Annotated in this window: 50 protein-coding genes and 1 pseudogene (1 of these 51 only partly in view); 26 read left to right on the top strand and 25 right to left on the bottom strand. The window is 73.0% G+C overall.

What is annotated here, in order from left to right:
- Positions 1-396, bottom strand: partial view of a metallophosphoesterase gene (locus tag ABZU53_RS19060; protein ID WP_355066895.1) — the beginning only. Its footprint begins 1,293 nt before the window's first position; the window shows 396 of its 1,689 coding nt (coding positions 1-396); it begins with the start codon at positions 394-396; its stop codon lies off the left edge, out of view.
- A 356-nt stretch (positions 397-752) separates the two neighbouring features.
- On the opposite strand from ABZU53_RS19060, the gene ABZU53_RS19055 reads away from it, so the two are divergent.
- Positions 753-1,103 (top strand): DUF2203 domain-containing protein, encoded by a 351-nt coding sequence (locus ABZU53_RS19055; protein ID WP_234586913.1) that lies wholly within the window; start codon positions 753-755, stop codon positions 1,101-1,103.
- 113 nt (positions 1,104-1,216) lie between these two features.
- On the opposite strand, the gene ABZU53_RS19050 is transcribed toward ABZU53_RS19055, so the two are convergent.
- The 4 genes from ABZU53_RS19050 to ABZU53_RS19035 all read right to left on the bottom strand — a co-directional run bounded on the left by ABZU53_RS19050 (position 1,217) and on the right by ABZU53_RS19035 (position 4,187).
- Positions 1,217-1,888, bottom strand: coding sequence for a class F sortase (locus tag ABZU53_RS19050; protein ID WP_355066894.1), 672 nt, complete (start codon positions 1,886-1,888; stop codon positions 1,217-1,219).
- Complete coding sequence (locus tag ABZU53_RS19045) at positions 1,858-2,712, bottom strand: DUF4397 domain-containing protein (protein WP_354858231.1); 855 nt, start codon at positions 2,710-2,712, stop codon at positions 1,858-1,860. Before ABZU53_RS19045 ends, ABZU53_RS19050 begins: the two co-directional genes overlap by 31 nt.
- Before the next feature lie 505 nt (positions 2,713-3,217).
- On the bottom strand, positions 3,218-3,883 hold the full coding sequence (locus ABZU53_RS19040) for a methyltransferase domain-containing protein (RefSeq protein ID WP_355066893.1): 666 nt from the start codon (positions 3,881-3,883) through the stop codon (positions 3,218-3,220).
- Between the two features lie 79 nt (positions 3,884-3,962).
- Positions 3,963-4,187, bottom strand: coding sequence for a GntR family transcriptional regulator (locus ABZU53_RS19035; RefSeq protein ID WP_354858235.1), 225 nt, complete (start codon positions 4,185-4,187; stop codon positions 3,963-3,965).
- A gap of 250 nt (positions 4,188-4,437) precedes the next feature.
- Here ABZU53_RS19035 and ABZU53_RS19030 point away from each other — a divergent pair, with 250 nt between their 5' ends.
- Both ABZU53_RS19030 and ABZU53_RS19025 read left to right on the top strand, forming a co-directional pair.
- Positions 4,438-4,638, top strand: coding sequence for a hypothetical protein (locus tag ABZU53_RS19030; RefSeq protein WP_354858238.1), 201 nt, complete (start codon positions 4,438-4,440; stop codon positions 4,636-4,638).
- A 102-nt stretch (positions 4,639-4,740) separates the two neighbouring features.
- Positions 4,741-6,342: a glycosyltransferase 87 family protein gene (locus tag ABZU53_RS19025; protein WP_355066892.1), complete on the top strand. Its 1,602-nt coding sequence runs from the start codon at positions 4,741-4,743 to the stop codon at positions 6,340-6,342.
- Positions 6,343-6,369: 27 nt separating this feature from the next.
- Here ABZU53_RS19025 and ABZU53_RS19020 read toward each other — a convergent pair whose 3' ends face one another.
- Together ABZU53_RS19020 and ABZU53_RS19015 are read right to left on the bottom strand one after the other, a co-directional pair.
- Positions 6,370-7,044 (bottom strand): NAD(P)-binding domain-containing protein, encoded by a 675-nt coding sequence (locus ABZU53_RS19020; protein WP_355066891.1) that lies wholly within the window; start codon positions 7,042-7,044, stop codon positions 6,370-6,372.
- 329 nt (positions 7,045-7,373) lie between these two features.
- Positions 7,374-7,868, bottom strand: coding sequence for a glutathione peroxidase (locus ABZU53_RS19015; protein WP_355066890.1), 495 nt, complete (start codon positions 7,866-7,868; stop codon positions 7,374-7,376).
- A gap of 176 nt (positions 7,869-8,044) precedes the next feature.
- On the opposite strand from ABZU53_RS19015, the gene ABZU53_RS19010 reads away from it, so the two are divergent.
- The 4 genes from ABZU53_RS19010 (at position 8,045) to ABZU53_RS18995 (ending at position 12,991) form a co-directional block, all read left to right on the top strand.
- Entirely contained in the window at positions 8,045-9,679 is a 1,635-nt protein-coding gene (locus ABZU53_RS19010) for a glycosyl hydrolase family 18 protein (protein ID WP_355066889.1), read from the top strand.
- A gap of 234 nt (positions 9,680-9,913) precedes the next feature.
- Complete coding sequence (locus ABZU53_RS19005; RefSeq protein WP_355066888.1) at positions 9,914-10,426, top strand: nuclear transport factor 2 family protein; 513 nt, start codon at positions 9,914-9,916, stop codon at positions 10,424-10,426.
- Positions 10,427-10,517: 91 nt separating this feature from the next.
- Positions 10,518-11,924, top strand: a complete 1,407-nt coding sequence (locus ABZU53_RS19000) for a class II 3-deoxy-7-phosphoheptulonate synthase (RefSeq protein ID WP_354858250.1) — start codon at positions 10,518-10,520, stop codon at positions 11,922-11,924.
- Between the two features lie 35 nt (positions 11,925-11,959).
- Positions 11,960-12,991: a GntG family PLP-dependent aldolase gene (locus ABZU53_RS18995; protein ID WP_355066887.1), complete on the top strand. Its 1,032-nt coding sequence runs from the start codon at positions 11,960-11,962 to the stop codon at positions 12,989-12,991.
- 121 nt (positions 12,992-13,112) lie between these two features.
- On the opposite strand, the gene ABZU53_RS18990 is transcribed toward ABZU53_RS18995, so the two are convergent.
- Positions 13,113-13,979: a deoxyribonuclease IV gene (locus tag ABZU53_RS18990; RefSeq protein ID WP_355066886.1), complete on the bottom strand. Its 867-nt coding sequence runs from the start codon at positions 13,977-13,979 to the stop codon at positions 13,113-13,115.
- Complete coding sequence (gene pknB / locus ABZU53_RS18985) at positions 13,979-15,967, bottom strand: Stk1 family PASTA domain-containing Ser/Thr kinase (protein WP_354858255.1); 1,989 nt, start codon at positions 15,965-15,967, stop codon at positions 13,979-13,981. The genes ABZU53_RS18990 and pknB overlap by 1 nt, the downstream gene beginning before the upstream one ends.
- A 201-nt stretch (positions 15,968-16,168) precedes the next feature.
- Between pknB and ABZU53_RS18980 the strand changes: the two genes are divergently transcribed.
- Complete coding sequence (locus ABZU53_RS18980; protein ID WP_355066885.1) at positions 16,169-16,558, top strand: Rv2175c family DNA-binding protein; 390 nt, start codon at positions 16,169-16,171, stop codon at positions 16,556-16,558.
- 122 nt (positions 16,559-16,680) lie between these two features.
- On the opposite strand, the gene ABZU53_RS18975 is transcribed toward ABZU53_RS18980, so the two are convergent.
- The 3 genes from ABZU53_RS18975 to ABZU53_RS18965 all read right to left on the bottom strand — a co-directional run bounded on the left by ABZU53_RS18975 (position 16,681) and on the right by ABZU53_RS18965 (position 19,168).
- Positions 16,681-17,763: a polyprenyl synthetase family protein gene (locus ABZU53_RS18975; RefSeq protein WP_354862758.1), complete on the bottom strand. Its 1,083-nt coding sequence runs from the start codon at positions 17,761-17,763 to the stop codon at positions 16,681-16,683.
- Positions 17,764-17,772: 9 nt separating this feature from the next.
- Positions 17,773-18,162 carry a helix-turn-helix transcriptional regulator gene (locus tag ABZU53_RS18970; protein ID WP_354862760.1) on the bottom strand — a complete coding sequence of 130 codons (390 nt, stop codon included), beginning with the start codon at positions 18,160-18,162 and terminating at the stop codon, positions 17,773-17,775.
- 229 nt (positions 18,163-18,391) lie between these two features.
- Positions 18,392-19,168: a GntR family transcriptional regulator gene (locus ABZU53_RS18965; RefSeq protein ID WP_355066884.1), complete on the bottom strand. Its 777-nt coding sequence runs from the start codon at positions 19,166-19,168 to the stop codon at positions 18,392-18,394.
- Between the two features lie 802 nt (positions 19,169-19,970).
- Here ABZU53_RS18965 and metF point away from each other — a divergent pair.
- Positions 19,971-20,888, top strand: coding sequence for a methylenetetrahydrofolate reductase [NAD(P)H] (gene metF, locus ABZU53_RS18960; protein WP_355066883.1), 918 nt, complete (start codon positions 19,971-19,973; stop codon positions 20,886-20,888).
- 21 nt (positions 20,889-20,909) lie between these two features.
- Positions 20,910-21,623: a CDP-alcohol phosphatidyltransferase family protein gene (locus ABZU53_RS18955; RefSeq protein ID WP_355066882.1), complete on the top strand. Its 714-nt coding sequence runs from the start codon at positions 20,910-20,912 to the stop codon at positions 21,621-21,623.
- 15 nt (positions 21,624-21,638) lie between these two features.
- Here the strand turns inward: ABZU53_RS18955 and crtI are convergent, their stop codons facing one another.
- Genes crtI through ABZU53_RS18925 form a run of 6 tightly spaced genes read right to left on the bottom strand, consistent with a single transcriptional unit; the run spans position 21,639 to position 26,895 of the window.
- Positions 21,639-23,126, bottom strand: a complete 1,488-nt coding sequence (gene crtI, locus ABZU53_RS18950; RefSeq protein ID WP_354862768.1) for a phytoene desaturase family protein — start codon at positions 23,124-23,126, stop codon at positions 21,639-21,641.
- Between the two features lie 11 nt (positions 23,127-23,137).
- Positions 23,138-24,262: a glycosyltransferase family 2 protein gene (locus tag ABZU53_RS18945; RefSeq protein ID WP_354862770.1), complete on the bottom strand. Its 1,125-nt coding sequence runs from the start codon at positions 24,260-24,262 to the stop codon at positions 23,138-23,140.
- Complete coding sequence (locus ABZU53_RS18940; RefSeq protein WP_354862772.1) at positions 24,259-25,095, bottom strand: carotenoid biosynthesis protein; 837 nt, start codon at positions 25,093-25,095, stop codon at positions 24,259-24,261. Before ABZU53_RS18940 ends, ABZU53_RS18945 begins: the two co-directional genes overlap by 4 nt.
- Positions 25,092-25,643 carry a GNAT family N-acetyltransferase gene (locus tag ABZU53_RS18935; RefSeq protein ID WP_354862773.1) on the bottom strand — a complete coding sequence of 184 codons (552 nt, stop codon included), beginning with the start codon at positions 25,641-25,643 and terminating at the stop codon, positions 25,092-25,094. The genes ABZU53_RS18940 and ABZU53_RS18935 overlap by 4 nt, the downstream gene beginning before the upstream one ends.
- Complete coding sequence (locus tag ABZU53_RS18930) at positions 25,640-26,410, bottom strand: monooxygenase (RefSeq protein WP_355066881.1); 771 nt, start codon at positions 26,408-26,410, stop codon at positions 25,640-25,642. The genes ABZU53_RS18935 and ABZU53_RS18930 overlap by 4 nt, the downstream gene beginning before the upstream one ends.
- Entirely contained in the window at positions 26,407-26,895 is a 489-nt protein-coding gene (locus ABZU53_RS18925) for a YbaK/EbsC family protein (protein ID WP_354862371.1), read from the bottom strand. The genes ABZU53_RS18930 and ABZU53_RS18925 overlap by 4 nt, the downstream gene beginning before the upstream one ends.
- 453 nt (positions 26,896-27,348) lie before the next feature.
- Here ABZU53_RS18925 and ABZU53_RS18920 point away from each other — a divergent pair, with 453 nt between their 5' ends.
- The 9 genes from ABZU53_RS18920 to ABZU53_RS18880 all read left to right on the top strand — a co-directional run bounded on the left by ABZU53_RS18920 (position 27,349) and on the right by ABZU53_RS18880 (position 37,933).
- Positions 27,349-27,798, top strand: a complete 450-nt coding sequence (locus ABZU53_RS18920) for an SAV_6107 family HEPN domain-containing protein (RefSeq protein WP_354862373.1) — start codon at positions 27,349-27,351, stop codon at positions 27,796-27,798.
- A gap of 101 nt (positions 27,799-27,899) precedes the next feature.
- Positions 27,900-28,625, top strand: coding sequence for a hypothetical protein (locus ABZU53_RS18915; protein ID WP_355066880.1), 726 nt, complete (start codon positions 27,900-27,902; stop codon positions 28,623-28,625).
- On the top strand, positions 28,622-30,283 hold the full coding sequence (locus ABZU53_RS18910) for a DNA polymerase Y family protein (protein WP_355066879.1): 1,662 nt from the start codon (positions 28,622-28,624) through the stop codon (positions 30,281-30,283). The genes ABZU53_RS18915 and ABZU53_RS18910 overlap by 4 nt, the downstream gene beginning before the upstream one ends.
- 228 nt (positions 30,284-30,511) lie before the next feature.
- A complete protein-coding gene (locus ABZU53_RS18905) occupies positions 30,512-33,889 on the top strand; it encodes an error-prone DNA polymerase (RefSeq protein WP_355066878.1) in 3,378 nt (1,125 codons plus the stop codon).
- A gap of 97 nt (positions 33,890-33,986) precedes the next feature.
- Positions 33,987-34,163, top strand: coding sequence for a hypothetical protein (locus tag ABZU53_RS18900; RefSeq protein ID WP_354862384.1), 177 nt, complete (start codon positions 33,987-33,989; stop codon positions 34,161-34,163).
- Positions 34,160-34,930 (top strand): methyltransferase domain-containing protein, encoded by a 771-nt coding sequence (locus ABZU53_RS18895; RefSeq protein ID WP_354862385.1) that lies wholly within the window; start codon positions 34,160-34,162, stop codon positions 34,928-34,930. Before ABZU53_RS18900 ends, ABZU53_RS18895 begins: the two co-directional genes overlap by 4 nt.
- Positions 34,927-36,099 (top strand): nucleotide pyrophosphatase/phosphodiesterase family protein, encoded by a 1,173-nt coding sequence (locus tag ABZU53_RS18890; protein ID WP_354862380.1) that lies wholly within the window; start codon positions 34,927-34,929, stop codon positions 36,097-36,099. The genes ABZU53_RS18895 and ABZU53_RS18890 overlap by 4 nt, the downstream gene beginning before the upstream one ends.
- Before the next feature lie 62 nt (positions 36,100-36,161).
- Positions 36,162-37,421 carry a DNA polymerase IV gene (locus ABZU53_RS18885; protein ID WP_354862382.1) on the top strand — a complete coding sequence of 420 codons (1,260 nt, stop codon included), beginning with the start codon at positions 36,162-36,164 and terminating at the stop codon, positions 37,419-37,421.
- Between the two features lie 116 nt (positions 37,422-37,537).
- The gene (locus ABZU53_RS18880; protein WP_234590673.1) at positions 37,538-37,933 is read left to right on the top strand and encodes a DUF3040 domain-containing protein; all 396 of its coding nucleotides are present in this window, start codon (positions 37,538-37,540) and stop codon (positions 37,931-37,933) included.
- Between the two features lie 373 nt (positions 37,934-38,306).
- On the opposite strand, the gene ABZU53_RS18875 is transcribed toward ABZU53_RS18880, so the two are convergent.
- Genes ABZU53_RS18875 through ABZU53_RS18865 form a run of 3 tightly spaced genes read right to left on the bottom strand, consistent with a single transcriptional unit; the run spans position 38,307 to position 43,144 of the window.
- Positions 38,307-40,775, bottom strand: a complete 2,469-nt coding sequence (locus ABZU53_RS18875; RefSeq protein ID WP_355066877.1) for a DUF3488 and transglutaminase-like domain-containing protein — start codon at positions 40,773-40,775, stop codon at positions 38,307-38,309.
- A gap of 16 nt (positions 40,776-40,791) precedes the next feature.
- Positions 40,792-42,090, bottom strand: coding sequence for a DUF58 domain-containing protein (locus ABZU53_RS18870; RefSeq protein WP_354856121.1), 1,299 nt, complete (start codon positions 42,088-42,090; stop codon positions 40,792-40,794).
- 1 nt (position 42,091) lies between these two features.
- On the bottom strand, positions 42,092-43,144 hold the full coding sequence (locus tag ABZU53_RS18865; RefSeq protein WP_234590654.1) for a MoxR family ATPase: 1,053 nt from the start codon (positions 43,142-43,144) through the stop codon (positions 42,092-42,094).
- Between the two features lie 402 nt (positions 43,145-43,546).
- On the opposite strand from ABZU53_RS18865, the gene leuS reads away from it, so the two are divergent.
- Positions 43,547-46,387, top strand: coding sequence for a leucine--tRNA ligase (gene leuS, locus ABZU53_RS18860; RefSeq protein WP_355066876.1), 2,841 nt, complete (start codon positions 43,547-43,549; stop codon positions 46,385-46,387).
- Positions 46,388-46,455: 68 nt separating this feature from the next.
- On the opposite strand, the gene ABZU53_RS18855 is transcribed toward leuS, so the two are convergent.
- Positions 46,456-49,317 (bottom strand): BTAD domain-containing putative transcriptional regulator, encoded by a 2,862-nt coding sequence (locus tag ABZU53_RS18855; protein ID WP_354856123.1) that lies wholly within the window; start codon positions 49,315-49,317, stop codon positions 46,456-46,458.
- Positions 49,318-49,500: 183 nt separating this feature from the next.
- Between ABZU53_RS18855 and ABZU53_RS18850 the strand changes: the two genes are divergently transcribed.
- Both ABZU53_RS18850 and ABZU53_RS18845 read left to right on the top strand, forming a co-directional pair.
- Complete coding sequence (locus tag ABZU53_RS18850) at positions 49,501-49,899, top strand: hypothetical protein (protein WP_354856124.1); 399 nt, start codon at positions 49,501-49,503, stop codon at positions 49,897-49,899.
- Positions 49,900-49,919: 20 nt separating this feature from the next.
- Positions 49,920-50,591 (top strand): CHAP domain-containing protein, encoded by a 672-nt coding sequence (locus ABZU53_RS18845; RefSeq protein WP_354856125.1) that lies wholly within the window; start codon positions 49,920-49,922, stop codon positions 50,589-50,591.
- Positions 50,592-50,856: 265 nt separating this feature from the next.
- Here the strand turns inward: ABZU53_RS18845 and ABZU53_RS18840 are convergent, their stop codons facing one another.
- From ABZU53_RS18840 to ABZU53_RS18830, 3 genes are read right to left on the bottom strand one after another with little or no spacing between them, the layout of a single operon-like run.
- Positions 50,857-51,540 (bottom strand): VTT domain-containing protein, encoded by a 684-nt coding sequence (locus tag ABZU53_RS18840; protein WP_355066875.1) that lies wholly within the window; start codon positions 51,538-51,540, stop codon positions 50,857-50,859.
- Positions 51,537-52,256 (bottom strand): glutamine amidotransferase, encoded by a 720-nt coding sequence (locus tag ABZU53_RS18835; protein WP_354856127.1) that lies wholly within the window; start codon positions 52,254-52,256, stop codon positions 51,537-51,539. Before ABZU53_RS18835 ends, ABZU53_RS18840 begins: the two co-directional genes overlap by 4 nt.
- The gene (locus tag ABZU53_RS18830; protein WP_354856178.1) at positions 52,246-53,493 is read right to left on the bottom strand and encodes a MurT ligase domain-containing protein; all 1,248 of its coding nucleotides are present in this window, start codon (positions 53,491-53,493) and stop codon (positions 52,246-52,248) included. The genes ABZU53_RS18835 and ABZU53_RS18830 overlap by 11 nt, the downstream gene beginning before the upstream one ends.
- Positions 53,494-53,849: 356 nt before the next feature.
- Between ABZU53_RS18830 and mraZ the strand changes: the two genes are divergently transcribed.
- The 4 genes and pseudogenes from mraZ to ABZU53_RS18810 all read left to right on the top strand — a co-directional run.
- The gene (gene mraZ / locus ABZU53_RS18825; protein WP_355066874.1) at positions 53,850-54,281 is read left to right on the top strand and encodes a division/cell wall cluster transcriptional repressor MraZ; all 432 of its coding nucleotides are present in this window, start codon (positions 53,850-53,852) and stop codon (positions 54,279-54,281) included.
- Between the two features lie 206 nt (positions 54,282-54,487).
- On the top strand, positions 54,488-55,528 hold the full coding sequence (gene rsmH / locus ABZU53_RS18820; RefSeq protein ID WP_355066914.1) for a 16S rRNA (cytosine(1402)-N(4))-methyltransferase RsmH: 1,041 nt from the start codon (positions 54,488-54,490) through the stop codon (positions 55,526-55,528).
- A 59-nt stretch (positions 55,529-55,587) separates the two neighbouring features.
- A complete protein-coding gene (locus tag ABZU53_RS18815; protein WP_354856129.1) occupies positions 55,588-56,193 on the top strand; it encodes a hypothetical protein in 606 nt (201 codons plus the stop codon).
- 3 nt (positions 56,194-56,196) lie between these two features.
- Positions 56,197-56,568: pseudogene (locus ABZU53_RS18810) on the top strand (penicillin-binding protein 2); the annotation flags it as partial.

The raw sequence follows: 56,568 nt of genomic DNA, 5'->3' as shown, positions 1-56,568 counted from the left end.
GGCCACCAGCCGCAGCCAGCCCCGACTGTGCCGACTCGATCGGTAGTACGGAGGAACGCCATCCTGCTCGGCGGTGGGCGGACTGAGCGAAACATAGTTACCCAGATCGTCGGCCTGGGGGACGACTACCCGCTCCACGGATGCCGGATGGACGCTGCCCGTACCGGAGTGGAACAGTCCAATCAGCACCCGCTGCCCTGCGCGCGTCTCCTGTTCCAGAGCCCGCCATATCTCCAGCCGGCCAGGTTCGTTGGGCCGCTTCCACCATCCCCACCAGCACCACCCCCGCTCCTGCAGGACGGCACGATGCTCGGGCAGTGTGTCAGCGACCAGATCGCGGTAGCGGAACAAGAACCGAAGAGCTGGGGACGTGGTGGGGGACGAACCATCGCTCATGCCAGTGAGCCTCCGTTGCACCGACGGATTTCCCGAGAATGAAAGGCTGCTCCGCGAGGAGAACTCTGTATACCTGAGCGCAGCGGCAAGTGACACCCCTGTCCACGGCTCCCACACCCGCAGCCCTGCACTTTCCCGTTCAAGTCCCTTATGGAGCTTGTCGGATGTCCGAAGCTAGCCGGTACGGCTGCTGATAGGTGCCCGACGGGAGCTCTGGCAATGGTGGGACGGTGCGTACGCCTGCCAATGCTCGACGAGGGCTGCCGACAGGCATACAGTCTCAAGATCCACTTAAGGGAATTCTGATCTCATGCCTGGGGTGACCAGCGGCGCTATGTGACGGGCATACTGGCGACGTGTTCACACTCGCCCAGGCCCGGCACCTGGTGGCCACCCTGCAGCCGCGTGTCGACGAGCTGATCCGGCTCCGCGCCGACCTCGCCGAGCTGCGCGTCGACCTGGCCGACCACGGCGTCAGCGCGCTCGGCGGGCTGGCCGAGGTGAAGGGGCTGGAGGCCCGGCTGCACGCCGTCGTCGAGGAGCTGCACCAGCACGAGATCCAGGTCAAGGGCATCGCGCCGGTGCTGCTCGACTTTCCCGGCGAGCGGGCCGGCCGTGCGGTGCTCTGGTGCTGGCTGGAGGGCGACTCCGACGTGCGCTGGTACCACCGCGCCGAGTGCGGCTTCGCCGGCCGCCGCCCGGTCTGACGCCGGCCCGCCCGGTCTGACGCCGGCCCCGCCAGGCGATGATCGACTCGGGATCCGGGAATCCGGGGCATCGGGCCGAGCCGGACACCCCGACATCCCGCAAGCCGAGTTGATCAACCGTCGGCGATCGCGAACACCACCACGTTGTCCCGGTAGTGCCCGCGCCGCCGGTCGAAGTCGCCCCCGCAGGTGACGAGACGCAGCTCCGCCCCGGGCGTCGGGCCGTAGACCGCGGCCGTCGGGAACCGGTCCTTGCGGGTACGCAGCGACCCGGTCACCCGGAACGACAGCCACCGCCCGCCGCGCCACACCTGGACCCGGTCACCCGGGCGCAGCTCATCGAGCCGGGCGAAGACCGCCGGGCCGCTGCGCGAGTCCAGGTGCCCGGCGAGCACGGCCGGGCCGGTGTCGCCGGGTGCCGGGCCGCCGCCGTACCAGCCGGCCGTGTCGAACTCGGTCGGCGGAACGAGGACGCCGGCGCGGTCCAGGCCCAGCACCGTGAGCGCCGAGTCGACGCCGATGCGCGGCACGCGTACCCGCGTGGGTGGACCCTGTGGTCGCGGCGGCGCGGCCACGGACGGGCAGCCGTCGGCGCAGCCGGGGTGCCAGCTCGCGGCCGGCGGCGGCGGGCCGGTCGTTGCCAGCCCGACCCCGGTGCCGGCGGCCAGGCAGACCGCCGCGCCGGCCGCGACCAGCGCGGCCAGCGGCGCCCGGCGGTCGCGGTGGCGTCGGATCGCGGCGGCGGGCCCGATGCTCACCAGGTCGTGCGCCGCCGCCGGCGCCACAGGAGCAGGCTCGCCGCGCCGGCCGCCGCGGCCAACCCGCCGGCCACCAGGGGGTACGCGCCGAACCCTGCGTCGGACGTGCCGCCCGCGCCGGTGTCCACACCGCCGGCCGGTACGACAGTGCCGCCCTCGGCGTCGCGGCGCAGCTCGGCCGTGAGCCCGCCCTGCTTGTCGTCGAGCACCAGCAGCGAGTAGACCGCTCCGCCGGTGAGCCGCACCTCCGCGTCGGTGCTCGGGCCGCCCGCGCCGGTGAGTCGCAGCTTCCAGGTGCCCGGCTCGACCTGCTGGTAGTCCGTGGTGGTGGCGAACTGCACGCCGTCGGCGATCGTCGGCCCGTCGGCGGCGGCCACGTCGAGGACGGGCGTCCGCACCGACGCCTGCACGACGCGCACCTTGGCCCGGCCCTGCCTGGGAGCGCTCAGATCGTCGGTGAGCACCCGCAGCCCCAGGTCGGCGTGCCGACCGACACCGGCCACCGTGTACGCGCCACCACTGGTCACCGCTACCTCGGTGGTGAGCACCGGCGGCTCGCTGGCGGGCGTGCCGGCCTCGCGCATCGCCACCGCGTACCGGCCCGGAGGGAGCTGGAGGTAGTCGGAGACCACGCCGTAGCCGACGCCCGGGAACACTCGCGGCTTCGCGGCGTCGGGGGCGGCCAGGTAGACGTCGACGGCCGGGGTGTCGGGTGAGAGGTGGGCGAGCCGGACGTATCCGACGGTGTCCGCGCTGGCCGGGCCCGCAGCGGCGGCGGCGAGGGCGGTGCCGAGCAGGAGCGCGCCAGCGCCGGCCAGCAGTCGGCGGGACGTGGTACGGAGCGTGTGCATGTCGCCTCCGGAAGGCACGTTCGGTGAGCGGGCGGCAACCCACGGACAGAGTCCCGTGTATGGGACTCCGGCGCAAGTTTTGCGTGCAATGTTTCTTCTGCCGCGTTGCCCGTGCCGCGTTGCCCGTGCCGCGCTGTCCGTGCCGCGCTGTCCGCGAGATCGCTGCCCGCGAGATCGTGCTCGATCCAGGATGTAGTGGTCTCGCGTCGGGAGGATGCCACTACATCCAGGTCAACACCGTTGCGTTTGGCGGAACGGCTGTTCGTCGACCGGCACTGCCTCGCCGATCATGGAGTTGTGGTGGGCCACAAAACGCCCGTACCCTGCCAAGGCAGGCACCACAATTCCATGATCGCCGGGGCTTGATCTACCAAGAGTCTTGTTATCCAGCACGGGTTGACCCCGCCGGCCACAGCCCTAACGCAACAGTGTTGACATCCAGGTTCGAGGGCGATCTTGCCGCTTCGCGAGGGAGATCCCGACTCTGGACGCGGGGTTGGTGCCGCTACCGCACCGCGAGGAAGCCGAACAGGTCCGGCACGCCTAGAGAGGTGGACTCGACGAACCGGACCGGTCGGAGGCCGGCGGCCACTGTCGCGTTGAGCAGGTCGGCGAGCGGCACGTGCCAGGCACCGACCCGGACCCGGACGCCGTCGGTGTTCCAGCTGTCGAAGCTGCGTGACCGGTCCGCGTAGCGCTCGTCGACGACGACGCTCGGGCGCCGGCCCCAGTCGGCGAACGCGCCCACGAAGCACGGGTGCACGCCCACGTGCACGAACCGCCCGCCCGGGCGCAGCACCCGGCCGACCTCACGCAGCACGCCCGGGTAGTCGGGCACGTCGGTGCTGGACAGGACGCACATCGCGGCGGGGAGTGAGGCGTCGGCGATCGGCAGGGCGGTCGCGTCCCCGCGGGCCACCGGCAGCCGCCCGCGCGCGTGCCGCAACTGCCCGCCGGACAGGTCCACACCCACCGGTGTCCAGCCCAGGTCGCCGGGCACTAACGCGTGCGCGCCGGTGCCGCAGCAGATGTCGAGGCAGGGCCCCGCACCCGTGCCGAGCAGGTCGGCCACGGTCGCGTGCACCCTCCGGAGATAGTCGCCCCCGCCCGAGATGAAGCCCTCGTACCAGTCCGCGTGAGCGTCGTACGCCGGTGTGCTCGTCGCTTCCATCCACCGATGCTAGGGACGCACGCCTGGCGCGTGGTCCCCGTTCTTCCGAGGGCAGACGCGGTCGGACCCTCGCAGCCGACTACTCCGCTTCGGCGACGAAGACGCCCTGCCCCTGTTGGCCGTAGACCAGGTTTCGTTGGTGCAGTTCGCGTACGGCCCGGTAGGCGGTCGACCGTGCCACGTTGTAGATCTCGCCAATTTCCGAGACCGAGGGCAGTTGATGGCCGGGCGGGTACTCCCCGGAGTTGATTCTGCGCGCGATGTCGTCGGCGACGCGAAGGTAGTGCGGTGGCCTGGTAGGCATGATCGGCTCTCCTGGACTTCAGCGAAGATCATGCTTCCAGCCGGGACCTGGGCAGGACAAGTGACGACGCGACTCGACTGAGCACAGTGAGAACATGACTACAGTGAGACAGTGGATACAGTGAGACAGCGGTCGGACGCTTCTGGACTTCAGCACCCCGAGGTTTTCGATCCATCCACCCTGGAGGGCGCGACGCATGGCCTCCGCCCTCCAGGGCTGGCATCTCGTGACCTCGGGAAAGGTGCGGACGATGGCGATCGACGAGCCGGTGTCCAGGGCGACCGAACTCTTCATGGCGGAGCGGGTCCTCGACGCGCACTGGTCCCGAGCGCGTGATCGGCCCTGGCAGACAGGCGGCTGCCTGGAGTGTCAAGGTCATCACGATTGTCCGCAGTTGGACTGGGCTCTCGGAATCGTGGCGGACGTCGCGTCGGTGCTATTCCAGAAATAGCGCCTTTGCCAGACGGTCGAGGTCGTGCTCGTCGGCGTTGGACTGCGCGGCCAACGGTCGACGGGACCTTCGCTCGGCCTTGCGTTCGCCTATTCTCGGGCGATGCGGGATCGCCGGGTGGCGCTGGCGTGGGCGGCGTTCGGCGTCGTCGCGCTGGTGTCCTGTGTGCTCGTGCTCAGGCGCGGCGACCGGCTCAGCGACCTGCACATCTACTACGGCGCACTGTCCGATCTGCACGCCGCCCGGCCGCTGTACGAGTACCGCGCCCGAAACGGCGGGCCGTTCACCTATCCGCCGTTCGCAGCCCTGGTGCTGGGCCCGATCACCGCCGTCAGCGAGGGCGTACTCCAGGGCGTCTGGCTGGTGGCGACGTGCGCGGCGGTCGTCGCCATCGCCGGCCTGGTCGGCGTCGCGCTGAGCACCGATCGGTCGCACCGCCCGCTGCTCGTCGCGGTGGCCGCCACGGTGCTGATGCTCTCGGCGCCGGTGCAGAGCAACCTGCGTTTCGGGCAGGTCAGCATCTTCATCGTGTTGCTTGCATTGCTGGACGGGATGGGCGTCGTCCCACCCCGGCTGCGCGGGGTGCTCGTCGGGGTGGCCGCGGCGATCAAGCTGACCCCGCTGCTGTTCGTCGCGTACTTCCTCGCCACCGGGCGCTATCGCGACGCCGGCCGCGCGGTGGCGACGTTCGGAGCCTGTGCCGGGCTGGCGGCGGTCGTGCTGCCCGGCGAGAGCTGGACTTACTGGACCCAGGCGGTCCGGCAGACCTCGCGGATCGGCAACCTGGCCTCGCTGGGCAACCAGTCGGTGCACGGGATGCTGTTGCGCCTCGGGGTCGACGAGGGGGCGCTGCCCGTGCTCTGGGCCGGGCTGGTGGCGGTGATCTGCGGGGCGGCGCTGCTGCGCGCCCGGCAGTTGGCCGGGCAGGGCCGCCCCGGGCACGCGGCGGTCCTCGTCGGCTGCGCCACGGTGGCCGCGTCCCCGGTGTCCTGGACCCACCATCAGGTGTGGCCGGTGCTCGCCGCGATGCTGCTGGTCGGCGCGTCCGGCATCACCCAGCGGGTGGCCGGTGGGGCGTTGCTCGCCGCCATGGTCGTCTCGCTGGGCGCGGTCCTCGGCCCGGTGTCGACGCGGCCGGGCGTGCAGTTCCTGTTCGAGAACGCCCGTGCCGTCGGCGTGTGCCTGCTGTGCCTGGCCGGCTTCGGCGGTGTCGCGGTCGCGACCGCCCGGAGCAGCCGGCGATCCGCCGGCGGCCGGGCCTGGCTGCGGGTGGGTGTCTCGGCCGCGGTGGCTCTCGCCTTCTTCGCCGTGCAACCGCTGCCCGCCGGAGCGGACCCGACGTTCAAGGCGTACGCCCTCGGCGACGTCGTCAATCCGCGGTATTTCTTCGTCTGTCGAAGCCCGGCCGAGTGCGCCGCCTATGCCACCGACGCGCCGGTCACCTTCGGCACCCGGGCGGAGAAGACGAAGGTCCGGGTCAACGGTGTGGTCTCCGCGCAGGTGGCCCGGCTGGCGTACTACTCCGCCCCGGGGGGAGCGCCCCGGGACATTCCCCTGCTGGCGGCCTACCCCGGTACGCGGACGTTCTCGTTCCGGTCGGCGAGCATGGCGCAGGGCCGACTCGTCGCGTACGCCGTGGACGGCCAGCCCATCGCCAGCTACGACGACGAACTCGCCGCCGCCCTGGAAACGGCCACCCGGTAGGCGGTCGTCCCAGGACGGCGGCGGTGCTCAGCGGGTGGCGGCGGCCAGCGCGGCGCGCAGCTTCTCGGCGTCAGCCGGTGCGGGGCGCTGCCAGTCGGTCGGCGTGGCGGAGTAGGGCAAGCCGTACGCCGGGGTGTCCGGCTGGTAACGCCACCCCTCGGCGAGCGGGCCGACATCGACCGCGTCATAACCGATCCGGTCCAGGAAGGCGGTCACCTCGGCCTTCGCGGCGGCGTCGTCACCGGCGATCGCGAGCGCGCTGCGGTCGGCCGCCCCGGACGGCCGGGGGAGCTCGGCGAGGGCCTTGAAGTAGATGTTGTTGAAGACCTTGACGACCCGCGAGTCCGGTAGGTGCCGCTGGAGGAGTTCGCTGCTGGTGATCTCACCAGCGTCCAGCTCCGGGAAGGCGCCGTCACGCTCCGGGTAGTAGTTGTTGGTGTCGATGACGACCTTGCCGGCCAGCGGCTGCGCGGGCACCGCCCGGTACGCCTTGAGTGGCACGCTGACCACCACCAGGTCGCCGACCTGCGCCGCGTCCTGCGCCGTGGCGGCGCTGGCCCGCTCGCCCAGCTCGTCGACCAGGTCGGTGAGCGTCTCCGGCCCGCGCGAGTTGCTCAGTACCACGTCGTAGCCGGCGGCCACCGCCAGCCGGGCCACCGTGCCGCCGATGTGGCCGCTGCCGATCAGTCCCACAGTTGTCATGCTTCTTCCCAACTTCGTCCACCCACGACGCATTCCCGACCGACACGGTGGGTTATTCCGGTTGACCGACGCCGAGCGGCTGCGCGGCCGGCCGGCGTGTGCCGGCGCGGACGCCTGGCTGCGCCGCGAGCCGGTTCTGCACAACGTACTGCGCACGCCCGTCGCTGACCGGCCCCGCGGAAATGTGCCACCCGACGGTGGTCGGTCCGTGCGACGCCGCCGACCCCCCGCACCTGGTGATCAAGAGGTTTGCGTCAGGTGGAGGCTCCCCGCTGACGCAAACCTCTTGATCACCGCGGGCGGGTCAGGGGGGTGGGAGGTGGGTGGGGTCAGGCGGGGGTGGGGAGGGTTTTTTCGATCGCCGCGCGGAGGTCGTCGGAGTCGGGTTCGACCGTGGGGGCGAAGCGGGCGGCGACCGTGCCGTCCGGGGTCACCAGGAACTTCTCGAAGTTCCAGCGGACGTCCCCGGTGTGTCCGTCGGCGTCCGGAGTGTCCACCAGCGCGGCGTAGAGCGGGTGCCGGTCGGGCCCGTTCACGTCGACCTTCTCGGTCAGCGGAAAAGTCACCCCGTAGTTGACCTGGCAGAAGTCGCTGATCTCGGCGGCGGTGCCCGGCTCCTGCCCGGCGAACTGGTTGCACGGCACGCCCAGCACCACCAGGCCACGCTCGGCGTAGGTGTCGGCGAGGGTCTGGAGGCCGGCGTACTGCGGGGTGAGGCCGCACCGGGAGGCGACGTTGACCACCAGCAGCGCCCGGCCCCGGTACTGGGCGAGGTCGGCGGGCCCGCCGCTGAGGGCGTCGATCGGGATGTCGAAGACGGTCATGGGCCCGAGGCTACGCGCCGGCCCGCGACCCCCGACCGCTGACCGGCGGCTCGGTGCGGGCGCAGTCCACGCACCAGAAAAAATCGAAACATGGACATCTTGACGAACTGATGACGGCGTGAGTACCGTCTCACCATCTCTTTTGGAAAGTTTCCTAACAGTTCGGGAGACGCCTTATGAAAAGATCGCTCCGCCGGGCCCTCTGGGCCGGTGCCGTGGTCGCCGTGACGGTCGCGGCGGTGCCGATGACGACCGCGTTCGGTGCCGGCTCGGTCACCACCACGTTCGCCAAGGCGCAGGACTGGGGGACCGGTCACGAGACGAAGGTGACCGTGACCAACGGCTCCAGCGCCACGGTCGCCACCTGGCGCATCGAGTTCGACCTGCCGTCAGGCACCACCATCAGCAGCGCGTGGGACGCCGACGTCACGAGCAGCGGCAACCACTACGTCGCCGTCAAGAAGAGCTGGGCCGGCAGCCTCGCGCCCGGCGCCTCGTTCAGCTGGGGCTACAACGGCACCGGCGCCTACAAGGCGCCGCTGAACTGCACCGTCAACGGCGCACCGTGCGGCGGTGGCACCCCGACCACCCCGCCGACCACCACCGCGCCGCCCACCACGGCCCCACCCACCACGGCGCCGCCCACCACCGCTCCGCCCACCACGGCGCCCCCGACCACCACCCCGCCGAACACGGGCGGCAAGAAGGTCGTCGGCTACTTCGCCGAGTGGGGCGTCTACGGGCGCAATTACCACGTCAAGAACATCCAGACCAGTGGCTCGGCCGCCAAGCTGACCCACATCCTGTACGCCTTCGGCAACACCACGGGCGGTCGCTGCACCATCGGTGACAGCTACGCCGACTACGACAAGGCGTACACGGCGGCGGAGAGCGTGGACGGCGTCGCCGACACCTGGGACCAGCCGCTGCGCGGCAGCTTCAACCAGCTGCGCAAGCTCAAGCAGCTGAACCCGCACCTCAAGGTGATCTGGTCGTTCGGCGGCTGGACCTGGTCCGGCGGCTTCACCCAGGCCGCCCAGAACCCGGCCGCGTTCGCCGAGAGCTGCTACAACCTGGTCGAGGACCCGCGCTGGGCGGACGTCTTCGACGGCATCGACGTCGACTGGGAGTACCCGAACGCCTGCGGCCTGACCTGCGACAGCAGCGGCCCCAACGCGTTCAAGAACGTGATCGGCGCCCTGCGGTCGAAGTTCGGGTCCAGCGCCCTGGTCACCGCGGCGATCACCGCGGACGGCAGCAACGGCGGCAAGATCGACGCCACCGACTACGCCGGCGCCATCGGCAACCTCAACTGGCTCATGCCGATGACGTACGACTACTTCGGCGCCTTCAACGCCCAGGGCCCGACGGCGCCGCACTCGCCGCTCACCTCGTACACCGGCATTCCGCAGCAGGGCTTCAACTCCGACGCGGCGATCCAGAAGCTCAAGAGCAAGGGCATCCCGGCCAACAAGCTGCTGCTCGGCATCGGCTTCTACGGTCGGGGCTGGACGGGCGTCACGCAGGCCGCGCCGGGCGGCAGCGCCACCGGCGCGGCGCCGGGCACCTACGAGGCGGGCATCGAGGACTACAAGGTCCTCAAGAACACCTGCCCGGCCACCGGCACGATCGCCGGCACCGCGTACGCCAAGTGCGGCAGCAACTGGTGGAGCTACGACACCCCGTCGACCATCAACGGCAAGATGACGTACGCGAACAACCAGGGCCTCGGTGGCGCGTTCTTCTGGGAGCTCTCCGGCGACACCAGCAACGGCGAGCTCATCGGCGCCATCAAGGGCGGCCTCGGCTGAGCCGACGGTCGACGCACCACCCACACGGCGGGGAGGGGCCCGCACCGCCTCTCCCCGCCCGTGCCGTACCGGCCCGGTCGACGCCCAGCGTCGGCCGGGCCGCCGGCGTGGGGCGGGTCGGCCGGGCCGTCGGCCTTAGGCGGGTCGGCCGGGCCGCCGGCCTTGGGCAGGTCGGGCCCGATGTGGCAGACTCGCGGCTCGGCACGTCTCGATTCCCCGTCGACGGAGGTGGTCATGCGCCCGATCCACCGCAGGCTGGCGGCGGCCGCCACCGGCCTGGTGCTGCTCCCGGCCGCCCTGGTCGGCTGCGGGATCGGCGGCGGTGACGAGGACGAGTCGACCGCCAAGCCCGAGCGTGCCCCCGCCGAGGAGGCCGGCACCCGGTCCCGCGAGCGCGTGCAGGCGTACCTCGACGCGATGACCGCCAAGGACGTCGCCGCCGGCCGCAGCCAGCTCTGCGAGCTGCTGCACGAAGGGTTCGACCTGGCCGCCACCGGCCCCAACGGCGACTTCGCCGACCACTTCGAGGTGCCCGAGGCGGCCATCACTGACGTCCGGTCCGGCCCGCGCGGCCAGGAGGTCAGCGTCTCGGTCTCGGTCACCGCCGGAAAGAGCAAGGTCACCCGCCCGCTGGTGTTCACCGTCACCCGCGACGGCGGCGACTGGTGCATCGCCGGGGAGGCGCCGGGCGGTAACCCCGCCGCCAGCCCGTCGCCGAACGGGGTCGGCGCCTCACCGGTGTCCTGACTGACCGACATCGGTGGGATTGATCTCCCATCTGCCGGAACCGTCCCCCTCGCCGCTCGGGTACGACCACGGTCGCCGTACGCTTTCTCTCATGCGCCATGAGTGGCATCAGCTGAGCCATCCCGCGGTAGGCAGCCCGGGCCTGCAGACCAGCCGTCCGACAGTCGACTCCGCCGAGGACGCCGCCCTCGGTCTGGACCGCTGGCGGGAGCTGCCCCGCGAGCAGACCCCACCGTGGTCCGATCCGGCCGCCGTCGCCGAGGTCTGCAAGGTGCTCGACACCGTGCCGTCGGTCGTCGCGCCCTACGAGGTGGACCAGCTCCGGCAGAAGCTGGCCCTGGTCTGCGAGGGCAAGGCGTTCCTGCTCCAGGGCGGTGACTGCGCCGAGACCTTCGTCGACAACACCGAGAGCCACCTGCTGGCCAACGCCCGCACCCTGCTCCAGATGGCGATCGTGCTCACCTACGGCGCGTCGCTGCCGGTGGTCAAGGTCGCCCGGGTCGCCGGCCAGTACACCAAGCCGCGCTCGCTGCCCACCGACGCGCGTGGCCTGCCCGCCTACCGCGGCGACATGATCAACTCGCTGGAGGCCGACCCGGCCGCCCGCGTCGCCGACCCGCAGCGCATGATCCGGGCGTACGCCAACTCGGCCGCCGCGATGAACATGCTGCGGGCGTACCTCGCCGGTGGGCTCGCCGACCTGCACGCGGTGCACGACTGGAACAAGGGCTTCGTGAAGACCTCCCCGGCGGGGGAGCGCTACGAGGCGATCGCCCGGGAGATCGACCGGGCGCTGGCCTTCATCCGGGCCTGCGGGATGACCGACGACGAGGCGCTGCGGACCGTCACCCTCTACTGCTCCCACGAGGCCCTCGCCCTGGAGTACGACCGGGCGCTCACCCGGGTCTCTGACCGCCGGGCGTACGGGCTGTCCGGGCACTTCCTCTGGGTCGGCGAGCGCACCCGGCAGATCACCGGCGCGCACATCGACTTCATCTCCCGGATCGCCAACCCGATCGGCGTCAAGCTCGGCCCGACCACGTCCCCGGACGAGGCGATCGAGCTGTGCGAGAAGCTCAACCCGGACAACATCCCCGGCCGGCTCACCCTGATCAGCCGGATGGGCAACCACCGGGTCCGCGACGCCCTGCCGCCGATCGTGGCCAAGGTCACGGCCTCCGGCGCCAAGGTGGTCTGGCAGTGCGACCCGATGCACGGCAACACCCACGAGTCGTCCAACGGCTACAAGACCCGGCACTTCGACCGGATCGTCGACGAGGTGCTCGGCTACTTCGAGGTGCACCGTGGCCTGGACACCCACCCCGGCGGCCTGCACGTCGAGTTGACCGGTGAGGACGTCACCGAGTGTCTCGGCGGCGCCCAGGGAATCGAGGACCTCGACCTGCCCGACCGGTACGAGACCGCCTGCGATCCTCGGCTGAACACCCAGCAGTCGCTGGAGCTGGCCTTCCTCGTGGCGGAGATGCTGCGTGGCTGACGCGGGCCCCGCAGTCGACGGACGAAGGGATGATCATGGCTGACGCGTTCGTGGACCTGCGGTCCGACACGGTGACCCGGCCGACCGCCGGGATGCGGGAGGCGATGGCCGCCGCCGAGGTCGGTGACGACGTCTACGGCGAGGATCCCACCGTGAACGCGCTGGAGGCGGAGGTCGCCGCGCTGTTCGGGCACGAGGCGGCGCTCTTCGCCCCGAGTGGGTCGATGGCCAACCAGATCGCCCTGCAACTGCTGGTCTCGCCCGGCGACGAGCTGCTCTGCGACGCCGACGCGCACGTCGTCACGTACGAGATCGGCGCCGCGGCCGCGTACGGCGGGATCTCCTCGCGGACCTGGCCCGCTGTCGGCGCGGACATCGACCCGGAGCTGGTCGCCCGGATGATCCGTCTGGACGGCTACTTCGCCGTGCCCACCCGCGCGATCGCCGTCGAGCAGACCCACAACCGGGGCGGTGGCGGCGTGATCCCGCTGGCCACCCTGCGGGAGCTGCGCGGTGTCGCCGACGACGCGGGGGCGGCGCTGCACTGCGACGGCGCCCGGATCTGGCACGCGCACGTCGCCGACGGGGTGCCGCTGACCGAGTACGGCCGGCTCTTCGACACGCTGTCCGTCTGCCTCTCCAAGGGGCTCGGCGCGCCGGTCGGCTCGCTGGTGGTGGGCAGCGCGGAGAAGATCGAACGGGCCCGGCTGATCCGCAAGCGGATGGGCGGCGGCATGCGCCAGGCCGGCATCCTCGCCGCCGCCGGCCGGTACGCCCTCGCGCACCACGTCGACCGGCTGGCCGAGGACCACGCGAGGGCGGCCCGGCTCGCCGAGGCGGTCGCGCCGTTCGGGGTGCTCGCCACAGCGGTCCGCACCAACCTCGTCCCGCTGGACCTGACCAAGCACGCGCTGGACGCCCGCGCTCTGGCCGCCGCCGCACGCGCGGAGGGCGTACTGGTCTCGGTGCTCGGCCCCCGTACCGCCCGCCTGGTCACCCACCTGGGCGTCGACGACACCGCGATCGACCGAGCGGCCACCGCCCTGACCAAGATCCTGGCCGCCTGACCCACCCCTTGTTGATCAAGAGCTTTGCGTCATCCGGAGACCGGATTCTGACGCAAAGCTCTTGATCACCCCGGGGGGCGGGCCCGGAGGGCCCGGGGCCGGGTGGGGTGCGGGTGGGGGGTTAGGGGTTCAGGCGGTTGAGGGTTGCTATGTCGGCGGTGTGGCCGAGCTGCTTCTCGCTGGGGGTTTCCACCACCACGGGGACACCGGCGGTGGCCGGATGGGCCATCAGCTCCGCGAAGGCCGGCTCGCCGATGGTGCCCTTGCCGATGTTCTCGTGCCGGTCCCGGGTCGAGCCGCACAGATCCTTCGAGTCGTTGGCGTGCACCAGCCGCAACCGGTCGGGCCCCACGGTGGCCACCAGCGTGTCCAGGGTCGCGGTCATCCCGCCCTCGGCGGCCAGGTCGTGACCGGCGGCCCAGGCGTGGCAGGTGTCGAAGCAGACCCCGAGCATGGGATGCCGGTCCACCGTGTCGAGGTAGGGCCCGAGCTGCTCCACGCGGGAGGCGAGCGAGCGGCCGCCACCGGCGCTCGGCTCGACCAGCAGCATCGGCCCACCGGCCTCGGCGGCCCAGTCGAGCAGGGGCAGCAGCTCCCGACGGACCTGCCGCATCGCCGCCTCGGCGTACCCCTCGTCGACCGCGCTGCCGGCGTGGAACACCACCGCCCGCGCGCCGATCGCCACACCCCGGCGCAGCGCGTGCGCCAGCGTCTGCGCCGACTTCTCGACCGTGGCCGGCGTGGGTGAGCCCAGGTTGACCAGCAGCGAGGCGTGGATGAACGCGGGGATGCCCCGCTCGGCGCAGCCCTCGCGGAACAGCGCGTCCTGCGCCGGGTCACCCGGGGGCAGCGCCCAGCCTCGCGAGTTGGAGACGTACACCTGCACGGCCTCGGCGCCGGTCGCGTCGACGTACGGCAGGGCGGCCTTCGCCAACCCCCCGGAGGTCGGAGTGTGCGCGCCCACCGGCCGCGAACGAAGCCTCGGCATCAGAAACACGTGATGGTGACCGGGGTGCCCGGGGGCACCTGTGAATTCTCGCCCGGGGCCTGGATCCGGACCGTGGCGTTCGGGTTGAACGCGACGGTCACCGGGTAGCCCTGGCTCTCCAGCAACTGCTTAGCCTGCGGGCAGGGCAGGTCGATCACCCGGGGCACGACGACCAGCGGCGGACCCTTGCTGATCTCCAGCTTGACCTGGGTGCCCTTCTCCACGCCCGCGCCGTCGGCCGGACTCTGGCTGAGAATCTCGTCCTTGGGTTTGTCGGAGTCCTTGAAGGTCTCCACCGGCACCAGGCCAAGCCCGCTCAGGGTGGCCCGCGCATCGGTGAGGCTCTTGCCGACCAGGTTCGGCACCGACACCGGCGCCCGGCCTCGGCTCAGGATGAGGGTGATCTTCGTGCCCGGCTTGACCTCGGCCCCCACCTTCGGGGAGCTGTCCAGGACGACGCCGGCCGGCAGGGTGTCGTCGTAACGGGGGGTGCCCTTGGCCACCACCAGTTTGACGTTGACCAGATCGGCCTCGGCCAGCTCGTACTCCTTGCCGATCACGTCCGGTACCGGGAAGCGCTCCGGACCCAGCGAGAGGGTCAGGGTGATCGTGCCACCCTTGACGATCTTGCTGGCCGAGGCCGGGTCCTGCCCGAGCACGCTGTCCTTCGGAGCCTTCTCGTCGTAGCGCGGCTCCCCGTACGCCAGGGTCAGGCCGGCGCGTTCGGCCTGGGCCTGCGCGTCGGTCTTGCTCAGGCTGACCAGCTGCGGGGCGGACGTGTAGCGGCCGACACCGAACCACCAGCCGCCCAGCGCGGCCACCAGGCCCAGCGTCACCACCACGGCGGCGACGGCCAGCCGGCCCTGCGGATTGCCCAGCACCGTGGTGCGCAGCGCCGCGAGCCGGGCTCCCAGACCCTCCGACGGCTCCGGTGCGGCCCGCCGCCGGCCCGGCCCCTGACTGGCGCCCTCCGGCAGCCGGGCCCAGGTCGGCCGTTCGGCCGGGCGGACCGTGGCGACCATCATGGTCGGCTGGGAGACCGGCGGCTCGTCCGTCACCCGACGCAGCACGGCGGTGCTGGTGCTGTTGACGTCACCCAGGCGGTCCCGGGCGACCTGAACCTCGGCCAGCAGCGCGCCGGCGTCGGCGGGCCGGGCGGCGGGATCACGCCGGGTGGCCCGCTGGACCAGAGCGTCGAGGGCCGACGGCAGGCCGGGCACCAGCGTCGAGGGCGCGGGCACATCCCGGTCGACGTGCTGCCAGGCCACGTCCACCGGACGGTCCCCGTCGTACGGCACCCGGCCGGTGAGCATCTCGAACAGCACGATGCCGGCGGAGTAGACGTCGGTGCGCGGGTCGGCCCGACCCTCGGTGACCAACTCCGGGGCGACGTACGCCACGGTGGCCATCAGTTGGTTGCCCTGCTCCTCGTCGGCGCTGGCCTCGACCGCGCGGGCCAACCCGAAGTCGGCCACCTTGACGACGCTGTCCACCAGGTTGGCGACGCCGCCGGTGGGCGCCTCGGCGACCAGCACGTTCTCCGGTTTGACATCGCGGTGCACGAGGCCGGCCCGGTGCGCGGCGGCGATCGCGGCGAGCATCTGCTCGGCGATGGCCAGCACCTCGTCCGGGTTGAGCCGGCGTCGCTCAGCCAGCACGTCGCGCAGCGTACGGCCGCGGACGTACTCCATCACCAGATACGGCAGACCGGCGTGGGTGCCCTGGTCGTAGACCGCGACGACGTTCGGGTGGGTCAGCCGGGCGATGGTCTTCGCCTCGTCGGTGAACCGGGCCACGAAGTTGGCGATCCGGGCCCGTGCCTCGGGCGCCTGGGTCGGGTGAATGATCTTGACTGCGACGGTGCGCTCGAGGCGTTCGTCGGTGGCGGTGTACACGGTCGCCATGCCGCCACGGGCCACGCGACCGCGAATGCGGTAGCGCCCGTCGATCAGCGAGCCCAGCAACGTGTCGGCGACCTGTGTGTCCATCGGCAGGGAGTCTATGTGTCCAGGGGGTGGGAGTTGAACAGGATGCTACAGCCCGGAGTCGTCCCTGGTCCGTCCCGTCGTGATCGCCACCTCGGTGGTGGCCCTGATCCGCTGCTCACCGACGGTGCCCGTCGGCGGGCGCGGACTGGCCGTGCGGGGTGCCGGTGGCCCTCGCCGGCCGCGGCGTGGCAGGGTGATCGGGTGACCGAATCCGTACCCGACCAGGCCGTACCCGGCCCCGAGCTCGCCGGCCCCACTGACCCGGCGGGCTGGCTCGCCCTGCCCGACGTCGCCGAGCGGCTCGACGTGTCGATCAGCAAGGTGCACCAGATGATCCGCGACCGGGAGCTGTTGGCGGTCCGCCGCGACGGCATCCGCCGGATACCCGCGGAGCTGGTGGCCAACGAGACAGTTCTCAAGCACCTGCCCGGCGTGCTCAACCTGCTCGCCGACAACGGCTACGACGACGAGGCGGCGCTGCGCTGGCTCTACGAGCCGGACGACACGCTTCCCGGCGACACCCCGGCCGCGGCCCTCTCCGGCGACCAGGCCCGCGAGGTCAAGCGCCGAGCCCAGGCCCTGGGCTTCTAGACGACTCCCGGGCCTCCAGATTCACCGTCGATCATGAAGTTGTTGCCACGACACGCCGCGCGCGTGGGCAACAACTTCATGATCGACGCGCTCCGGGAGGGGGTGGGGGAGGGGGGACGGGGTTAGTCGGCTCGGCGGGTTGCCGCTATGGCCAGGTCTACCAGGGCCTGGCGGGCCTCGGTGTCCAGGTCGACGGCCGTCAGCGCGGCGAGCGCGGAGTCGGTGAGTGTGACGATCCGCTGCTCGGTGCGGGCCAGCGCCCCGCTCGCGTCGATCAGCTCGCGTAGCCGGGCCACGCCCCGCTCGTCCAGGCCCGGGTCGCCGAGCTGGCTGAGCAGCAGCTCCCGGCCCGCGTCGTCGGTGGCCTCCACGGCCGCCGCCACCAGATAGGTGCGCTTGCCCTCGCGCAGGTCGTCCCCGGCCGGCTTGCCGGTCTGCGCCGGGTCACCGAAGACCCCCAGCACATCGTCGCGGAGCTGGAACGCCTCGCCCAACGGCAACCCGTACGCCGAGTAGGTCGTCCGGATGTCCTCGCCCGCGTCGGCCAGCGCGGCGCCGAGCAGCAGCGGACGCTCGACGGTGTACTTCGCCGACTTGTACCGGGCGACCTTGCTGGCCCGTTCCACCGACGTGTCCCCGGTGACCTGGGTCAGCACGTCGAGGTACTGCCCGACGGTGACCTCGGTGCGCATCTCGTCGAAGACCGGCCGGGCCCGGGCCACCGCCCGCAGGTCCAGGCCGGCGGAGTGCAGCAGCTCGTCGGACCACACCAGGCAGAGGTCACCGAGCAGGATCGCGGCGGAGTCGCCGAACCCGTCCGGGTCGCCGCCCCAGCCGGCCGCCCGGTGCCGGGTCGCGAACCGCCGGTGCACCGCCGGCTCGCCGCGCCGGGTGTCGGAACGGTCCATCAGGTCGTCGTGGATCAGGGCGCTGGCCTGCACGAACTCCAGCGCCGCGAGGGCCGTGAGGACCTGGTCGCCGTCCACCCCGCCGGCTCCCCGGAACCCCCAGTACGCGAAGGCCGGGCGCAGGCGCTTGCCGCCACCGAGCACGAAGGCTTCGATCGCCTCCGCCACCGGGACGAGGGCCTCGTCCACCCGGGTCAACCGGGCCCGCTGGCCGGCCAGAAACTCGGTGAGCGCCCGGTCGACCCGCTCCCGCAGGCCGGCACGGTCGACGGGGGACACGGGAGCAGCGTGGGTCACGCCACGACGCTAGCGGGTCGTCCCGGCTCGCGCTCCACCGCCACGCGTACTGCCGCCGGTACGGCCCGGACCGGTCCGCCCGGCCGGCCGCGCACCGTCCGCGCCGGGTCGGCCCGACCCGCCGGCCGTGGGCGGGCAGGTTCGCCGGGTGCGCACGGCCGCCTCGGTGAGCACCGCCGCCGGTATGTCCAGCACGACGGCGAGCCAGCCGAGCCAGAACCCGCCGGGTACGCGTCGCTGCCGTTCCCACCGGGACACCTCGTGGCGGCTCAACGTCGGCACGCCCGCGGCGGCGCACAACTCGGCGGCGGTGCGCCGCTGGCTCCAACCCCGGGCCAGCCGATGCCGGACCAGGAGCGGCCCGAGTTGGGTGCGGTGCGGCGGTGGGGACGAGGTCACGGGTCCTCCCGGCGGACGTCGACGCGGTGACACCCCGCCCGCGCCACGGGCCGGGCACACCTCGGCTGGGTGACCCCCACGCGGGAACCGGGCCACCCCCGCCGCCCCTCCCGCGCTCCCCCTTCCTACCCCGGGGGTACGACGGCTTCCTTCGCCGAACGTGCCGCGCGTCGCCGGGCCGCACCGCCCCCGCGTCGGGCACTACCGGCTGCGGGCCCGGTCTGTCGGCTTAGGTGAGGTCAACCCAGTAGTCCAACTCCACCAGATCGGCACGCCTGACGATTCGCGCCACCTCGACCACGCGCTCACCGACATACGTCTGTCGAGTGATCACCACGACGTGAACTCCGCCAGGGATTTGCAGAGCCTCCACCTCATCCGGCGTCGGCATCCTCCATCCCGGCCGCTCACGGATGCCAGTGACGGTGTGCCCGAGGCTATAGAGCTGTGACGTGTTGCCGCCTGGCCAGGGCTCGTTCTCCGGGTCGGCTACCGGGGTGCCGGCGACCATGTCGAGCAGCAGCGACGAGACGGACAGCTGTTGCGGCACGCCGTGAGTACGGAACAGGAAATGGCGCTCCAATAGCATCGTCCCCTGCTCCACCCCGAACAGCTCGGCCATGGACTCGGTAGCCGGCACCTCGAAGAAGCTCTTATCGAGGCTGTAGGCAGACCATTCGACCTGCTGGTCAGCAGTGAAGGACGTCCCGAGCTCGCCGCTGCGAACCTGCTCCAGCTCTTTGCGGTACCTCTCGGAAGCGAGTCGACGCACGGGCATGATCGGACGGGCGTAGGTGCCTCGTCCAACCTCTGTCATCACCAAGCCCTCTGCCCGCAGCAGCGCCAAGGCTTCACGAACGGTTCCGCGCGCGACTGCGAACTCGGCCATCAAGGTCGATTCACTGGGCAGCAAGGAGCCGGGGGCGATCACGCCGGCCTCGATCCGGTGGCGTAGCTCGTCGGCGACCTGCCGGTAGCGGCGCGGCTGTGGGTGCGGGGTAGGCACGCCCGTCACCGTACTCCCGATCTTCCCGACCGCCTGTTCGCCATGACACGACATTACCTGTCTGGACAGGGTGCCTAGACAGGATTAGGGTTGCAGTGTGGTCGGCACGCTGAGTGATCTAGGGGTAGGCACTGCGTGTCGGCCACCCAAGGGGTCTCGGGAGGCAGCTCATGCGTCGATGGAAGTGGTTCCAACGTCCTAACGAATCGATCGACGTCGTCGAGCGCTCGGCCTATCAGCCCGTGGCCTGTGACCCTCCTACGCCGCCACGGAAGCAGGGAGATACCACCAGCGCACGGCCAGCCGCGAAGCGGCACAGCCAGCGAGACGACCGCCCTAATGCTTGAGGAGATCAGGCCGGAGCCACCGTTTCTCGTGATCATGGCCGGTTTCATAGTGGATCTGCACATCCGCAAGACGTGCCCACGCTGCCGGCAGGATGGCTGTCCAAAGCTCAGAGCCTGGACTCATTCTGAAGCTCTGGCGAGCAAGGAAGCAGCCGTGAAGGCCGGTGACGTTCTGCGGCTTGATCGGAAGGTCAGCGTTCAGTTCATGAGCCCGATAACCGTTCGGGTCATCAGAAGGCTTGACTGGGTTACCTACGACGGTTGGTGCTGGATCGACTGTTACCAGCTCGACAGCAGAGGTGATGCCATCGCCAGACGTTCGTTGTTCATCCGACCTGAGTTTGTGGAGTCCGCCGCAGACGGCCTGGCCGCGCCGCAGGGCCGGGATCGACCGACTCGCGTACGGCGGTGGGAAGCTCCTGGGTCCCGATGGCGTCGCCCGCTAGAGTCGGGTCGTGGCGCTCGGTCTTCCCTCGGTACTCCCCAATCCGCAGCCGGCGATCGGGGAGCTCATCCGTGACCGCCAGCCGACCTTCTCGTTCGAGTTCTTCCCGCCCAAGACCGAGGCGGGGGAGCGGCTGCTCTGGCAGGCGATCCGCGAGCTGGAGTCGTTGCGTCCGTCGTTCGTGTCGATCACCTACGGCGCGGGCGGTTCGACCAGGGACACCACCGTGGCGGTGACCGAGCGGATCGCCACCGACACCACCCTGCTGCCGATGGCCCACCTGACCGCGGTCAACCACTCCGTGGCCGAGCTGCGGCACGTGATCGGCCGGCTCGCCGGGGTCGGGGTGCGCAACGTGCTGGCCGTGCGCGGTGACCCGCCGGGCAACCCGGGCGGCGAGTGGGTCCGCCACCCCGAGGGCGTCGACTACGCCGAGGACCTGGTCCGGCTGGTGCGCGACTCCGGTGACTTCAGCGTCGGTGTGGCGGCCTTCCCGTACAAGCACCCCCGCTCGCCCGACGTGGCCAGCGACACCGCGCAGTTCGTCCGCAAGTGCCGGGCCGGCGCGGAGTTCGCGATCACGCAGATGTTCTTCGAGGCCGACGACTACCTGCGCCTGCGCGACCGGGTGGCCGCCGCCGGCTGCGACACCCCGATCCTGGCCGGGGTGATGCCGGTGACCCAGATCGGCACCATCGAGCGGTCCGTGCAGCTGTCCGGGGCGCCCTTCCCGCCGGCGCTGGCGGCGCGCTTCGAGCGGGTGGCCGACGACCCGGAGGCGTTGCGCCGGCTCGGCATCGAGCAGGCCAGCGACATGTGCCGTCGACTGCTGGACGAGGGCGTTCCGGGTGTCCACTTCATCACCCTCAACCGGTCCACCGCCACCCGAGAGGTCTGGCAGAACCTCAAGGCCGGCGCGCGGGTGTGAACACGGAGTCTGCGACACCTGATGCCCGGCACGACGGTTGATCCTCAGGTGGGCACACAGCTGAACTGGGACCAGTACGCCACGGCGTGGGCGCGGTTGCACGGCGGGTTCGACCCGCGGGTCGCCGCGCCGGTGGTGCGTGCCTGGCTGCGGTTCGCCTACCACGTCGGGTATGTGCTGGGTCGGCTGCGGGTCGGCCCCACCCCGGTCACCGTGGCGGGGGTGCTGCTCTGCTTCTGCGTACCGTTGCTGGCGACCCGGCCGGGCGACGGCCCGTTCCTCGGCGCGCTGTTCGTGCTGCTCGCCGCGGTGGCCGACAGCGTGGACGGTGCGGTGGCCGTCGCCACCGGCCGCACCACCCGGCTCGGCTACGTCTACGACTCGCTGGCCGACCGGCTCGGCGAGGTGGCGTGGCTGCTGGCGTTCTGGCTGGTCGGCGCGCCGGGCGCGCTTGTCGTCGCAGCCGGGGCGCTGTCCTGGCTGCACGAGTACGTCCGGGCCCGCGCGGTCTCCGCCGGGATGCGCGACATCGGCGCGGTGACCGTCGGCGAACGACCCACCCGGGTCTCGGTCGCGCTGGCGGGCCTGGTGGTCGCTGGGCTGGCCGGCCTGATCGAGCCGGAGCTGGCCGCCGGCACCATCACCATGGCGACCGCGGTGTGGGTGCTGCTGGCCGGCTTCGGGCTGGGGCAGCTGCTGTCCACCGTCCGCCGCGCGCTGCTCGACGCCGGCTGAGCGCCCCGTCGGGTCTCACCAGGCGGGGCCGATCTCGTCGGCGACGATCTGCGCGGAGAGGGTCACCATCGGCAGGCCACCGCCGGGGTGGCTGGAGCCGCCCACCAGCCACAGCCCGTGCGCCGGGCCCCGGTTGGCCGGGCGGAGCAGGCCACCGGCGGTGCCGTAGATCGCGCCGCCCGGCGCCCCGGTCGCCGCGTCCAGGTCGGCCGGGGTGCGCACCTCGCGGAACAGCAGCCGGTCCCGCACGTCGACGCCGCGCTCGGCCAGGACATCCAGGATCCGATCGGCGTACGCGTCGGCCAGCCCCGGGCGTCGCCAGTCGACCGCGCCACCGGCGGTGCCCTGCCGGGCGGCGTTGACCAGCACGAACCACGCCTCGTGCCCGGCGGGGCGGACCATCGGGTCGTCGGCCACGGTGACGAACACCGTCGGGTCGGCCGCCGGTCGGGCCCGGACGCCCCGCCCCGGATCGCCGAAGACCGCGTCGAACTCCGCGTCGTAGTCGCGCGGGAAGAAGACGTTGTGGTGCGCCAGGCCGGTGCTGCCGGAGACGCCGAGCAGCAGCACGAAACCGGCGAGGCTGCGATCGGTCAGGCCGGCCAGCCGGCGCGCGTGTGGCAGCAGGTCGCGGTAGACGGTGAGCGCGTCGACGTTGGCCACCACCACGTCGGCGGGCACCGGCGCGGTGACGCCGGCGAGGCGTACCCCGTGCACCCGGCCGCCCGCCGCGTCGATCCGGGTGACCGTGGTGCCGGTCTGCACCACCACGCCGAGGTCCAGGCAGCGGGTCAGCAGCGCGTCGGCGAGCGTGCCCAGCCCGCCGCGCAGGTACCACCCGCCGTAGGTCAGCTCGGCGTAGGGGACCGCGACCAGCGCCGCCGGGGCCCGCCGCGGGTCGGCGCCGGTGTAGGTGGCGTACCGGTCCAGCAGCATCCGCAGCCGCGGGTCGGACAGGTGCCGGCGGCCCAGCCCGCGCAGGGTGCGGCCCGGGGCGATGGCAGCCAGGTCACCGACGCGCCAGGCCAGCGACGCGAGGTCGCGGGGGGAGTCGACGGTACGGCGCAGGATGTCCCGCGAGGAGGCCTCCCACACCCGTGCGGCCCGGCGCCACAGCCGCTGCCAGTCGGCCGCCGCCCGGTCGCCGAGGGCGGCCCCGATCCGCGCGGCGAACTCCACCGGGTCGGTGCACGAATCCAGGGTCGGGCCGCCACCTGCGAAGACGTGCCGGACGATCGGGTCCAGCGGCGTCAGGTCCAGGTACTCGTCGAGCTTCGCCCCGGTCGCCTCGAACAGGTCGTGGAAGACCTCGGGCAGGGTGAGCAGGCTCGGCCCGGTGTCGAAGTGGAACATCCCGGCCGGGGTGTCGTGCGCGTACCGGCCGAGCTTGCCGCCGACCGTGTCGGCGGCCTCGAAGACGGTCACCTGGTGCCCGGTTGCGGCCAGCCGGGCGGCGGTGGCCAGGCCACCCACCCCGGCGCCGACGACCACGATCCGCGCCATGCCGCGCCCTCCTAGCTGACCGGGCGGCCCCGCCAGGTCAGGCGGCGTCGCTTTCGCAGATGGTACGACCGCAGCGTCAACCAACCGAGGACCACGACCGACACGGGGTGTGCGAGCGCGTCGGGCCACCACCGGCCGCCGGTCGCCCGGGCAGTGAGCACCCGCCCGGCCACCCCGAGCAGGTATGCGATGAGCGCAACCATTGACATCCGGGGAGCTGTCGAGGCGACCGCCAGCGCGACCAGCGGCGGGGCGGTGTAGAGCAGGAGCAGCAGCGTCACCACGGCGGCCGCCGCGCCGGGGTGCCCGAACGACGCCCACAGCGACTTCGAGTACCCGTCGCGCAGCTGCGGCCAGTCGTCGTACATCCGGCAGGTGGCCAGCCGGGAGCCGTCGGCCAGGGCGATCCGCCTCCCGGCGCGCTTGACGGCCCGGGCCAGCTCGACGTCCTCCAGGATCTTGTCGGCGACGGACGCGTGCCCGCCGGCGGCGGTGTAGCCGGCCCGGTCCAGCACCAGGAACTGCCCGCCCGCCGCGGCCAGCGACGGCCGCCGCGAGCGCTCCATGGCCCGCAGCGGCAGGAAGGTCAGCCACAACCACTGCAACAGCGGCTGCACGAGCCGGTCGGCCGCCGTCGCCACCACGATCCGGGGGTACGGCGACAGCAGCGTCGCGCGGGCGGCGCGCAGCTCGGTGACCGCCGCGGCCACGGCGTGCGGGGCGAGCACCACGTCGGCGTCGACGAAGACCAGCGCGGTGGCCGCCGGGTCGGCCCGGGTGGCCAACTGCCAGCAGGCGTGCGGCTTGCCCAGCCAGCCCGGCGGCGGGGCGACCCCGCTGAGCAGGGTGACCCGCGGGTCGTCGCCGACGACCGCGCGGACCACGTCGGCGGTGCCGTCGGTGGACCCGTCGTCGAGGACCACGATGCGCAGCGCCGGCACACCACGCTGGGCGAGCAGGGCGCGCAGGCAGGGCGTGACCCGGGTGGCCTCGTCGCGCAGCGGCAGCAGCACGGCCACCGGCTCGTCGACGTCATCCGGCCGGTCGGTGGGTCGGCGCAGCCATCGGGCGGCGTTGACCCAGGTGTGCCCGGTCAGCGCGGCGACGGCGAGCAGCAGGGCGACGAGGACGGTCATCGGGTCGCGTCGACGCCCGGGCGGTGCGGTTGGTGGTCGTCCCGGCGCGCGTGGTGGGGCCGGCGGGCGCGCAGCAGGGTCACCGCCAACGGCACGGCGGTGACCGCCATGCCTGCCGCGCCCCAGAGCGCCGACGCGGGCAGGTCCAGGAAGACCGCGTGGGCCAGGATGCTGGAGAAGTACGTCCACAGGTACAGCGCGAGCATCGGGTGGTCCCGCCGGTCGGTGTGCTCGGCGGCCGGACCAGCCAGCGGGCGCAGCGCGCTCATCAGCAGCACCGCGAAGAGCAGCCAGCCCAGGTAGTTGCTGACCGGGATGCCGGCCAGGCCGGGCAGCGCCGGGGTGGCGTCCCGCCAGACCCAGTAGCCCTCGGCGACCATCTGCGGGTCGAGGAAGAGGTCCCAGGCGGCCAGCCCCACCGCGGCCAGCGCGATCCGGCCCACCCACCGGCCGAGCGGCGTGCCGCTGCCGCCGGTCAGGCGGACCGCGGCCAGCCAGGCCGGCCAGGCCATCCAGGTCCAGGCCAGCGGGATGATCAACGGCACCCCGGCCAGCTTGGGGCCCAGCTCACCGGAGTAGTCGTAGCTGCCGAACGGCACACCGGTGGCCACCCCGATCGCCTCGATCGCGAACCCGCCGCCGGTGGCCACCGCGACCAGCGCCGCCGCCACCCGAGGGCCCCGGCTGAGCAGCGCGTGGCCGACCGAGAGCAGCCAGCCGAGCACGACCGTGGCCACGGTCAGCCCGGCCCGGGTGGCGCCGGTGGTCAGCGGGTAGCAGATCTGGGCGAGCACCAGGACGGCGAGCAGCGTCCAGGAGATCCGCCGGGTCATGACGCGGCGGGCTCGAGCGGCAGGTCTCGACCGAGTACGCCGAAGGGCCGCTCGTCACCGGGGAAGTGGAAGTCGCGCAGCACGTCGACGAAGCCGAACCGCCGGTACAGCCGCCAGGCCCGCGAGGTCTGCTCCTCGGCCTCCGGGGTGGACAGCAGTGTGGTGTCGCCCTCGGCCATCGTGAGCAGCGCCCGCAACTGCCCGGCGCCCAGCCCGTGCCCCTGCGCCGGCGGACGGACGTGCAGCTCGACCACCTCGAAGCAGTGGGTGAGCCAGCGCTTGCGGGTCGGGGCGTCCAGCGCCCGGTGCACCTGGTCGTGCCACCACTGGCCCGGACCGCCCAGATAGCCGTACCCGAAGCCGGCGAGGTGACCCTCGCTGGTCAGGCTGGCCACGGCCCGGAACCCGGGCCGGCGGACGTGGGTGGCGATGTAGCCGCGCCGGGCCTCCAGCAGGTCGGTGCGGTACCCCATCGCCTCGCCGTAGACGGCCACCACGTCGTCCAGCCGTCGGACGAGATCGTCCGGCGTCCAGCGCACCAACCTCATGCCCGTCCACCCTTCACTGTCGCCTGGTCGCCGTCGGCGACCCACCCGAGGACCGTCCGGTCGCCGACCACGTCACGTACCTCGAACCGGGCGAACAGCTCCTCGGCGTACCAGCCCGCGGTGGGGGTTCGCATGATCGCCGCCCGATGCTCCGGGTGACGGTACGCGAACGCCACCAGGTCCGTCGGGTCGCGCCACACGCTCACCGTGCCCTGCCATCCCAGCGGGGCCTCACCGACGCCGAACCGGGCCAGCAACCCGGGCGCGTCGCGCAGCGCGGCGGCCACCGGCGGGATCGCCCGCCAGAAGGTGGCCGCCCGGCGGGCCCGTAACCGGGCCCGGGTCAGCGCCAGCACCGGGCCGGTGACCCGGCCGCCCGGCGGCTCGCCGAACGGTCGCTGGCCGGACCACTCGCCCCGGCTGCTCAGCGGGCGCAGGTCGACCCGGGCCTGGGCGTGGGCGATCCGCGCCCAGGCGCGTCCGACCGGCGAGTCGTCGAAGCCGGCCGCCGCGGCGGGGGAGTCCCAGACGGTCAGCGCCGCCCACCGGGTCAGGTCGGCGTCACCCGGCCCGAAGCCGGTGCCGGTCCCCGTGCCCAGCAGCTTGCCGAACCGGACACCCGGCAGGGCCCGCAGTCGACGTGGGTCCACCGCCATCCGGGTCAGCGCCCGGGGCAGCGCGCCGCGGGAGGTCCGCCACACGTGCAGGGTGACCAGCTCCGGTACGGCGCTGCTGTGCCGGCCGGTTCGCTCGCGCGGCTCGCTCACGCCACCTCGGCCGGGACGCCGGCGGTGACGCGCAGCAGCTCGGCGTAGGTGGTCGGGAAGACCGCCTGCGGTACGCCGCCCGCGGCCCAGATCTGCGGGTACGCCGCCAGCGCGGTGTCCACCAGGGTGCGCAGCGCCTGCGGGTGCCCGAGCGGGGCTACCCCGCCGATCGGCTGCCCGGTGTGCTTCCGGACGAACTCCGGGGTGGCCCGGCGCAGCCGGGTGACTCCGATGGACGCGGCGAGGCCGGCGGTGTCGACCCGGTGCGCGCCGGAGGTGAGCACGAGCAGCGGCGCGTCGTCCGCGTCGAAGATCAGCGAGTTGGCGATCTGGCCGACCTCGACGCCGAGCGCCTCGGCCGCGGCTGCCGCGGTGTGCACCGCGTCGGGCAGCAGGCGGACCGTGCTGGGCTGGCCGGCGCCGTCGCGCGCACCGGCGACGTCGAGTGCGTCCTGCACCGCCCGTACGTTCGGGTGTGGCTGCATGGGGACATTCTTCCCGGTCCGCCGGCGCCGGTTCACTCCGGTGCGTACGGACGGCGAGCCTCGGCGCGTCACACGTTGCATTTTCGTCGGAGGGGAGGTGTACTGTCAGGAGCAGTTAGAACGAGTGTTCGATTGCCTCGAACGCCCGTTCCAACCAGCCGGAGCGCGGTGTTTCGCGGCGCCAGCTCCGGGCGGTGTGGCTTCGCGGGCCGCACCTGGGTTTCCGGGCAGTCGCGAGCCCGGTCCCGTCAGGCAGGAGCGTCGCTCGCCGCCCACGACCCCCGGGCGGCGGGCGACGAACCCGCCGGTACGCCGGCCGGGTGTGGTGTGGGGAAGCATCCACACCCGGCCGGCCACCCCCGGTGCGTCTTCCTCCGCACCACCCGACCTCGGCGTCTCGTCGGCGGCACCACTGCCCCGGCCGACGCCCCGGCCATGTGGAGGAGACAGTCCATGCCGACCAACCCGGCTCAGGCACCGACGGTGCCGGCGCACGTGCTGCCGCACCGCACCCCTGCCCAGCTCCTCACCCTGGCCCGCCGTGGGCTGGTCGAGGCCGGCCAGACCCGACCTGACGGCCTGCGCTATGCGGCCGCCCACCTGGCGGCGCTGCGTGCGGCGGCCGCCCTGCTCGCCGCCCGGGCCCGGCCCGCCCCGAGCCGGCGCAACCGGATCACCAGCGTCTGGGTCCTGCTCTGCGCCGTCGCCCCCGAGCTCGACGAGTGGGCCCGGTTCTTCGCCGCCGGGGCCGGCAAACGAGCCGCCGCCGAAGCCGGCATCCCCCGGGTGGTCAGCGCCCGGGAGGCAGACGATCTGCTCCGCGCCGCCGAACAGTTCGTCACGGTGGTGGAGACCGCGCTCGGCGTGGCACACCAACCGGCCCTGGACGGCCTCGCCGCCTGAGCCCGCCGTGACGCCGGCCGCTTGGAAGGGAAGCCGGGCGGCCGGCGTCACGGTGCGTCGGTCCTGATCTGTTCCACAGCAACGACGGGGGAGTTGGTCCAATGGCGGGCCGCATGGTGGTCGGTTCCGCCGCACTGGCCGATCTGGTACGCCCGGCGAGCGCACCCGATCCGGTCGGCGGCCACCGGGTGCTACCGGTGGCGCCCGAGCTGACCGGCCTGCTGCCCAACCGGGGCCTGCGCCGCGGCAGCACGATCGCGGTCGTCGCTGGTCAGCCCCGACGCAGTGGCGGCACCTCGCTGGTGCTGGCCCTGCTGGCCGAGGCGTCCCGGGCCGGTTCGTGGTGTGCCGTGGTCGGAGTGCCGACGTTCGGCGCGGGTGCGGCAGCTGAGCTGGGCATCGCCCTGGACCGGCTGGCCCTGGTGCCGAATCCCGGCCCCGAGTGGGCCACAGTGGTCGCCGCGTTGATCGACGGGGTGGACGTCGTGGTCACCGCCGTACCCGCCGCGGTCTCCGCCTCGGTCGCCACCCGGCTGGCCGCGCGGGCCCGGCAGCGCGGCAGCGTGCTCGTTCCGTACGGCCGGTGGGACGGCGCGGACGTGACGTTGCAGGTGGTCCGTGGGGTCTGGGAAGGGCTCGGCCAGGGCCGGGGGCGGCTGCGTCGCCGGGAGGTCACCGTCTCGGCGCGCGGGCGCGGAGCGGCCGCCCGCCCCAAGGAGATCAAGGTCTGGCTTCCCGGTGCCGAGCTCACCCGGGTCATTCCCCGGGCGGTGCGGTCGACCGTGGGCCGTCCGTCCGTGCCGCTCGCCCTGGTCGGGTCGGGGTGACCGGCTCGCCGATCCGGACCCTGCTGCTGTGGTGCCCGGACTGGCCGGTGCTCGCCGCCGAGATCGTCGACGGGGTGCCGGCCACCGGTCCGGTCGCCGTGTTGCACGCCAACCGGGTGGTCGCCTGCTCCGAGCGGGCCCGCGCCGAGGGCGTGCGCCGAGGGCTGCGCAAGCGGGAGGCGCAGGGCCGTTGCCCGCAGCTCACCGTCGTGGAGTACGACCCCGGCCGGGACGCCCGGGCGTTCGAGCCGGTGGTCGCCGCGCTGGAGGAACTGGTCGCCGGCGTCGAGGTGGTCCGCCCGGGCGCCTGCGCGGTCGCCGCCCGGGGCCCGAGTCGTTACCTCGGCGGTGAGGAGGCGGCCGCCGAGCGGCTCATCGAGCATGTCGCCCAGTCCTGTCTGGTGGAGAGCCAGGTGGGCATCGCCGACGGGGTGTTCGCCGCGGGGTTGGCCGCCCGCGCCGGCCGGGTGGTGGCGCCGGGCGGAACACCGGCGTTCCTGGCCGGGATGCCGGTCGAGGCGCTCGGTCGGTCCGCACTGGCCGATCTGCTGCGCCGGCTGGGGGTGCGGACCCTCGGCGACTTCGCCGCGCTACCGGCCGGTGACGTGCTGGCCCGGTTCGGGTTCGACGGCGCGCTGGCCCACCGGCTGGCCGCCGGCCGGGATCACCGCCCGCTCGCCGTCCGGCAGCCGCCGACCGACCTGACGGTGACCTCCGCGTACGACGAGCCGATCGACCGGGTCGACGCGGCGGCGTTCGCCGCCCGCGCGCTGGCCGAGCAGTTGCACGACCGGCTCGCCGGGCACGGGCTGGCCTGCACCCGGCTCGGCATCGAGGCGGTCACCGAGCACGGGCAGGAGCTGCACCGGGTGTGGCGGCACGACGGCCTGCTCACCGCCGCCGCCATCGCCGACCGGGTGCGCTGGCAGCTCGATGGCTGGCTCTCCGGCAGCAACGGCCGCGCCGGTGCCCGACCGGCCCGGCCGACGGCCGGCATCATCCGGCTGCGGCTGATCCCGGACGGGGTGATCGCCCAGGCCGGCCTGCAGACCGGCCTCTGGGGGGAGACGGGCGAGGAGCGGGAGAGGGCGCACCGGGCATTGAGTCGGGTGCAGGGCATCCTCGGCCCGGAAGCGGTGGTCACGGCGGTGCTCGGCGGTGGGCGTTCCCCGGCCGACCAGGTGCGCCTGGTGCCGTGGGGCGACGAACGGCTCCCCGCCCGGCCCGGCCCGCCGGCCGTTGCCGGCGCCGACCCGGCCCCCGGCGGTGACCGTGCCGGCGGTGACCGTGCCGGTGGTGCCGGTCGGCCTGCTGACCGCGGCGGGGGCGTTCCGCCGTGGCCGGGCCGGCTGCCGCCGCCCGCGCCCGCCGTGGTGCTGCCCAGCCCGCTCGCCGCGACCGTGCACGACGCCACCGGCGAGCCGGTGGTGATCAGCGCGCGGTTGGCGGTGAGCGCTGTTCCCGCCCGGCTGGTGGTCGGCGACGGCCGACCGGCGGAGATCGTGGGCTGGGCCGGGCCGTGGCCGGTGGACGAGCGCTGGTGGGCGCCGGCCGAGGCTCGCCGTCGGGCACGGTTCCAGGTCAGCCTCGCCGACGGCACCGCTCTGCTGCTCGCTGTGGAGTCCGGGCAGTGGCTGGTGGAGGCGATCTATGACTGAGTCAGGTTGGCCCATGACCGGCGTTGGCCGGGAGGCAGATGTCCTGATGAGCGGTATGACTGTGAGTCATAAATATGACTCACAGTCATACCGCTCACGGTGGCTGTTGCCGCTGGCGGGGTCGCGCACCGCCGGGCGGCTGGTCGGTCATGCCACCGCCGTCGGGCCGGCAGAAGCGGCCGGCGCGGTCCGAGCGGGCGGCGCGGTCCGAGCCGGCGGAGGGGCCGGATGAGCTTTCACAACCCGAAGATGCCCTGGTCGGAGCTGGAGCGGGTGCTCTCCGGCCGGGCCAGCGGCGGCTCCGGCGGCGGGCGGTCGCGCGAGGAGCGGCACCTGCACGTGGTGGACCCGCTCGCCGTGGACGCCGACGGTGGGGACTCCCCGGCCTGGAGTCGCCGGCGCGAGCAGTACCAGCCGCCGGAGCTGCCCCGCCCCGACGGTGTGGTGCCCTACGCGGAGCTGCACGCGCACACCAACTTCAGCTTCCTCGACGGCGCCAGCCATCCCGAGGAGTTGGCCGAGGAGGCGGCCCGGTTGGGGCTCACCGCGCTCGCCGTCACCGACCACGACGGCTTCTACGGGGTGGTCCGCTTCGCCGAGGCGGCCCGCACGCTGGGCCTGCCGACCATCTTCGGCGCGGAGCTGTCCCTCGGGCTGCCCGGCCCGCAGAACGGCGAACCCGACCCGCACGGCGCGCACCTGCTGGTGCTCGCGCACGGCCACGAGGGGTACGCCCGGCTGGCCACCACCATCGCCCGTGCCCAACTGCGCGGCGGGGAGAAGGGCCGCCCGATCTACGGGGACCTGGAGGAGGTCGCCGCCGAGCTGCGCGACCACGTGCTGGTGCTGACCGGCTGCCGCAAGGGGCACGTGCCGGGCGCGCTGCTCACCGAGGGAGTGGACGCGGCGGCCCGCGAACTGGACCGGCTGACCGCGCTGTTCGGCGCGGAGACGGTGGCGGTGGAGCTGACCGACCACGGGCATCCCGTCGACGCCGACCGCAACGACGCGCTCGCCGAGCTGGCCGCCGCGGCCGGGCTGCCGACGGTGGCCAGCAACAACGTGCACTACGCCAGCCCCGGTCGGCGTCGGCTGGCCACCACTGTCGCCGCCGTCCGAGCCCGGCGCAGCCTCGACGAGATCGACGGCTGGCTGCCCGCGGCGGCCACCGCCCACCTGCGCAGCGGCGCGGAGATGGCGGCCCGGTTCGCCGCGTACCCGGGCGCGGTGGCGCGGGCCGCCGAGTTCGGCGCCGAGCTGGCCTTCGACCTGCAACTGGTCGCGCCGCAACTGCCGGCGTACCCGGTGCCGCCGGGGCACACCGAGATGAGCTGGCTGCGCAAGCTGACCGCCGACGGGGCACACGAGCGCTACGGGCCGCCGCAGGCGCACCCGACGGCGTACGCGCAGCTCGACCACGAGCTGAACATGATCGAGGAGCTGGGCTTCCCCGGCTACTTCCTGGTGGTCTACGACATCGTCACGTTCTGCCGCGAGCAGGACATCTACTGCCAAGGTCGGGGCTCGGCGGCCAACTCGGCGGTCTGCTACGCGCTGCGCATCACCAACGTGGACGCCGTCCGGCACCGGCTGCTCTTCGAGCGGTTCCTCGCCCCGGAGCGGGACGGTCCGCCGGACATCGACGTGGACATCGAGTCCGACCGCCGGGAGGAGGTGATCCAGCACGTCTACACCCGCTACGGCCGGGAGCACGCCGCCCAGGTCGCCAACGTCATCTCCTACCGGCCCCGGTCGGCGGTACGGGACGTGGCCAAGGCGTTCGGCTTCTCACCCGGTCAGCAGGACGCCTGGAGCAAGCAGATCGACAGGTGGGGCTCGGTCGCCACGGTCGACGTCGAGGGCATCCCGGAGCAGGTGGTGGAGTACGCCAACGAGCTGCAGACGTTCCCCCGGCACCTGGGCATCCACTCCGGCGGCATGGTGATCTGCGACCGTCCGGTGATCGAGGTCTGCCCGGTGGAGTGGGGGCGGATGCCCGGCCGCAGCGTGCTCCAGTGGGACAAGGACGACTGTGCCGCCGTCGGCCTGGTGAAGTTCGACCTGCTCGGCCTCGGCATGCTCTCCGCGCTGCACTACGGCTACGACATGATCGGGTCCCGGCTCGACCTCGGCGACATGACGCTGGACGACCCCGAGGTCTACGACATGCTCTGCCGTGCCGACTCGGTCGGGGTGTTCCAGGTGGAGAGTCGCGCCCAGATGGCCACCCTGCCCCGACTCAAGCCCCGCGAGTTCTACGACCTGGTGGTCGAGGTGGCGCTGATCCGACCGGGTCCGATCCAGGGCGGTTCGGTGCACCCGTTCATCCGGCGCAAGAACGGTCAGGAGCCGGTGACCTTCGCCCACCCGTTGATGCGCAACGCGCTGGAGAAGACCCTGGGTGTGCCGCTGTTCCAGGAGCAGTTGATGCAGCTCGCCATCGACCTGGCCGGTTTCGACGCGGCCGAGGCCGACCAGCTGCGCCGGGCGATGGGCGCGAAACGCTCGGTCGAGCGGATGACCCGCATCGCCGACCGGCTCTACGCCGGGATGGCTGAGCGGGGCATCACCGGCGAGCTGGCCGACGACGTCTACCGCAAGCTCACCGCGTTCGCCAGCTACGGCTTCCCGGAGAGCCACGCGATGAGCTTCGCCTACCTGGTGTACGCCAGCTCGTGGCTCAAGCGCTACCACCCGGCGCCGTTCCTGGCGGCGCTGCTCAACGCCCAGCCGATGGGCTTCTACTCCCCGCAGACCCTGGTCGACGACGCCCGCCGGCACGGGGTGGAGGTCCGCCGCCCGGACATCAACGCCAGCGGGGCGCTGGCGGTGTTGGAGTCCACCCCGGACACCCGGTGGGGCAGCGGGCCGGGGGAGCCGCCGCACGCCTGGGGACTGGGCGGCCCGGCCGTCCGGCTCGGACTGTCCAGCGTGCGTACCCTCGGCGCCGAGGTGGCCGAGCGGATCGAGGCCGAGCGGGCGGCCGGCGGGGCGTACCGCGACATGCCGGATCTGGCCCGGCGGGTCGGTCTCACCGCCGCGCAGCTGGAGGCGCTGGCCACCGCGGACGCCTTCGCCTGTTTCGGGCTGACCCGGCGGGAGGCGCTCTGGGCCGCCGGCGCGGCGGCCCAGGACCGACCGGGCCGGCTGCCCGGCACGGTGACCGGCGCGGCGGCGCCCACGCTGCCCGGCATGGAGGCGGTGGACCGGCTGGTCGCCGACGTGTGGGCCACCGGGTTGTCGCCGGAGAGCCACCCGGCCCGGTTCATCCGGGGGCAGCTCGACGTGCTCGGCGCGGTGCCGATCGCCCGGCTCGGTCGGGTGGAGCCGGGCCAGCGGATCCGGGTCGGCGGCATCGTCACCCACCGGCAGCGCCCGGCGACCGCCGGCGGGGTGACCTTCCTCAACCTGGAGGACGAGACCGGGATGCTGAATGTCACCTGCTCACCGGGGCTGTGGCAGCGTTACCGGCGGGTGGCCCGCACCAGCGCCGCACTGGTGGTCCGGGGGCGACTGCAACGGCACGAGGGAGTGACCAACCTGGTCGCCGACCGGCTGGACGCGATCGAGCCGCCGGTCAGCCCCGCGTCCCGTGACTTCCGCTGATCCAGTGATCCACATTACGGTTTTCGGCGTCGCCGGGCGGGAGACTCGTCCTGAGCGGGCAGAGCGGCCCGTGATCCGTGAGGGGGAATGACAAGTGATGGGGAACCACACGTACACCGGCGGCGGAATCGCCAACGCCCGGCGGACCCGGCTGGGCTCCGGCTGGATGCCGTCGCACCTCACCGACCCCCGCGAGTACGAGGTGACCAACGGTCCGGTGGCCAACGAGCGCCGGTCCCGGGCCGAGGACGCGGTCGAGGGCACCGAGTCCTGACCACTAGGCTCGACCGGGTGGAGCAGACCCGAGGCCGGTTCGCCGGGCCGCCGCTGACCCCCCGTACCGCCGTGATCTGGTCGGTGCTCCGCGCCGAGCTGGACCGGCGCGGCGCCGCCGAGCTGACCGTGCTGGACGTGGGCGGCGGCACCGGCGGGTTCGCCGTCCCGCTGGCCCGCGCCGGGCACCGGGTCACAGTCGTCGACGCGAGCCCGGACGCGCTGGCCGCGCTGACCCGTCGGGCCGCCGAGGCCGGGGTCGCCGACCGGATCGTGGCCGTGCAGGGCGACGGCGACGCCCTGGCCGGGCTGGTCGAGCCGGCCAGCGTCGACCTGGTGCTCTGCCACGCCGTCCTGGAGGTCGTCGACGACCCCACTCCGGTGGTCGCCGCGCTGGCCAGCGCGTTGCGCCCCGGTGGCGCGGCGAGCGTCCTGGTCGCGGGGCGGGCCGCCGCCGTGCTGGGCCGCGCCATGAACGGCCATCTGGAGGTCGCGGCGGCGCTGGCCGCCGACCCGGCCGGCACCGCCGGGCCGCGCGACACGCTGCGCCGCCGCTACGACGCCCCCGGCGCCGCCGCGCTGCTCACCGCCGCCGGGCTGGCGGTCGAGGAGATCCACGGGGTACGCGTACTGGCCGACCTGCTGCCGGCCGCGGTCGCCGACGGGCAGTCCGCGGCCCTGGTCGAGCTGGAACTGGCGCTGGCCGCGCAGTCTCCGTACCGGGACCTGGCCGCCCAGCTGCACCTGTTCGCCCGCCGGCCGGCATGACCGTCGCGCCGGGCGGTGGGCCGCCGCCGCTGGCCGTCCTCGGCCCGGCGCACAGCGGGGACCGGCTCGCCGACGTGCTGCCCAGCGCGCTCGCCGTGCTGGGCGTGCCCGGGTCGACCGACCCGCTCGGGCTGGCCCCCGCCCTGGCCGGGGTACGCCGGATCGCCGTGCTGCTGGTCGACGGGCTCGGCTGGTACCAGGTGCCGACCGCCGCGCCGCACGCGCCGACCCTCGCCGGGCTGGCCGCGACGGTGGGTCGGCCGCTCATCGCCGGTTTCCCGTCCACCACCCCGACGAGCCTGGTGACGCTGGGCACCGGCGTCGCGCCCGGAGCGCACGGGGTGCTCGGCTTCACCGTGCGGGTGCCCGGCACCGACCGGGTGCTCACCCACACCGACTGGACCGCCGACCCGTCGCCGCTGCGCTGGCAGCCGGTGCCCACGCAGCTCCAACGGGCCCGCGCGGCCGGGGTGGCGGTGAGCGTGGTGAGCCGGCCGGAGTTCGGCGGCAGCGGGTTGACCCTGGCCGCCAACCGGGGCGGCGACTTCCGGGGCGCCGCCGGCGTCGACGAGGTGGCTGCCACCATGCTGGCCGCGTTGTCCGCCGGCCCGGGGCCGACCCTGGTCTCCGGCTACCACGCCGACCTGGACCGGCACGGGCACCTCAGCGGACTCGACTCCGCGCCCTGGCGGGTCGCCGCCGCCGAGGTGGACAACCTGCTCGCCCGGCTGGTCGACGGGTTGCCACCGGACGCCGCGCTGCTGGTGACCGCCGACCACGGGCAGCTCGACGTGCCCCTGACGCACCGCTTCGACCTGGACACCGATCCACGGCTGCGCGACGGGGTCCGGGTGGTCGCCGGCGAGGCCCGGGTGCGCTACCTGCACGTCGAGCCGGGCGCGGTCGACGACGTGGTGGCCGCCTGGTCGGCGGTGCTCGGCGACGCGGCGCGGGTGCGTACCCGGGCGGAGATGGTGGCCACCGGCTGGTTCGGGCCGGTGCCGGAGGAGCACCTGGAACGGATCGGCGACGTGGTGGTGACCTGCAACGACACGTACGCCGTCATGGCCAGCCGCACCGAGCGGCCGATGGCGTCGAAGTTGGTGGCGTACCACGGGGCGGACACCGCCGCCGAGCTGACCGTGCCGCTGCTGGTCGTGCGGGGCTGAGCGGCGCGCGGTCCGGCCGGTCGGCCGGTGGTGCTGTCGTACCCCCGGGTTAGCCTGCCGGGATGGGTCGCAGCCAATCGTTGCCCCGGGGCGACGATCCGCGCTTCGGGCCGGACGCCGACGACTCCGCCAGCCCGATCCTGCACGTCGACATGGACGCCTTCTTCGCCGCCGTCGAGGTGCGCCGTCGGCCCGAGCTGCGCGGCCGGCCGGTCGTCGTCGGCGGGGTGGGGCCGCGCGGCGTGGTCAGCTCGGCCAGCTACGAGGCCCGCCGGTACGGGGTCCGCAGCGCGATGCCGACCAGCCAGGCCCGCGCCCGCTGCCCCCACGCGGTCTACCTGCCCCCGGACTTCACCGCGTACACGGCCGCGTCCCGGGCGGTCATGCAGATCTTCCGGGACGTCACCCCGCTGGTCGAGCCGCTCTCCCTCGACGAGGCGTTCCTCGACGTGACCGGTGCCCGCAGACTGTTCGGCTCCCCGGCGACGATCGCCCGGCTGATCCGGCGCCGGGTCGTCGACGAGCAGGGGCTGACCTGCTCGGTCGGGGTGGCGCCCAGCAAGTTCGTGGCCAAGCTGGGCTCCACCCGGGCCAAACCCGACGGTCTGTTGGTCGTGCCTCCGGGGCAGGTCCTCGACTTCCTGCACCCGCTACCGGTGGACGCGCTGTGGGGCGTGGGGGAGCGGGCTGCCGAGACACTGCGCCGGCTCGGCCTGGCCACCGTCGGCGACCTCGCCGCGGCACCGCTGGGCATGCTCCGCCGGGCGGTGGGTGCGGCGTCCGCGGCGCACCTGCACGAGCTGGCCGCAGGGCGTGACCCGCGGCGGGTCACCCCCGAGCACGTCGACAAGTCGATCGGCGCCGAGGTGACCTTCGACGCGGACGTGGCCGACCCGGTGGAGATCCGCCGCGCCCTGCTGGCGCTCAGCGCGAAGGTCGGCGTCCGGTTGCGCGGTTCCGGCCAGGTCGGGCGCACGGTCACCCTCAAGGTGCGGCTGGCCGACTTTCGCACCGTCAACCGCTCCCGCACCCTCGGCGTGCCCACCGACACCGCCCGCGAGATGTTCGACACGGTCTGGGCGCTCTACACCGCACTGGACCCGGGCGAGCGGATCCGGCTCGTCGGTGTCCGGGTGGAAGGGCTCGCCCCGGCGCAGAGCGCTCCCCGGCAGCTCACCCTCGGCGCGCCCGAGCGCGGTTGGCGGGAGGCGGAAGCTGCCGCGGACGCCGCTGCTGCCCGATTCGGGCGGTCCGTCATAGGTCCGGCCAGTCTGATGGGGGACCGTGACGCCCATCGAAAGGAAAATCCGCCCCACCCGTAGGTCGTCCCGCTTTCCGACGCGCGACCCCCCTCGTAGACTTGCGGGTAAGCAGCCGGTTGGCTGCCACGGTCTGTCGGCCCGAGTGGGCCCGACCAACGTGACCGGGGAGGAGTGCCGTGCCGCTCTCGGAGCACGAGCAGCGGCTGTTCGAGCAGATCGAGCGGTCGCTTGCCGAGGACCCCAAATTCGCCTCGGCCGTGCGCGCCAGCGATCCGCGCTTCCACGCGCGGCGTCGCCTGCTCGTCGCTGCCGGCGTGATCATCGCTGGCTTGGCTCTACTGGTCTATGGCGCGGTGATCAAGACTCCACCGCTGGCGGTGGCGGGCTTTGTCGTCATGCTGGCGTCGGCCGCGTTCGCGGTGCAGTCGCACCGGCGGGCGCAGTCACCTGACCTGCACGTGGTGGGTGGCACGACGAGTCGTCGTCCCCGCGGTGGCCGGTCCGGTCGCCGCCGGTCGATCCTGGACCGGATGGAAGACAGGTGGCGGCAGCGCCCGGAGGGGCACCGCTGAGCCCGTCCCGCCGCTGAGGCGGGCCGTACACCGCGACGAGCGGGTCGCCGGGAACGCCCCGGCGACCACTGTCGTATCCGTGCGCCCCGCCACCCTCCCCGACTGCCCGCCGCTTCCCGCGCGCGCCCGCTGCTTCCCGCGCATGCACGCTGCCTGCCGCTCTCCGCGCGTGCCGCTTCCCGCGCGCGCCCGCCGCTTCCCGCGCATGCACGCCGCTCTCCGCGCGCGTCTTCGGTGGGCGCGAAGATCCAGGCCAGGTCGCCGATGTGGGCGTTTCCAGAGGCTCGGATCCGCCCACATCGCCGACCCGGAGTCGATCAAACATTCGGGGCGACGGTCGGTGACCGCCGCCCCGAACCTGTACCTGCGTCGGTCAGCGGGCCGCTCGGTCGGCCAGCACCCGCCGCGGATTCCAGCGCAGCAGCCGGTAACGGATCCGCCCGGTCAGCGCCACCAGGCGGCCGGAGGCGTCCGCCAGGGCGATCCGCCAGCGCAGCAGCACCGAGGGCGGCAGCACGGCGGCGACCAGTCGGGTCCGTCGATCCGCCCGGGTGGCGAGCGCGCCGCGGATCGCGCGTAGCGCCGGCGGCAGCGGTTCGCCGGTCAGCGGGTTCCGCGCGTACCGGGCCCGCTCCTCCGCCCGGCCGAGCAGCCGCGCCGCTCCGACCGCCGCCGTGTCGTCGGCGAGGGCATCGCGGACCAGCCGGTCCGCGGTCGCCCGGGGCGTCTCGGTCTGGTCCACTCGGACCTTGAAGTCGACCATCGTGTCCAGCAGCTCCGCCCAGGCGGCGTGCGCGTCCGCGCGAGCGCGACCGGCCTCGACCACCATCACCGGCTTGCCGTCGGCCGACGGGGTGTCGCCCCCGGCGGCGGTGGCCACCATGGCGTCGGCCCGGCCGGCCCGCCGCCGACGCAGCGCCAGTCGACGAAGCGCCGGCACCGCCAGCAGCGCCAACAGGGCCAGCACGCCCGCCGTCCACCATGGCCAGACCGGCGGCTGCTCGGCCGGGGTCTCACCGCCGAGGGAGAGCCCGGAGTCGGTGTCGCGGTCGGCGTTGTCCGGGCCGGCCGGCCCGGCCGACGAGTCCGGGCCGGTCGGGCTGTCCGTGGCGCCCGTCTCCGGGCTGGACGGCTCGGGCGCGTCAGTGTCCGGAGCCCAGGCCGACCGGGTGGAGCCGGGCACGCCGTACGCCGGGGTGGCGTCGAACGGCACCCAGCCGATCCCGTCGAAGAAGACCTCGGTCCAGGCGTGCAGGTTGAGGTTGGTCAGCGTGTACGTGTCGCCGTCGCGCTTGCTGCCATTGGTGAACCCGAACGCGACCCGGGCCGGGATGCCGGCCGAACGGACCAGCCAGGCCATGGCGGCGGCGTACTGCTGGCAGTAGCCGACCTTGTTGGTGAGGAAGTTGACGATGTCCTGGCCGCTGCTGCCGCTCTCGGTGCTGAGCCGGTAGCTGAACCCGTTGTCCGCCGAGAAGTGCTGGTAGATCGCGAGCACGCGGTCGTAGTCGGTGCGCTTGCCCTGGGTCAACCCCTTGACCAGCTCCTCCACCTCGGGCACCGGCCCGGGGGTGGCAGTGAGCTGGCGGCGGACCGGATGGTCGGCGGGCAGCGGCCGAGCGGCCCGCAGCGCCGCCGGCGTGTACGTCGAGCGGACGTAGTCGAAGGAGTACTTGCGACCCCGGGAGTTCTCCCGGTTGGAGAAGATGACCTGCTGGCTGGGGTCGTACAGCCAGTTGCTGTTGAGGTCCTCGGTGCGCACCGGCTCGGCGTACACCGGCATGAGGGACATGCTGAGGCTCTTGGTGACCTCGACGGTCGCCTGGTAGCGGACCTGCTGCACCCCCTGGCCGGCCCGCTCGGTCGGGTCCGGCAGATCCCGGTTGGCCGGCCGGCCACTCGGGTTGCGGGCCTGGAAACCACTCGGGCGCAGCTCGTCGGCCACTGCGTAGCGCAGGTAGAACGGGTTCGGCTCGGAGGTGGTCACCTTGACCAGGTCGGCCACCTCGGACTGGTTGAGCTGGCCGGCGAGCGACGCGAACAGGTCGATCCGGCCGGACGAACCGCCCGCGCCCCGGCCGGTGCCGCTGCCGTTGCCCGTGCCACCGGAGAGCGTGTCGAGCAGCCCACTGGTCATGCCGGGCACCGCCAGTGGCAGCGCCACGGCCACCACCACGCCGACCACGGCGAGCCGACGACCGGCGGAGGCCAGCGGCGACGCCTCCCACACGTCGACGTCACGACCGTCTCCGGTGAACCGCCGGCCGAACCGACGGACCCGGTCGACGTTGTCGGTGACCAGCAGCCACAGGTAACCGGCCGCGCCCACCACGAACGGCGCCGGGGGGACGCTGTCCACGTAGACGGCGACCGGCACCGAGTAGATCGCGAGCATCGGCAGCCCGGCCAGCGCGGGCCGGCGCAGCCCCACCGCCAGCACGTCCACGAGCACGGCCACCCCACCGACGCCGAGCACGGTGATGAACAGCAGCGGGTCCGTGTCCGGAACCTCGACGCCGTACGAGCGCATGTCCTGCGCCGAGCCGGCGAGCAGGTCGGCGAAGTGCTCGATCGTGGCCGGCGTGGGCAGGAAGGTCAGCAGCTCGCTGCCGCTGGGGAACAGCCAGGTCAGCGCGAGCAACAGGGCGGCCAGCATGCCGAGCACCTGACCCCAGAGCGGTGCGCGGACGAGCCGCGTCAGCGCGGCGACCCCGGCCACCACGGCTACCGCGATCGCGCACTGGATCAGCCACGTCCAGGTCTGGAAGATGGCCGACAGCGGCGCGGCGGCGAGCAGTGTCGCGGCGGCCGCCACCGCGCCGGTGTTCCGGCTGGCGATCATGAGGGGAACCTTCCGTTCATCGCACGCCGCCGGCGACCGTCTCGGCCAGCGCGGCGCGCAGGGCGAAGCCCTGAGATCCTCGGCCGGCCTGCGGCCACAGCGCCGGCAGTCGGCTGCCGTGGTCGACGCCGACCACCCGCCAGCCACTGCGCACCATGGCCAGCACCGCCGCGCCGTGCGTGTGCTCCGCCTCGGCGCGGGCCTTCTCCGGGAGGCTCAGCCAGGTGGAGCTGTCCAACAGGAAACCGGCGCACGTCGCGCCGTTGCCCCGCAGCCCGGCCAGCAACTCGGCCTCGGCGACGCTCACCATGCCGAACAGCCCGATGATCAGACCACCGTCGGCGCGCTGCCGAACCCGCTGCACCAGCCCGGTCACGTCGGCCCGCTGGTCCAGACGTACCTCGGCCAGGTGGTCGAGCAGCACACCGTCGCCGCCGCCCTCCGAGGCGTCCACGTCGACCCCCGAGCCGGTGACCAGGCGCAGCTTGTAGCCGGCCTGCCGCAGGTGCACGGCGATGCTGGCGGCGGCGGAGACCGCCCACTCGAAACTCGCCGTCGGGCCGTCGCCCCGGTGGCCGTACGCGCGGGTGTCCAGGACGACCGTGGCCCGACTCTCCCAGGGCTGCTCCTCCCGGCGCACCATCAGCTCGCCGGTGCGGGCGGTGGACTTCCAGTGCACCCGGCGCAGGTCGTCGCCCCGGCGGTACTCCCGGGTCGCCGCGTCGTCCTCGCCGTGCACCGCCACCGAACGCGCCCGGCTGTCGCCGCTGCCCGCGTACTCCCCGGGGAGCCGGACCGACGGCAGGGGCGTGACCTGCGGGATGACCGTCAGGTGGTCGGTGCTGGGAAACGCCCGGGTGAGCTCGCACAGACCGAACGGGTCGGTCATCCGAACCACCAGCGGGCCCACGTCGTAACGGCCCCGCACGTCGGCACGGACCGTGTACGCCACGGAGCTGGCCTGGTGCGCGCCGAGCCGCTCCAGCACGACCCGTGGCCGACTGCCCAGCGCGTAGGGCAGCCGGTCCTCCAGTAACAGGGTGCCGGTGGGCAGCCGGGAGAGGTTCTGCAGGCGCAGCACCACCCGCGAGTTGGCCCCGACCGGGACCCGGTGCGGGTCCAGCGAGCGGTTGCAGGCCAGCTTGTAGCGGCTGCGACCCACGTAGGCGGCGGCCAGCAGCGGCAGGATGGCCAGCAGTACGGCCACCCGGAGCAGGTCCTTCTCGCCCAGGATGACGGCCGAGATCGCCGCCGCGATCGCGGCCGCGAGGAACGAGCGCCCGCGGGTGGTCAACCCGCGCAGCCCGGCACGCACGTCACGGCCTCCGCGGCTCGTAGGGCGCGCGACCGTTGCCGGTGGCGGGCCGGGTGTCGTAGGGGCTGCGTTGCCGGTCGTGCGGCAACGGCAGTCGGTGCACCAGCTCGGAGACGATCGCGTCGGTGGTGCGTCGGGCGAGCTGCGCGTCGGCCGTCGGGATGATCCGGTGCGCGAGCACCGGCACCGCCAGGGCCTGCAGGTCGTCGGGGAGGACGTAGTCGCGGCCCTCCAGCGCGGCGACCGCCCGGGCCGTGCGCAGCAGTTGCAGGGTCGCCCGGGGGGACGCGCCGAGGCGCAGGTCGGGGGCCTCCCGGGTGGCGGTGACCAGGTCGATGGCGTACTGCTTGACGGCGTCCGCGACGTGCACCTGTCGGACGGTGGCGATGAGCTGCCGGACGATGTCCGCGTCGGAGACCGGCCGCAGCTCGTTCAGCGGGTCGGTGCCGCCGTGCCCGTCCAGCATGGCCAGTTCGGCGCCGGCGTCGGGGTAACCCATCGCGATCCGGGCGGTGAACCGGTCGCGCTGCGCCTCGGGCAGCGGGTACGTCCCCTCCATCTCGATCGGGTTCTGGGTGGCGATGACCATGAACGGGGTCTGTAGCTGGTAGGTCACGCCGTCGACGGTGACCTGCCGTTCCTCCATGCACTCCAGCAACGCCGACTGGGTCTTCGGCGACGCCCGGTTGATCTCGTCGCCGACGACCAGGTTGGCGAAGACGGCCCCCGGACGGAACTCGAAGTCGTGGGTCTCCTGGTTGTAGACGCTCACGCCGGTGACATCGCTGGGCAGCAGGTCGGGGGTGAACTGGATCCGGCGCACCGTGCAGTCGATGGACCGCGCCAGGGCCTTGGCCAGCTTGGTCTTGCCGACGCCGGGAACGTCTTCGATGAGGAGGTGACCCTCGGCGAGCAGAACGGCCAGGGCCAGCCGCACGGTGGCGGTCTTACCCTCGATGACCTGCTCGATGTTGGCCACGATGGCCTCGCTGGCGGCGCGGAACTCGTCGTGCGGCAACAGGCCGCCCACCTCGTCCCAGGTCTGTTGTGTCACGGGCCTCCTCCTCGTCGCCGTCACGGCAGCTCTGTAGAGAGCACCTGGACCCGCCGTTGGGTTCGCGACGTCGAGCCTCGTTTGCCGCAGGATTCTCACTGGCCTCTCAGGCTAACCATGTTTGTCGTTATCGCCGACCCCCGCAGGTAGTCCGCCGCTTACGCACGGATATTCGCCGAGTTGGGGGATCGACCGGACCGCGCCCGGCGGTTCCTCCGGTCCCGTCGGCGACGGGGTACACTGCCGGACATGGCCGGAGTCTTCCTGCTTCTTACCGGGCCGTGCTGATGCGCTGAACGCGCGACAGCACGGCGGCCCCTCCTGCGCGAGGGGCTTTTTTGTGCCCGCCGCCGGTCCGGCCCGGCGGTGCCGAGACGAAGCGAAGCGAAGCGAGGAGAAACGATGAGTGAGGCAGCCGCACCGGCGGGCGACATCCCCCCGTTCCGGTACACCGCGGCCCTGGCCGACGAGATCGAGACCCGTTGGCAGGACACCTGGGCGCGCGAGGGCACCTTCCACGCACCGAACCCGACCGGTCCGCTGGCCGATCCGGGCCACCCCCGGGCCGGGGCGGAGAAGCTGTACGTGCTGGACATGTTCCCGTACCCGTCCGGCGCCGGCCTGCACGTCGGCCACCCGCTGGGCTACATCGGCACCGACTGCTTCGCCCGCTACCAGCGGATGGCCGGGCGCAACGTGCTGCACGCGATGGGGTTCGACGCGTTCGGCCTGCCCGCCGAGCAGTACGCCGTGCAGACCGGCACCCACCCCCGGACCACCACTGTCGCGAACATCGAGCGGTACAAGTCGCAGCTGCGCCGCCTGGGGCTGGCGCACGACGAGCGCCGGTCGGTGGCGACCATCGACACCGACTTCTACCGCTGGACGCAGTGGATCTTCCTGCAGATCTTCAACTCCTGGTACGACCGCGACGCCGGCAGGGCCCGGCCGATCGCCGAGCTGATCGCCGAGTTCGAGGGCGGCAACCGCTCCACCCCGGACGGCCGGCCCTGGGCCGAGCTGAGCGTCGCCGAGCGCCGCCAGATCGTCGACGACCACCGGCTGGCGTACGTCTCGGAGGCGCCGGTGAACTGGTGTCCCGGGCTGGGCACCGTGCTGGCCAACGAGGAGGTCACCGCCGACGGGCGCTCCGAGCGCGGCAACTTCCCGGTCTTCAAGCGCAACCTGAAGCAGTGGATGATGCGGATCACCGCGTACGGCGACCGGCTGCTGGACGACCTGGACAGCCTGGACTGGCCCGAGGCGATCAAGCACATGCAGCGCAACTGGATCGGTCGCTCCACCGGCGCGCACATCGACTTCCCGACCACCCGGGAGCCGATCCGGGTGTTCACGACCCGCCCGGACACCGTCTTCGGGGCCACCTACATGGTGCTGGCGCCCGAGCACGAGCTGGTCGACACGCTGGCGCCGGCCAGTTGGCCCGACGGCACGAGGGACGCCTGGACCGGCGGGCACGCCAGCCCCTCCGAGGCCGTCGAGGCGTACCGCAAGGCGGCGGCGGCCAAGACCGACGTCGAGCGGCAGTCCGACAGCAAGGAGAAGACCGGCGTCTTCATCGGCGCGTACGCCACCAACCCGGTGACCGGCGGGCAGATCCCGATCTTCATCGCCGACTACGTGCTGGCCGGCTACGGCACCGGCGCGATCATGGCGGTGCCCGCGCAGGACGAGCGGGACTGGGCGTTCGCCGAGGTCTTCGAGCTGCCCATCGTGCGTACCGTGCAGCCGGCGGAGGGCTTCGACGGCAAGGCGTACACCGGGGACGGCCCGGCCATCAACAGCGCCGCGCCCGAGCGCGGCCTGGACCTGAACGGCCTGGGGGTCGCCGACGCCAAGGCGGCGATCATCTCCTGGCTGGAGGCGAACGGGCACGGCACCGGCGCGGTGACCTACCGGCTGCGCGACTGGCTGTTCTCCCGCCAGCGCTACTGGGGTGAGCCGTTCCCGATCGTCTACGACGAGACCGGCGCGGCCATCGCCCTGCCGGAGGAGATGCTGCCCGTCGAGCTGCCCGAGGTGGACGACTTCTCCCCGAAGACGTTCGACCCGAACGACGCCGACTCCAACCCGGAGACCCCGCTGTCGCGGCGGCGGGACTGGGTCGAGGTCGAGCTGGACCTGGGTGACGGGCCGAAGCGCTACACCCGGGAGACCAACGTGATGCCGCAGTGGGCCGGCTCCTGCTGGTACGAGCTGCGCTACCTGGACCCGACCAACAGCGAGCGGTTCGTCGACGCGGAGAACGAGCGGTACTGGATGGGCCCGCGCGCCGAGGGCGACTGCGGGGGCACCGACCTGTACGTCGGCGGCGCCGAGCACGCCGTGCTGCACCTGCTGTACGCGCGGTTCTGGCACAAGGTGCTGTTCGACCTGGGGCACGTCTCGTCGTTCGAGCCGTTCCGCAAGCTGTTCAACCAGGGCATGATCCAGGCGTACGCGTACACCGACTCGCGCGGCAGCTACGTGCAGGCCGAGGAGGTCGTCGAGCGCGACGGCGCCTACTACCTGGGCGACCTGACGGTCAACCGCGAGTACGGCAAGATGGGCAAGTCGCTGAAGAACGTGGTGACCCCCGACGACATGTGCGCCGCCTACGGCGCGGACACCTTCCGGGTGTACGAGATGTCGATGGGCCCGCTGGAGGTGTCCCGACCCTGGGAGACCCGGGCGGTGGTCGGCTCGTACCGGTTCCTGCAGCGGGTCTGGCGGGCCATCGTCGACGAGCAGACCGGCGCGCTGCGGATCACCGAGGCTCCGGCCGACGAAGCGACCCGTCGGCTGCTGCACAAGGTGATCGACGGGGTCCGCGGCGACATGGACGGCATCCGGTTCAACACCGCGATCGCCAAGCTGATCGAGCTGACCAACGGGCTGACCCGACTGTCGGCCACGCCGCGGGAGGTGGCCGAGCCGCTGGTGCTGATGGTGGCGCCGTTCGCCCCGCACCTGGCCGAGGAGCTGTGGCGCAAGCTGGGCCACGACACCTCGCTGACGTACGCGGAATTCCCGACCGCCGACCCGGCGCTGCTGGTGGCCGAGACGGTGACCTATCCGGTGCAGGTCAACGGCAAGGTCCGTGGCCGCATCGAGGTCCCCGCCGACGCCTCCGAGGAGACCGTCCGCGCCGCCGCCCTGGAAGCGGTGACCGCCTCCCTGACCGGCAAGGAACCCCGCAAGGTCATCGTGGTGAAGGGCCGGATGGTCTCCGTCGTCATGTGATGGTGGTCGGTCGTCATTACGTCCCGTACCGGCCGGCCGCTTGTCCACCGTGCCGGTACGGGATGCACTCAGCGGACGACGGCCGCCACCTCCGGCCGGCGACGGGGATGGCCGTGGCCCGCCGAGAGCTTGTCGCGCAACTGCGCGGCAGCTGGGTGCCGCATGTCGCTATGGATCTCGAAGGCACGCAGCCAGCAGTCGTGTGCGGCAGCCAGGTCGCCGAGGGCCTCGTGGTTGTCGCCCAGGTGGTGCAGCGTCTCCGCCTCGTTGTAGCGGTGTCCCAATTCTCGACTGAGCGCCAGTGACCGTCGAAAGCAGCGGGCTGCCCGGCGGTAGCGGCTGAGATGGTGATGGGCGTAGCCCAACGTGTCCCAACTGTTCGCCTCCCCGACCCCGTCACCGAGCCGGCGCTGCAGGACCAGCGCCCGCTGGCAGTAGCCGACCGCCTCCCGGTACGCGCCGAGCACGGCATGATCCCAGCCGATCGCATTGAGCGCCCGGGCTTCCCCCGCCTGGTGCCCGTCGGCCCGGAAGAGGGCCAGCGCCCGCTCGTCGTGGTGCAGCGCGGTCATCTGGTCACCCTCCTTCTCGTTGATCCAGCTGAGGGTCAGCAACGTCTGCGCCTGCCCGGTCCGGTCGCCGAGTTCCCGCAGCAGCGCCAGAGCCGACTCCAGGTGCTGACGGGCCAACCGGAGGCGGCCGGTCTCGGAGAAGGCCGCGACGACGTCGCGATGTGCCTGCGCCGCTGCGGCCCTGTCGCCGCAGCGTTCAGCCGCGGCCAGCGCGCGGTGCTGTACGGCGATCAGGTCCTCCCAGCAGCCACGACGGGACAGGAAGGTGGTCACCGCCCACGCCAACTGCCACACGTGCCGGTCGAAGCCGTGCCGAGCAGCCAGCTCGACCACCCGGATGAGCACGCCGTGCTCCTCGGCGAGCCAGGCCAAGGCCGAGGCGCCGTCCGCAGGCTCCTCCGGAGTCACGCCCGTCGTCAACGACGGCGGCGTGATCGGCTGCCGTAGCGGGGACAGTCGCGCGTCGGCCGTGCGGGCGCTGAGCAGATAGTGGTCGACGATCCGGCGCCGCGCCGCGTGGCCTACCTCCGGGGGCTCCGACGCGACCAGCTCCGCCGCGTACGCCCGGAGCAGATCGTGGCAGGTGTACCTGCCCGGTGCCCGCTCCATGACGAGTTGCGCACGGGCCAGTTCGGCGAGGACGGGGCGGACCTGCCGCTCGGGCAGTGCGGCGAGGCTTGCGGCGGCCCGCACCGAGATGTCCTGCCCGGGGTGCAGCCCGAGTAGGCGGAACAACCGCGCTGCCGCACCGCCGAGAGCCCGGTACGACCAGGAGAAGACCGACCGGAGGTCGGTGGCCGGATCGCCGGCCGCGAAGCCGTCGAGGCTGCCGCGGGACTCGGTCAGTTCCCGGGCCAGCACGGCGAGCGGGAACCGGGGATGAGTCGCCGCGCGGGCCGCCACGATCGCCAGGGCCAGCGGCAGCCGGTCACACCGTTCGATGATCCCTGCCACGGGCCCCGGCTCCGTCGCCACCCGGTCGCCACCCAGTCGGCTCGTCAGCAGATCGCGGGCTTCGGCGGCAGTGAGCAGGTCGAGGGTGACCGGTTGGGCGCCCTCGACGGTCACCAGGCCGGGTAGTTGCTGTCGACTGGTCACCACCACCGCGCACCCGGCGGCACCGGGCAGGAGTGGGCGCACCTGACCGGCGTCGCGGGCGTTGTCGAGCACGATCAGCATGCGGCGCTCCGACAGCAGCCTCCGGTAGTGGCCGGCCCGACTCTCCTCGCGCGCCGGCGTCTGCTCCGGTGGCACCCGCAAGGCGTCCAGGAAGAGTCGCACCGCCTCGTCCCCGGCGATCGCCGTACCGCCCGGATCGAAGCCGCGCAGGTTGACGTATAGGCATCCGTCCGGGAAATCCTCGGCGAGCAGGTGCGCCAAGCGGACGGCGAAGCTGGTCTTGCCCACGCCGGCCGCACCGGTCACGAGCAGGATCTGCTGCCGTTTCAGCGCCAGGCAGTGCCGCCGAGCCGCATCGAGCTCGGCGGCCCGGCCGACGAAGTGCGGCGGGTCCGGTGGCAGCAGGCTCGCCGGCGCCACCGGCGCGAGTCCGCCGACCACCGCCGCGGGTGCCGGGATCGGCAGCTCGTCGCGCCGCAGGATAGCGGCGTACAGACGGTGGAGTTGCGGTGCGTCCATGCCTCGTTCCCGCAGCAGGGCGATGCCCCGTCGGCAGACCTCGGCGGCCTCGTCCACCCGCTGCTCGGCGTAGAGGGCGAGCGTGAGCAGGTGGCGGACGCCCTCGTCGTACGGGTCGTCCAGAACCGCGCCGGTGAGCACGCCGACGGCTGCGGCGGGTCGCCCGAGCGCGATCAGCGCCTCGGCGTGACCGCGTCGGGCGGTGCGGCGCAACGCGTCGAGGCGGGCCACCTCGGGCAGGGCGAACGGCCGGTCGGCGACGTCAGCGAAGGCCGGCCCCCGCCAGTGGGCCAGTGCGGCGCCGAAGAGCTCGGCGGCGCGTGGGATCACCGCCGGGTCGCTGGCGTCGAGCAGCCGCCGCCCCTGCGTGGCCTGCTGTTCGAAAAGGCAGGCGTCCACACAGTCGGGGGGCAGATCCAGCCGGTACGCCAGGCCGGGGCCGGTGCCGACGGTGGCGACGATCGAGGCCTCCGCGGGCGCGGACCGGCCGGGCCCCAGGGCACGCCGCAGGTGCGAGACATGGCTGCGGAGCGTCGGCGCCGCGCCGTCGCCGGCGGTGGTACCCCAGAGGAGATCCACCAGGCGGCGGGCCAACACCGGGCGGCCGAGTTCGATGACGAGCACGGAGAGCAGCTCCACCTGCCGCGGGCCGAGCCGGATCACGGCGCCAGCCCGTTCGGCCTCCAGCGGACCGAGCACGGTGAGCCGCAGTTGCTCCATCCGAGACCCCCCGTGCTCGTCGCGGCCACCCCGACGCATTGTATCGATCCTGGCGGATTGAGCGCTGCACCCGACTTCCACTCCGCTTCCACCACGCGCCGGGAGAGTGTGCGCAACGGGGGGCGGCAAAGCGCCTCGACCGGGCGTCGACGAAGCGGCGTCCGGGCACGATGAGGAGGGCACATGAAGCAAGCCTGGCAGCGTGGCCTGCGAACCGTCGTAGCCACCGGCCTTGTCGGGACCGCCGCAGTGGTCCTGTCACCAACGGCCGCGTCCGCGGCCGCATGCCGCAGCGGCACGGCCAGCATCTCCGGAGCCGATCTGACGTACCAGATCTGCCCCGAGGCCTTTACCACCGGCCTCAGCTACTTTCTCGAAGACACGGCCAAGGACGGTCGCCGCGCCGAGGTGTGGATCAGGACACCGAGCACGTCGACTGCCGGCGTGAAGCTCGACGAGGCGACCGGAGGCGTCGGCGACTGGGCCGAGGACGAGTGGTACGGCCCCTTCAGCTCGGGCGTCTACCTCAAGGTCTGCACCAGTGACGGCAACACCAACCGCCGCTGCGGCGGCTGGCTCTGATCGCCGGACAGGAGACAACCGTGAAAGCACTCCGCATGGCCGTGGTGGCCGTGGTCGCCGCCACCTCCAGCATCTTCGTCGTGCCAGGAATTGCGCACGCCGCCGACACCCAACTGGGCATCGACGTCGGTAACATCGCCTGGGAACAGTTCACTTCGGAGAACACCGATGTGCAGTACCGCCTGAAGGAGCGCAGCGGCCAGGACTGCAACTTCTACACCGGCTTCTGGGCCGACCCGAACAACGATCGCTACGACAGCTCGGGGACCGGCACCTGCGGTCCGGTGAGCCCCGGGTACATGTACCGGAACGGGTCAAAGACCTGGGACGACGTGAGGTGGCGGGCCCGGGCGTGGTGCGCCGACTTCGCGAAGTTCGCGTTCTACTGGGGTGGTGCGAAGTACACCGGGCTCAACGCCGCCGCGTCGAGCTTCCGGACCTACGGCATCAACAACGGCACCTGGCACGGCCGGGGCAGCGGCTACGTCCCGCGCAAGGGTGACGCCGCGTCCTACGACTGGGGTGGCGACGGAGTCATCGACCACGTGGCCATCGTGACTTCGTACTACGACACCAGCACGGACGGCAATCACTACGTGGTCGGCGGCAACCAGTCGAACACGGTCTCCCACGTGTTGCACTCCAACTGGGAGTCAGCCGTCGTCGGCTACACGTCGCCGGTGCCGAAGTAGGATCCCGGTTCGCAACCGGCCCTGCGTCTCTCGCCGGGTCGGTTGCGTTCCGATGTGGCTGAGCACCTGCCGGCCGAGGGCGTCGACCCCCAGGTACCGAGGCGGGAGGTCCGCGCCGACCACGGCCAGGTGGTCCAGGAGCCGCCGACGAAGTCCAGGTTGGCAGGTGGCGTCCGACGCACCGTGTCGCCGATCCGGACCACGTCGCTGACGAAGCCCTCAGCCAGTCGCTGCTCGCCCGTCGGATCCGTCGGGTTGGGCACGGTCAGACCGACATCGACCGGCGGCGTCGTTCGCCGCGCCACCACTGGTGGACGAGCACGACGCTGGCGATCAGACCGAGGCTGGCCGGGGCGGCGGCGTACCAGTTGACGTGGCCGGGCGAGCTGACGGCCGCGCCGATCGCGGCGTAGCCGAACGCGGTCGGCGCGGCGGCGATCACGCTGCCGGCCAGGAACGGCAGCATCCGGGCGCCGGTCGTGCCGTAGCCGTAGCTGACCAGGCCGAAGCCGGCGATCGGCAGCAGCCGGACGGTGACCACGCCGACCACGCTCTGCCGGGCGAACCACCCGTCGAGGCGGGCCAGTCGGCCCCGGACCCGATCGGCGACGAACTCCCGGCCGAGCAGCCGGCCGACCGTGAACCCGATCGCCGCCGCCACCAGCGCGGCGCCCAGGGCGTACGCCGCGCCCTCCAGGGGGCCGAAGATCGCGCCCGCGGCGAGCGTGATGAAGGTACGGGGAACCAGGGCGACCAGCAGCAGCGCCCCGCCGAGGATCGCCGCCACCGGCGCGAGGCCGCCCAACCGGTCGGCCAGTTCCGGCAGGTGCGCCGGATCCGGCCGGGGCACCAGGAGCAGCAGCAGCCCGCAGCCGCCGATCAGCAGCACGAGCAGGGCGAACCGGGCGGCCGACGGCTGCCGGAGCAGCCGCCGGACGGCTCGGATCATGCCCGGGCGGGGGCCACTGCGGCGCGGCGCTCGTTGCGCAGCCGGTCGGACCAGGTGTCGTCCAGCGGCGGCAGCTGGTGTGCCCCGGTGGCCCAGCGCAGCAGCAGGTCGGCCAGGGCCGGGTTGCGGGCCAGGGCCGGGCCGTGCGAGTAGGTGCCCAGCAGCTTGCCACGCCACGCGCCCTCGGTGGCGCCGTCGTTGCCGACCCCGGTGGTGACCCGGGCCAGCGGGGCGACCTCCGGACCGAGATGGGTGCGACCGCCGTGGTTCTCGAAACCGGTCAGCGGGGGCAGGCCCAGTCGGGGGTCGATCTCACCGGCCAGCTCGCCGACGGCCCGGCTCTCGCCCCGGTCGGACTGCAGGTCCAGCAGCTCCAGCCCGCGACACTGCACACCCTTGGCGAAGAAGGAGGTGCCGAGCAGCTGGTAACCGGCACACACGCCGAACACCACAGACCCCTGGGCGACCGCCCGGTGCAGACCGCCGTCGGCGATCAGCCGCTGGGCGCCCAACGCCTGCGGGCCGTCCTCGCCACCGCCGACCAGGTAGATGTCGGCGGTCGCGGGCAGCCGCTGGTCGGAGCGGACCTCCAGCACCTCGACCGGCATGCCGCGTTGGCGGGCCCGTCGGGCGAGGATCAGGGCGTTGCCCCGGTCGCCGTAGGTGGACAGCAGGTCGGGGTAGATCCAGACGATGCGCAGGCTCTCAGATGACACGGTCCAACTCCGCTCGGATGTCCTGGAACGCGGTGTAGTTCGCGATGACCTCCAGTCGCCCGGGCGGGACCGACCGGATCGCGTCGTCGAAGGTGCGCACGTGCTGGAACGGTACGTCGTTGACGTCCAGTCGGACCGCCAGGTCGTAGGCCCGGTCGCCGGTGATCAACACCTGCCGGCCGCGCAGCGGGGCGAAGTCGACGTCGTAGAGCCAGGAGGTGTCCAGACCGTCGGGGTCGCGCGCGTTGATGGAGAGCAGGGTCGGCGCGTCGTCGGCCATGTCGAAGGCCTCCAGCCAGCTGGCCGGGTTCTTGGCCAGCAGCAGCCGGATGTTGCGCCCGTCCTTGTCGACCTGCGCGTAACGGCCGGCCACCGAGGTGACGATGCCGAGGCGGGACACCGCGTCGACCGGGCGTACGCCGAATTCGGCCGCCACGGCCAGCGCGGTCGCCGCGTTGCCGAGGTTGACCTTGCCGGGCAGCTGGAGGGAGACCTTGTGCCAGGCGCCGGTGGGGTCGAGCACGCCCTCGTCCTCGACGACCCAGTTCGGCTCCGGTCGGCGCAGCGGGCAGCCGGTGCACCACCACTGGTCGCCCGAGCGCTGGATCGTGGAGCCGCACTCCGGGCAGACCCAGGAGTCGTCGTGCCAGCGCTGACCGGCACTGAACCAGGTCACGTGCGGCGGGTTGATGCCCCGGGCGGGGTCGCCCGGCGGGGTGGCGGCCCAGACCACCAGCGGGTCGTCGGCGTTGGCCACCACCCGTACGTCGGTGTGCCGGACCAGCGCCGCGCGCCAGAGCTGCGCCATCATGGCGACCTCCTTGGCCCGGTCCAGCTGATCGCGGGAGAGGTTCAGCAGCGCGACCACGTGCGGCTCGGTCGACTCCAGCACCTGGGCGAGGTAGTGCTCGTCGACCTCCAGCACCGCGTACGGGGTGCTGCCGGCCTTGGCCAGCGCCGAGGTGTGCCCGCTGGGCATGTTGGCGCCGAAGGAGTTGGTGGCGACCCGGCCGAGCACGCCGACCGCGGCGGCGGTCAACCGGGTGGTGGTCGTCTTGCCGTTGGTGCCGGAGACGAGCGCGATGGCGCGTCCGGCCGACAGGTGCGCCAGCAGCTCCGGGTCGATCTTCAGCCCGATCCATCCGCCGATCACCGATCCGTCGCCACGGCCGGCGGCCCGGGAGAGCGCCGCGGCGGTCCGTGACACGGAGCTGGCCACCTTGGCCCGTAGGGGCATTTTCGCGTCCGTCACGCGAGCGAGGTTACCGGACCGCCCGCTTCACCAGATCGCCGCCGACGGTGAACCGTTCGGCCGTGGCATCCGCGCGGGTGGGCGGTTCGCGCTCCACCGGACGGAGTCGATCTATGTCGGAAAGCGGACCACGCCGGGGGAGGGCTCCGGCCCTCCACTCCGCTCCACCCCGTGTGACGTGCGGTTTTGCGCGTGAATCGGCCGCGCCACGCGGGCGAATCTGGTTGCAGGTGGAGGGAAGTGGAGTAAGGTGGGGCCCAATGGTGAGGCCGGGAGGGCTCACCGGCCCGGGGGGTCAGCGGCGCCGCGAACGCCGCTCAAGGGCGAGGGGGTAGGGCCGGATGTTCCTCGGCACCCATACTCCGCGCCTGGACGACAAAGGCCGGTTGATCCTTCCGGCCAGGTTCCGGGATGAGCTGGCGGGGGGTGTCGTGGTCACCAAAGGGCAGGATCGTTGCCTCTATGTCTTTCCGACACCCGAGTTCCAGCGGATCGCGGAGCAGTTGCGCGCGCAGCCGATGACGCACAAGGCGGCCCGGGCCTACAGCCGGGTCTTCTTCGCCAGCGCGCACGACGAGGTGCCGGACAAGCAGGGCCGCGTGACGATTCCGGCACACCTTCGGGAGTACGCCGCGCTCGACCGTGACCTGGTGGTCATCGGCGCGAGCACACGGGTGGAGATCTGGGACAAGGTCGCCTGGGAGACCTACCTCGCCGAGAGCGAAGACGACTTCGCCGACATCGAGGAGGGGGTGCTGCCCGGCGGTCTGTAGGGCGGAACGGCGCCCGACGTACTGCGAGATCTCCAGCCGCTTTCGAGTTCCTGGCACCCCTTCCCCGGTGCCAGGCGCACGATCCAGTCATCGGGCGAGCGTCCGGTGTCCGGCGGGAGCGGATGGGGATCTGGCGGTACGACGGCAGCGCCGTCGCCACGGCAGGCGCGCGAGAAGAACGGACGTTTCAACCAGTGGGGGTCGACATGGGGGAGTTGCGCGGCACGCACGTGCCGGTGCTGCTCGAGCGGTGTCTCGAGCTGCTGGCCCCCGCGCTGGGTCGAGGCGGCCGGACGGTGCACGTCGACGCGACGCTCGGCCTGGCCGGGCACGCGGAGGCGGTGTTGGAGGCACACCCGGAGACGGTCCTGATCGGGCTCGACCGGGACACCGAGGCGCTCGCTCACGCGCGGGTCCGGCTGGCGCGGTTCGCCGACCGGGTGCACCTGGAGCACGCCGTCTACGACGAGCTGCCCGAGGTGCTGGAGCGGCTGGGCTATCCGGGCATCGACGGGATCCTGTTCGACCTGGGTGTCTCGTCGCTGCAACTGGACGCGCCCGACCGCGGGTTCGCGTACGCGCAGGACGCGCCGCTGGACATGCGGATGGACCAGACGCGGGGGGTGACCGCCGAAGAGGTGGTCAACACGTACGCCCATCCGGATCTGGCCCGGGTGCTGCGGGTGTACGGCGAGGAGAAGTTCGCCGGCCGGATCGCCTCGGCGATCATCCGCGAGCGCGAACGCGCCCGGATCACCTCGTCCGCGCGGCTGGCGGAGCTGGTCCGGGACTCCATTCCGGCACCAGCGCGACGAACGGGCGGACACCCGGCAAAGAGAACGTTTCAGGCTTTACGGATCGAGGTAAACAGAGAGCTGGCAGCGCTGGAGACGGCGCTGCCGTCCGCGCTCGACGCTCTGACCGTGGGCGGTCGCATGGTGGTCCTGTCCTACCACTCGCTGGAGGACCGGCTCACCAAGGCGGCGCTCGCGGACCGGGTCCGCAGTAAGGGCCCGATCGACCTCCCGGTTGAGCTGCCCGGGTCCGGTCCGACGTTCCGGCTGCTCAGCCGGGGCGCCGAACTGCCCGGGGAGGAGGAGGTCGCCGCGAACCCGCGCGCCGCTTCGGTGCGGTTGCGGGCAGCGGTTCGACTCGACCCGAACGCGACAGAACAGGCGCGGACCGACCGCGAACGGTCCCGCCGCAGGGTGAAGGGGATGCACCAACCGGGCACTGGGTCAGCCTGATCCGTGGGGGATCAGGGGCACCGGGACGGCAGAGGGACGGATGTAGAGGGGGAGGGGACATGAACATTGACAAGCGCGACCGCCGGGACGTCACCGGCGGCGGGCAGCGCGCACCGCGGTCGGGGGGCCGGACCGCGGCGGAGCGAGCCCCGCGCGTGGGGAACGGTACGCCACGCATCGATCGAGTCAACCGGCAGGGGGAGGCTCGCGCCCGGGGGGCGCGCGAGTTCCCGACCCAGGGCAGCGCCGCGCTGCGTCCGGCCGAGAAGGCCGGCGTCGCGGCGACCGCTCGCTCGCCTCGGCTGCGGGTGGCGCCGCCGCCGCCGGTGTCGGTGCCGCGTGCGCCGTTCGCGGCGCTGATCGTGGTGCTGGTGGTCGGCGGGGTGCTCGGCATCCTGGCGGTCAACACCAAGATCAATGAGAACGCGTTCCGGCTGGAGAAGCTGCAGCAGCAGCAGGCCCGACTGGACCTGGAGAAGCAGCAGCTGGACAAGCAGATCACCGAGTACGAGGCGCCGGGCAACCTGACCGCCGAGGCGCGTCGTCTGGGTCTGGTGGACGCCGGTGAGCCGGCGTACATCCGGATGCCGGACGGCAAGACCATCGGCGTGCCGAAGCCGGCGACCGGCCAGCCGTCGGTCACCAGCCAGGGCGCGGGAGGCTGACCAGTGCCACCGAGGTCGGACGAGCCGCGCCGGAACCCCCCGGGGTCCCGGCGCGGTTCTTCGCGTGCGGCCGGGCCCGCCGACGAGGAGTCGCGGGCCGGCGAGCCGGGCATCGGGGGCATCTCCGGCGCCCGCGCGTACACCCCGAGAGGCCGGACCGTCCGCGAGGGCACACCGGCGCGCGGCGGGGCCGCCGAGCAGCGGCGTACCCCGCGTAGCACCCGGTCCGGCGACCCGTTCCGGCCGGCGTTGCAGGTGCTCGACGGCGGCCGGGCCGCCGCCCGTTCGGGCCGGCGGGACGCTCCGGCGGCCGGCCGGGGCGGCGTCGTGCGGACCGTCGCGCCGCGCACCCCGCGTGGGCCGGCCGGCGACGAG

This window comes from Micromonospora sp. NPDC005194 (assembly GCF_040608335.1).
Taxonomy (GTDB): domain Bacteria; phylum Actinomycetota; class Actinomycetes; order Mycobacteriales; family Micromonosporaceae; genus Micromonospora.
Note: the sequence above shows the minus strand (reverse complement) of the source record. Positions and strands in the feature narration are given on the sequence as shown.

What these genes read in the sequence shown, in the direction of transcription:
- ABZU53_RS18815 (WP_354856129.1), top strand. Translation starts at nt 55,588, where the DNA reads ATGAACATTGACAAGCGCGACCGCCGGGACGTCACCGGCGGCGGGCAG.
- ABZU53_RS18955 (WP_355066882.1), top strand. Translation starts at nt 20,910, where the DNA reads ATGCCCGGCACGACGGTTGATCCTCAGGTGGGCACACAGCTGAACTGG.
- ABZU53_RS19010 (WP_355066889.1), top strand. Translation starts at nt 8,045, where the DNA reads ATGAAAAGATCGCTCCGCCGGGCCCTCTGGGCCGGTGCCGTGGTCGCC.
- rsmH (WP_355066914.1), top strand. Translation starts at nt 54,488, where the DNA reads ATGGGGGAGTTGCGCGGCACGCACGTGCCGGTGCTGCTCGAGCGGTGT.
- ABZU53_RS18830 (WP_354856178.1), bottom strand. Translation starts at nt 53,493, where the DNA reads ATGCCCCTACGGGCCAAGGTGGCCAGCTCCGTGTCACGGACCGCCGCG.
- ABZU53_RS18935 (WP_354862773.1), bottom strand. Translation starts at nt 25,643, where the DNA reads ATGAGGTTGGTGCGCTGGACGCCGGACGATCTCGTCCGACGGCTGGAC.
- ABZU53_RS19000 (WP_354858250.1), top strand. Translation starts at nt 10,518, where the DNA reads ATGCGCCATGAGTGGCATCAGCTGAGCCATCCCGCGGTAGGCAGCCCG.
- ABZU53_RS18850 (WP_354856124.1), top strand. Translation starts at nt 49,501, where the DNA reads ATGAAGCAAGCCTGGCAGCGTGGCCTGCGAACCGTCGTAGCCACCGGC.
- ABZU53_RS18920 (WP_354862373.1), top strand. Translation starts at nt 27,349, where the DNA reads ATGCCGACCAACCCGGCTCAGGCACCGACGGTGCCGGCGCACGTGCTG.
- ABZU53_RS19045 (WP_354858231.1), bottom strand. Translation starts at nt 2,712, where the DNA reads ATGCACACGCTCCGTACCACGTCCCGCCGACTGCTGGCCGGCGCTGGC.
- ABZU53_RS19035 (WP_354858235.1), bottom strand. Translation starts at nt 4,187, where the DNA reads ATGCCTACCAGGCCACCGCACTACCTTCGCGTCGCCGACGACATCGCG.
- ABZU53_RS18990 (WP_355066886.1), bottom strand. Translation starts at nt 13,979, where the DNA reads ATGCCGAGGCTTCGTTCGCGGCCGGTGGGCGCGCACACTCCGACCTCC.
- ABZU53_RS18995 (WP_355066887.1), top strand. Translation starts at nt 11,960, where the DNA reads ATGGCTGACGCGTTCGTGGACCTGCGGTCCGACACGGTGACCCGGCCG.
- ABZU53_RS19015 (WP_355066890.1), bottom strand. Translation starts at nt 7,868, where the DNA reads ATGACCGTCTTCGACATCCCGATCGACGCCCTCAGCGGCGGGCCCGCC.
- ABZU53_RS18925 (WP_354862371.1), bottom strand. Translation starts at nt 26,895, where the DNA reads ATGCAGCCACACCCGAACGTACGGGCGGTGCAGGACGCACTCGACGTC.
- ABZU53_RS18905 (WP_355066878.1), top strand. Translation starts at nt 30,512, where the DNA reads ATGAGCTTTCACAACCCGAAGATGCCCTGGTCGGAGCTGGAGCGGGTG.
- ABZU53_RS19030 (WP_354858238.1), top strand. Translation starts at nt 4,438, where the DNA reads ATGGCGATCGACGAGCCGGTGTCCAGGGCGACCGAACTCTTCATGGCG.
- ABZU53_RS19005 (WP_355066888.1), top strand. Translation starts at nt 9,914, where the DNA reads ATGCGCCCGATCCACCGCAGGCTGGCGGCGGCCGCCACCGGCCTGGTG.
- ABZU53_RS18945 (WP_354862770.1), bottom strand. Translation starts at nt 24,262, where the DNA reads ATGACCGTCCTCGTCGCCCTGCTGCTCGCCGTCGCCGCGCTGACCGGG.
- ABZU53_RS18890 (WP_354862380.1), top strand. Translation starts at nt 34,927, where the DNA reads ATGACCGTCGCGCCGGGCGGTGGGCCGCCGCCGCTGGCCGTCCTCGGC.
- mraZ (WP_355066874.1), top strand. Translation starts at nt 53,850, where the DNA reads ATGTTCCTCGGCACCCATACTCCGCGCCTGGACGACAAAGGCCGGTTG.
- ABZU53_RS18940 (WP_354862772.1), bottom strand. Translation starts at nt 25,095, where the DNA reads ATGACCCGGCGGATCTCCTGGACGCTGCTCGCCGTCCTGGTGCTCGCC.
- ABZU53_RS19020 (WP_355066891.1), bottom strand. Translation starts at nt 7,044, where the DNA reads ATGACAACTGTGGGACTGATCGGCAGCGGCCACATCGGCGGCACGGTG.
- ABZU53_RS18875 (WP_355066877.1), bottom strand. Translation starts at nt 40,775, where the DNA reads ATGATCGCCAGCCGGAACACCGGCGCGGTGGCGGCCGCCGCGACACTG.
- ABZU53_RS19025 (WP_355066892.1), top strand. Translation starts at nt 4,741, where the DNA reads ATGCGGGATCGCCGGGTGGCGCTGGCGTGGGCGGCGTTCGGCGTCGTC.
- pknB (WP_354858255.1), bottom strand. Translation starts at nt 15,967, where the DNA reads ATGGACACACAGGTCGCCGACACGTTGCTGGGCTCGCTGATCGACGGG.
- ABZU53_RS18855 (WP_354856123.1), bottom strand. Translation starts at nt 49,317, where the DNA reads ATGGAGCAACTGCGGCTCACCGTGCTCGGTCCGCTGGAGGCCGAACGG.
- ABZU53_RS19040 (WP_355066893.1), bottom strand. Translation starts at nt 3,883, where the DNA reads ATGGAAGCGACGAGCACACCGGCGTACGACGCTCACGCGGACTGGTAC.
- crtI (WP_354862768.1), bottom strand. Translation starts at nt 23,126, where the DNA reads ATGGCGCGGATCGTGGTCGTCGGCGCCGGGGTGGGTGGCCTGGCCACC.
- ABZU53_RS18900 (WP_354862384.1), top strand. Translation starts at nt 33,987, where the DNA reads ATGGGGAACCACACGTACACCGGCGGCGGAATCGCCAACGCCCGGCGG.
- ABZU53_RS18840 (WP_355066875.1), bottom strand. Translation starts at nt 51,540, where the DNA reads ATGATCCGAGCCGTCCGGCGGCTGCTCCGGCAGCCGTCGGCCGCCCGG.
- leuS (WP_355066876.1), top strand. Translation starts at nt 43,547, where the DNA reads ATGAGTGAGGCAGCCGCACCGGCGGGCGACATCCCCCCGTTCCGGTAC.
- ABZU53_RS18915 (WP_355066880.1), top strand. Translation starts at nt 27,900, where the DNA reads ATGGCGGGCCGCATGGTGGTCGGTTCCGCCGCACTGGCCGATCTGGTA.
- ABZU53_RS18885 (WP_354862382.1), top strand. Translation starts at nt 36,162, where the DNA reads ATGGGTCGCAGCCAATCGTTGCCCCGGGGCGACGATCCGCGCTTCGGG.